58 protein-coding genes (1 of these 58 only partly in view) are annotated in these 54,627 nt (G+C 64.8%); 29 read left to right on the plus strand and 29 right to left on the minus strand.

The genetic code is table 11. The features are described from left to right. Positions 1-166: 166 nt before the first annotated feature. Entirely contained in the window at positions 167-412 is a 246-nt protein-coding gene (locus UNPF46_RS17420) for a hypothetical protein (RefSeq protein ID WP_246668681.1), read from the minus strand. Positions 413-642: 230 nt separating this feature from the next. Between UNPF46_RS17420 and UNPF46_RS17425 the strand changes: the two genes are divergently transcribed. The 3 genes from UNPF46_RS17425 to UNPF46_RS17435 all read left to right on the plus strand — a co-directional run bounded on the left by UNPF46_RS17425 (position 643) and on the right by UNPF46_RS17435 (position 2,255). Then, a complete protein-coding gene (locus UNPF46_RS17425) occupies positions 643-1,230 on the plus strand; it encodes a formyltransferase family protein (protein ID WP_100174818.1) in 588 nt (195 codons plus the stop codon). A 184-nt stretch (positions 1,231-1,414) separates the two neighbouring features. Then, positions 1,415-1,765 carry a hypothetical protein gene (locus UNPF46_RS17430; protein WP_100174819.1) on the plus strand — a complete coding sequence of 117 codons (351 nt, stop codon included), beginning with the start codon at positions 1,415-1,417 and terminating at the stop codon, positions 1,763-1,765. Next, the gene (locus tag UNPF46_RS17435) at positions 1,710-2,255 is read left to right on the plus strand and encodes a hypothetical protein (RefSeq protein ID WP_174718692.1); all 546 of its coding nucleotides are present in this window, start codon (positions 1,710-1,712) and stop codon (positions 2,253-2,255) included. The genes UNPF46_RS17430 and UNPF46_RS17435 overlap by 56 nt, the downstream gene beginning before the upstream one ends. Before the next feature lie 49 nt (positions 2,256-2,304). Here the strand turns inward: UNPF46_RS17435 and UNPF46_RS17440 are convergent, their stop codons facing one another. Beyond that, entirely contained in the window at positions 2,305-2,703 is a 399-nt protein-coding gene (locus UNPF46_RS17440) for a RidA family protein (RefSeq protein ID WP_100174821.1), read from the minus strand. A gap of 165 nt (positions 2,704-2,868) precedes the next feature. On the opposite strand from UNPF46_RS17440, the gene UNPF46_RS17445 reads away from it, so the two are divergent. Together UNPF46_RS17445 and UNPF46_RS17450 are read left to right on the plus strand one after the other, a co-directional pair. After that, positions 2,869-3,744, plus strand: coding sequence for a DMT family transporter (locus UNPF46_RS17445; RefSeq protein WP_100174822.1), 876 nt, complete (start codon positions 2,869-2,871; stop codon positions 3,742-3,744). A 201-nt stretch (positions 3,745-3,945) separates the two neighbouring features. Next, a complete protein-coding gene (locus UNPF46_RS17450; RefSeq protein ID WP_100174823.1) occupies positions 3,946-5,376 on the plus strand; it encodes a caspase family protein in 1,431 nt (476 codons plus the stop codon). Between the two features lie 238 nt (positions 5,377-5,614). On the opposite strand, the gene UNPF46_RS17455 is transcribed toward UNPF46_RS17450, so the two are convergent. Further along, entirely contained in the window at positions 5,615-5,857 is a 243-nt protein-coding gene (locus UNPF46_RS17455) for a BrnA antitoxin family protein (protein WP_100174824.1), read from the minus strand. Positions 5,858-5,860: 3 nt separating this feature from the next. After that, positions 5,861-6,838, minus strand: coding sequence for a cysteine synthase A (gene cysK, locus UNPF46_RS17460; RefSeq protein WP_142250822.1), 978 nt, complete (start codon positions 6,836-6,838; stop codon positions 5,861-5,863). A gap of 224 nt (positions 6,839-7,062) precedes the next feature. Between cysK and UNPF46_RS17465 the strand changes: the two genes are divergently transcribed. Then, positions 7,063-7,281, plus strand: a complete 219-nt coding sequence (locus tag UNPF46_RS17465; RefSeq protein WP_100174826.1) for a hypothetical protein — start codon at positions 7,063-7,065, stop codon at positions 7,279-7,281. Between the two features lie 15 nt (positions 7,282-7,296). Here the strand turns inward: UNPF46_RS17465 and tgt are convergent, their stop codons facing one another. Next, complete coding sequence (tgt, locus tag UNPF46_RS17470; RefSeq protein WP_142250823.1) at positions 7,297-8,442, minus strand: tRNA guanosine(34) transglycosylase Tgt; 1,146 nt, start codon at positions 8,440-8,442, stop codon at positions 7,297-7,299. A 261-nt stretch (positions 8,443-8,703) separates the two neighbouring features. Between tgt and UNPF46_RS17475 the strand changes: the two genes are divergently transcribed. The 4 genes from UNPF46_RS17475 (at position 8,704) to UNPF46_RS17490 (ending at position 12,849) form a co-directional block, all read left to right on the plus strand. Then, positions 8,704-9,837: a patatin-like phospholipase family protein gene (locus UNPF46_RS17475; RefSeq protein ID WP_100180918.1), complete on the plus strand. Its 1,134-nt coding sequence runs from the start codon at positions 8,704-8,706 to the stop codon at positions 9,835-9,837. Positions 9,838-9,972: 135 nt separating this feature from the next. After that, positions 9,973-10,713, plus strand: a complete 741-nt coding sequence (locus UNPF46_RS17480; protein ID WP_100180917.1) for a TetR/AcrR family transcriptional regulator — start codon at positions 9,973-9,975, stop codon at positions 10,711-10,713. Between the two features lie 252 nt (positions 10,714-10,965). Then, on the plus strand, positions 10,966-11,568 hold the full coding sequence (locus UNPF46_RS17485; RefSeq protein WP_174718693.1) for a PepSY domain-containing protein: 603 nt from the start codon (positions 10,966-10,968) through the stop codon (positions 11,566-11,568). Positions 11,569-11,811: 243 nt separating this feature from the next. Further along, on the plus strand, positions 11,812-12,849 hold the full coding sequence (locus tag UNPF46_RS17490) for an aspartate-semialdehyde dehydrogenase (RefSeq protein ID WP_142250824.1): 1,038 nt from the start codon (positions 11,812-11,814) through the stop codon (positions 12,847-12,849). A 142-nt stretch (positions 12,850-12,991) separates the two neighbouring features. Here the strand turns inward: UNPF46_RS17490 and queA are convergent, their stop codons facing one another. From queA to coaD, 5 genes are all read right to left on the minus strand, one after another. Continuing rightward, positions 12,992-14,083: a tRNA preQ1(34) S-adenosylmethionine ribosyltransferase-isomerase QueA gene (gene queA, locus UNPF46_RS17495; RefSeq protein WP_142250825.1), complete on the minus strand. Its 1,092-nt coding sequence runs from the start codon at positions 14,081-14,083 to the stop codon at positions 12,992-12,994. A gap of 115 nt (positions 14,084-14,198) precedes the next feature. After that, complete coding sequence (locus UNPF46_RS17500; RefSeq protein WP_142250826.1) at positions 14,199-14,663, minus strand: peptidylprolyl isomerase; 465 nt, start codon at positions 14,661-14,663, stop codon at positions 14,199-14,201. Next, on the minus strand, positions 14,660-15,085 hold the full coding sequence (locus UNPF46_RS17505) for a UCP034077 family protein (RefSeq protein ID WP_100174831.1): 426 nt from the start codon (positions 15,083-15,085) through the stop codon (positions 14,660-14,662). The genes UNPF46_RS17500 and UNPF46_RS17505 overlap by 4 nt, the downstream gene beginning before the upstream one ends. Positions 15,086-15,094: 9 nt before the next feature. Next, positions 15,095-15,658, minus strand: coding sequence for a peptidylprolyl isomerase (locus tag UNPF46_RS17510; protein WP_142250827.1), 564 nt, complete (start codon positions 15,656-15,658; stop codon positions 15,095-15,097). A 36-nt stretch (positions 15,659-15,694) separates the two neighbouring features. Further along, positions 15,695-16,192: a pantetheine-phosphate adenylyltransferase gene (coaD, locus tag UNPF46_RS17515; protein WP_142250828.1), complete on the minus strand. Its 498-nt coding sequence runs from the start codon at positions 16,190-16,192 to the stop codon at positions 15,695-15,697. A 258-nt stretch (positions 16,193-16,450) separates the two neighbouring features. On the opposite strand from coaD, the gene UNPF46_RS17520 reads away from it, so the two are divergent. Both UNPF46_RS17520 and UNPF46_RS17525 read left to right on the plus strand, forming a co-directional pair. Continuing rightward, positions 16,451-16,708 carry a hypothetical protein gene (locus tag UNPF46_RS17520; RefSeq protein WP_100174834.1) on the plus strand — a complete coding sequence of 86 codons (258 nt, stop codon included), beginning with the start codon at positions 16,451-16,453 and terminating at the stop codon, positions 16,706-16,708. Positions 16,709-16,910: 202 nt separating this feature from the next. After that, complete coding sequence (locus UNPF46_RS17525; RefSeq protein WP_142250862.1) at positions 16,911-18,764, plus strand: potassium transporter Kup; 1,854 nt, start codon at positions 16,911-16,913, stop codon at positions 18,762-18,764. 104 nt (positions 18,765-18,868) lie between these two features. Here the strand turns inward: UNPF46_RS17525 and gyrA are convergent, their stop codons facing one another. Continuing rightward, complete coding sequence (gene gyrA, locus UNPF46_RS17530) at positions 18,869-21,646, minus strand: DNA gyrase subunit A (RefSeq protein ID WP_142250829.1); 2,778 nt, start codon at positions 21,644-21,646, stop codon at positions 18,869-18,871. Between the two features lie 354 nt (positions 21,647-22,000). Continuing rightward, positions 22,001-22,498, minus strand: coding sequence for a single-stranded DNA-binding protein (locus tag UNPF46_RS17535; RefSeq protein ID WP_100174836.1), 498 nt, complete (start codon positions 22,496-22,498; stop codon positions 22,001-22,003). A gap of 615 nt (positions 22,499-23,113) precedes the next feature. Here UNPF46_RS17535 and UNPF46_RS17540 point away from each other — a divergent pair. The 3 genes from UNPF46_RS17540 to UNPF46_RS17550 all read left to right on the plus strand — a co-directional run bounded on the left by UNPF46_RS17540 (position 23,114) and on the right by UNPF46_RS17550 (position 27,440). Further along, the gene (locus UNPF46_RS17540) at positions 23,114-23,806 is read left to right on the plus strand and encodes an outer membrane protein (protein ID WP_100174837.1); all 693 of its coding nucleotides are present in this window, start codon (positions 23,114-23,116) and stop codon (positions 23,804-23,806) included. Between the two features lie 280 nt (positions 23,807-24,086). Then, on the plus strand, positions 24,087-27,062 hold the full coding sequence (uvrA, locus tag UNPF46_RS17545) for an excinuclease ABC subunit UvrA (protein WP_100174838.1): 2,976 nt from the start codon (positions 24,087-24,089) through the stop codon (positions 27,060-27,062). 48 nt (positions 27,063-27,110) lie between these two features. Further along, a complete protein-coding gene (locus UNPF46_RS17550; RefSeq protein WP_142250830.1) occupies positions 27,111-27,440 on the plus strand; it encodes a hypothetical protein in 330 nt (109 codons plus the stop codon). Here the strand turns inward: UNPF46_RS17550 and UNPF46_RS17555 are convergent. Then, positions 27,437-27,772 (minus strand): DUF5615 family PIN-like protein, encoded by a 336-nt coding sequence (locus UNPF46_RS17555; RefSeq protein ID WP_142250831.1) that lies wholly within the window; start codon positions 27,770-27,772, stop codon positions 27,437-27,439. The genes UNPF46_RS17550 and UNPF46_RS17555 overlap by 4 nt on opposite strands. Before the next feature lie 2 nt (positions 27,773-27,774). Next, entirely contained in the window at positions 27,775-28,002 is a 228-nt protein-coding gene (locus UNPF46_RS17560; RefSeq protein WP_100174841.1) for a DUF433 domain-containing protein, read from the minus strand. Positions 28,003-28,098: 96 nt separating this feature from the next. Here UNPF46_RS17560 and UNPF46_RS17565 point away from each other — a divergent pair, with 96 nt between their 5' ends. Beyond that, positions 28,099-28,725 (plus strand): HAD-IA family hydrolase, encoded by a 627-nt coding sequence (locus UNPF46_RS17565; RefSeq protein ID WP_181769985.1) that lies wholly within the window; start codon positions 28,099-28,101, stop codon positions 28,723-28,725. A 162-nt stretch (positions 28,726-28,887) separates the two neighbouring features. Next, complete coding sequence (locus UNPF46_RS17570) at positions 28,888-29,670, plus strand: hypothetical protein (RefSeq protein WP_181769986.1); 783 nt, start codon at positions 28,888-28,890, stop codon at positions 29,668-29,670. 48 nt (positions 29,671-29,718) lie between these two features. Here the strand turns inward: UNPF46_RS17570 and UNPF46_RS17575 are convergent, their stop codons facing one another. The 3 genes from UNPF46_RS17575 to UNPF46_RS17595 all read right to left on the minus strand — a co-directional run bounded on the left by UNPF46_RS17575 (position 29,719) and on the right by UNPF46_RS17595 (position 32,847). Next, complete coding sequence (locus UNPF46_RS17575; protein ID WP_142250864.1) at positions 29,719-30,672, minus strand: YVTN family beta-propeller repeat protein; 954 nt, start codon at positions 30,670-30,672, stop codon at positions 29,719-29,721. A gap of 17 nt (positions 30,673-30,689) precedes the next feature. Then, positions 30,690-31,271: an SRPBCC family protein gene (locus tag UNPF46_RS17580; protein WP_100174844.1), complete on the minus strand. Its 582-nt coding sequence runs from the start codon at positions 31,269-31,271 to the stop codon at positions 30,690-30,692. A gap of 808 nt (positions 31,272-32,079) precedes the next feature. Beyond that, entirely contained in the window at positions 32,080-32,847 is a 768-nt protein-coding gene (locus UNPF46_RS17595; protein ID WP_142250833.1) for an AAA family ATPase, read from the minus strand. Between the two features lie 276 nt (positions 32,848-33,123). On the opposite strand from UNPF46_RS17595, the gene UNPF46_RS17600 reads away from it, so the two are divergent. Further along, entirely contained in the window at positions 33,124-35,205 is a 2,082-nt protein-coding gene (locus UNPF46_RS17600) for a DUF1217 domain-containing protein (RefSeq protein ID WP_142250834.1), read from the plus strand. A gap of 47 nt (positions 35,206-35,252) precedes the next feature. On the opposite strand, the gene UNPF46_RS17605 is transcribed toward UNPF46_RS17600, so the two are convergent. From UNPF46_RS17605 to UNPF46_RS17615, 3 genes are all read right to left on the minus strand, one after another. Beyond that, positions 35,253-36,113, minus strand: coding sequence for a PCC domain-containing protein (locus tag UNPF46_RS17605; RefSeq protein ID WP_142250835.1), 861 nt, complete (start codon positions 36,111-36,113; stop codon positions 35,253-35,255). A 9-nt stretch (positions 36,114-36,122) separates the two neighbouring features. Continuing rightward, positions 36,123-37,730, minus strand: coding sequence for an acyl-CoA synthetase (locus UNPF46_RS17610; protein WP_142250836.1), 1,608 nt, complete (start codon positions 37,728-37,730; stop codon positions 36,123-36,125). Positions 37,731-37,832: 102 nt separating this feature from the next. Then, the gene (locus UNPF46_RS17615; RefSeq protein ID WP_142250837.1) at positions 37,833-38,330 is read right to left on the minus strand and encodes a hypothetical protein; all 498 of its coding nucleotides are present in this window, start codon (positions 38,328-38,330) and stop codon (positions 37,833-37,835) included. On the opposite strand from UNPF46_RS17615, the gene UNPF46_RS17620 reads away from it, so the two are divergent. The 3 genes from UNPF46_RS17620 (at position 38,329) to UNPF46_RS17630 (ending at position 39,678) form a co-directional block, all read left to right on the plus strand. Next, positions 38,329-38,784: a hypothetical protein gene (locus tag UNPF46_RS17620; RefSeq protein WP_246668683.1), complete on the plus strand. Its 456-nt coding sequence runs from the start codon at positions 38,329-38,331 to the stop codon at positions 38,782-38,784. The genes UNPF46_RS17615 and UNPF46_RS17620 overlap by 2 nt on opposite strands. A gap of 97 nt (positions 38,785-38,881) precedes the next feature. Beyond that, the gene (locus UNPF46_RS17625) at positions 38,882-39,391 is read left to right on the plus strand and encodes a DUF3828 domain-containing protein (protein WP_142250838.1); all 510 of its coding nucleotides are present in this window, start codon (positions 38,882-38,884) and stop codon (positions 39,389-39,391) included. 11 nt (positions 39,392-39,402) lie between these two features. Next, on the plus strand, positions 39,403-39,678 hold the full coding sequence (locus UNPF46_RS17630; RefSeq protein WP_100174853.1) for a GNAT family N-acetyltransferase: 276 nt from the start codon (positions 39,403-39,405) through the stop codon (positions 39,676-39,678). A gap of 49 nt (positions 39,679-39,727) precedes the next feature. On the opposite strand, the gene UNPF46_RS17635 is transcribed toward UNPF46_RS17630, so the two are convergent. Together UNPF46_RS17635 and UNPF46_RS17640 are read right to left on the minus strand one after the other, a co-directional pair. After that, positions 39,728-40,123 carry an SPW repeat protein gene (locus tag UNPF46_RS17635; protein WP_100174854.1) on the minus strand — a complete coding sequence of 132 codons (396 nt, stop codon included), beginning with the start codon at positions 40,121-40,123 and terminating at the stop codon, positions 39,728-39,730. Between the two features lie 196 nt (positions 40,124-40,319). Next, entirely contained in the window at positions 40,320-41,255 is a 936-nt protein-coding gene (locus UNPF46_RS17640) for a tetratricopeptide repeat protein (protein ID WP_142250839.1), read from the minus strand. A gap of 104 nt (positions 41,256-41,359) precedes the next feature. Here UNPF46_RS17640 and UNPF46_RS17645 point away from each other — a divergent pair, with 104 nt between their 5' ends. Beyond that, positions 41,360-41,629 (plus strand): GNAT family N-acetyltransferase, encoded by a 270-nt coding sequence (locus UNPF46_RS17645; protein ID WP_100174856.1) that lies wholly within the window; start codon positions 41,360-41,362, stop codon positions 41,627-41,629. Positions 41,630-41,695: 66 nt separating this feature from the next. On the opposite strand, the gene UNPF46_RS17650 is transcribed toward UNPF46_RS17645, so the two are convergent. Further along, positions 41,696-42,094, minus strand: a complete 399-nt coding sequence (locus UNPF46_RS17650) for a DUF3597 domain-containing protein (RefSeq protein ID WP_181769987.1) — start codon at positions 42,092-42,094, stop codon at positions 41,696-41,698. A 334-nt stretch (positions 42,095-42,428) separates the two neighbouring features. Here UNPF46_RS17650 and UNPF46_RS17655 point away from each other — a divergent pair, with 334 nt between their 5' ends. Beyond that, entirely contained in the window at positions 42,429-43,337 is a 909-nt protein-coding gene (locus UNPF46_RS17655) for a DUF2189 domain-containing protein (protein ID WP_142250840.1), read from the plus strand. A gap of 129 nt (positions 43,338-43,466) precedes the next feature. Further along, positions 43,467-44,291 (plus strand): lytic murein transglycosylase, encoded by an 825-nt coding sequence (locus UNPF46_RS17660; protein ID WP_142250841.1) that lies wholly within the window; start codon positions 43,467-43,469, stop codon positions 44,289-44,291. Between the two features lie 75 nt (positions 44,292-44,366). Here the strand turns inward: UNPF46_RS17660 and UNPF46_RS17665 are convergent, their stop codons facing one another. Continuing rightward, a complete protein-coding gene (locus tag UNPF46_RS17665; protein ID WP_142250842.1) occupies positions 44,367-44,630 on the minus strand; it encodes a hypothetical protein in 264 nt (87 codons plus the stop codon). A 690-nt stretch (positions 44,631-45,320) separates the two neighbouring features. Between UNPF46_RS17665 and UNPF46_RS17670 the strand changes: the two genes are divergently transcribed. The 5 genes from UNPF46_RS17670 (at position 45,321) to UNPF46_RS17690 (ending at position 50,032) form a co-directional block, all read left to right on the plus strand. Further along, positions 45,321-45,473, plus strand: coding sequence for a DUF1127 domain-containing protein (locus tag UNPF46_RS17670; RefSeq protein WP_007590701.1), 153 nt, complete (start codon positions 45,321-45,323; stop codon positions 45,471-45,473). Positions 45,474-45,600: 127 nt separating this feature from the next. After that, positions 45,601-47,028 carry a methylenetetrahydrofolate--tRNA-(uracil(54)-C(5))-methyltransferase (FADH(2)-oxidizing) TrmFO gene (gene trmFO / locus UNPF46_RS17675; protein ID WP_142250843.1) on the plus strand — a complete coding sequence of 476 codons (1,428 nt, stop codon included), beginning with the start codon at positions 45,601-45,603 and terminating at the stop codon, positions 47,026-47,028. Positions 47,029-47,035: 7 nt separating this feature from the next. Beyond that, positions 47,036-48,130, plus strand: a complete 1,095-nt coding sequence (locus UNPF46_RS17680) for a serine/threonine protein kinase (protein ID WP_181769988.1) — start codon at positions 47,036-47,038, stop codon at positions 48,128-48,130. Between the two features lie 71 nt (positions 48,131-48,201). After that, the gene (locus tag UNPF46_RS17685) at positions 48,202-48,777 is read left to right on the plus strand and encodes a CAP domain-containing protein (RefSeq protein WP_142250845.1); all 576 of its coding nucleotides are present in this window, start codon (positions 48,202-48,204) and stop codon (positions 48,775-48,777) included. A 76-nt stretch (positions 48,778-48,853) separates the two neighbouring features. Beyond that, a complete protein-coding gene (locus tag UNPF46_RS17690; protein ID WP_142250846.1) occupies positions 48,854-50,032 on the plus strand; it encodes an aminotransferase class V-fold PLP-dependent enzyme in 1,179 nt (392 codons plus the stop codon). A gap of 12 nt (positions 50,033-50,044) precedes the next feature. Here UNPF46_RS17690 and UNPF46_RS17695 read toward each other — a convergent pair whose 3' ends face one another. The 5 genes in view from UNPF46_RS17695 to secD are tightly spaced (at most 60 nt apart) and all read right to left on the minus strand, a layout consistent with a single transcriptional unit that may run on beyond the window. Continuing rightward, positions 50,045-51,289: a threonine ammonia-lyase gene (locus UNPF46_RS17695; RefSeq protein WP_100174865.1), complete on the minus strand. Its 1,245-nt coding sequence runs from the start codon at positions 51,287-51,289 to the stop codon at positions 50,045-50,047. A gap of 45 nt (positions 51,290-51,334) precedes the next feature. Further along, positions 51,335-52,198, minus strand: a complete 864-nt coding sequence (locus tag UNPF46_RS17700) for a phytoene/squalene synthase family protein (protein ID WP_142250847.1) — start codon at positions 52,196-52,198, stop codon at positions 51,335-51,337. A 7-nt stretch (positions 52,199-52,205) separates the two neighbouring features. Then, positions 52,206-52,589 carry an Mth938-like domain-containing protein gene (locus UNPF46_RS17705; RefSeq protein WP_142250848.1) on the minus strand — a complete coding sequence of 128 codons (384 nt, stop codon included), beginning with the start codon at positions 52,587-52,589 and terminating at the stop codon, positions 52,206-52,208. Positions 52,590-52,649: 60 nt separating this feature from the next. Continuing rightward, a complete protein-coding gene (secF, locus tag UNPF46_RS17710) occupies positions 52,650-53,669 on the minus strand; it encodes a protein translocase subunit SecF (protein ID WP_100174868.1) in 1,020 nt (339 codons plus the stop codon). Between the two features lie 10 nt (positions 53,670-53,679). Further along, positions 53,680-54,627, minus strand: partial view of a protein translocase subunit SecD gene (gene secD, locus UNPF46_RS17715; RefSeq protein ID WP_100174869.1) — the 3' portion only. The gene runs 654 nt beyond the window's last position; only the last 948 of its 1,602 coding nucleotides appear in the window; its start codon lies beyond the right edge, outside the window; the stop codon is at positions 53,680-53,682.

The following is a 54,627-nucleotide window of genomic DNA, read 5'->3' on the forward strand; positions in this document are numbered from 1 at the left end:
AGATCCAATGCAAATCAGTGAATCACGAAACTCCGACAAAAACGATAGTTTTTCAGCAGACTGCTAGAGCGTTTTCGAGCGAAGTGAACACCGGTTCGCGTGAAGAAAACGCGTCAAAACAAGAATCTAGAGCTTCGGTTCCGATTCAATCAGAACCGAAAATGCTCTAGTCGGTGACGCAGAAATACGTGCGCGGCAATCTGCGATAGGCGCTGTAGCGGTAATGCGGCCGGTAGGCGTAGCCGCGATAGAGCGCCGGCGGCTCCTCGCCGTAATAGGCGCGATGATAGAAATTGAGCACCGGCCCGCGGGCACAGCGATAGCCGTCCCAGATCGGCCCCACGAAGGGCGCGATCCCGGTCTCGGGCGGCACGACGGGGTACGGCCCGCCGGCATGGGCGGGAACGTTCATGAGCAATGCCGCGAGAAGGAAAAACCAGGCGCTTCGCATGAGCTCGCTCCCGAACCGGCGCAATGGCCGCCATGGAAGCACCGGAACGCCCGGCTGCGCAATCACGGCGTTCGTCGCGCCGGCGCCTCGGCGCATTGTTGATAACCCACGCAAACGGGGCGCGGGTGGTGACAGGGCGTCCGGACGTGTTATCGGGGGATGACGCAGTTGCGAGACCGGATCGGACACCCATGCGCATTACTCTCGTCGGCTCCCGCCATTTCGGCGTGACCACCCTGAACATGCTCCGGGAGCACAGCGTCACGATCGTCAGGGTCGTGGTCGCCGATGCCGAGGATCGCCTCGCTGCGACCGCCAAGGCAGCCGGCATCGAGGTTGTGGTTCAGGCCAATCCGAAGCTGGTGGTGGCCTCCGAGATCGCCCCCGATACCGATCTGATCATCACGGCGCACAGCCACGCCCGGATCGGCAAGGATGCGCTCGCCGCCGCCAAGCTCGGCGGCATCGGCTATCACCCCTCGCTGCTGCCGCGACATCGCGGCAAGGCCGCCGTGGAATGGACCATCAAGGAAGGCGATCCGATCGCCGGCGGCACAATCTACCACCTCGCCGACCGCATGGATGCCGGCGCCATCGCCGCCCAGGACTGGTGCTTCGTCAAGAAGGGCGAGACGGCCCGGGAACTCTGGGAGCGCGCGCTGGCGCCCCTCGGGCTCAAGCTGCTCGCCGACGTGATCGACTATGCCAAGGTCCACAAGGCGCTGCCGGCCAAGGCTCAGGACGAGCAGTTCGCGACCTCCGCACCGAGTCTCTCGTAAGGCCTGTGCTGACGTTTACCCTTAACGTGAAGCCGCATTGATTCTGCTTCGAAAATAGGTGCCAAAAACACAAATAAACCATTGTTTCCACAGGAACAATTTTCGATTTGGCATTGCAACAAATTTCCGTCACATTTGGTCCAGATAAGCGACAGCATATCAGACACATTCAAGGACGGAATTTATGCGTTTTGCTCGCATTGCGGTGTTCTGTGCCGCTTCAGTTTTTACCGGCACCCTTGCCGCGTCCGCCTTTGCCCAGACCCCTTATGACGGCAACTGGCAGGTCACGATCGTGACCAAGAGCGGCTCCTGCGAACCGACCGCGAGTTCCATGCTGACGGTCGCCGACGGCAAGATCACCGCGCCCGGCGCTAACGTTTCCGGCACCATTGGCAGCGGGGGACTTGTGAAAGTTTCGATCAATGGTGCATATGCCAACGGTCAACTCAACGGCAACGCCGGATCGGGGAAGTGGAATGGAGCATCTGCAGGCATACCATGCAGCGGGCGGTGGGAAGCATCGCGCCAATAAACCAATCGAGGCTCGCGCCCGGAATCGGCGGCTGCTGATCGCGGCCGCCGTTTTGTTTGCGGCGGGAATCGCCGGCACCGAGAGCCGGGCCCAGTCCGGCCCGTTCGCCCCGATGGCGGGCAGCTGGAGCGGCGGCGGCACCGTCAGCCTCGAGGACGGATCGACGGAACGCATCCGTTGCCGGGCCAAATACGCCCCGATCGGTCCCACCATGGAGATGTCGCTGACCTGCGCCAGCGACGCCTATAAATTCAATCTTTCCGCCAACGTTCAGTCGGCCGGTAGTACCATTACCGGAAGCTGGAGCGAGGCCAGTCGCAACATCTCTGGCTCGCTCCAGGGTCGTGGCGGCGGCGGCAACTTCGAGGTGGTGGCCTCCGCGGCCGGCTTCAACGCCAATATCGCGCTGAGGACGAGCGGCAACAGGCAGACCGTCACCATGCGCGCGGACAGCCAGTTCCGCGGCGCCAACATCTCGATGTCGAAGTAAGACACCGGGGCGACACGACAATCGATCCGGCGACCTCGCCGGATCTTTTTTATGCGCCCGGCACGAACGCGGTGACCTCGATCTCGACCTTGGCCCGCTCGTCCACGAGACCGCCGATATAGAGCAGCGTCGAAGGCGGGAAATTGCGTCCGAGCGTTTCCTTCCAGGCCGCGCCTATGCCGGCACCGGCGGCCTCATATTCGCTGCGGCTGGTCAGGTACCAGGTCAGGCGGACGATGTGCTCGGGGCCGGCGCCCGCCTCGCCCAGCAGCTTGATGATCCGCTTCAGTGCGGCTCCGACCTGCGCCGCCATGTCGGGCGCGTAGCTACCCGTCTCGTCGCCGCCGGTCTGGCCGGCCAGAACCACCCAGCGCCCCGGTCCCTCGACGACGACGCCATGAGAAAAGCCGCGAGGTTTTGTCCATTCGGCCGGCTGCAAGATGCGCATGAGCGAAGCTCTCCCTTTTCTTGTTGTTCAATGAAGCCTTAGCACGTCCGCTCGCATCGCTGCATCCGCAGATTTTGCCGTTGCAAACCGCGGCGATGTCGCCGATACCGGCCGTCCTTTCGCACTCTCCATCCTCCAGCACCCTGCCCCCAGCATCCTGCCCCGATGAGCGCGACACCGTCCAAAACGATGGCTGCATTCTGGATGGCCGGCTGGCTGGCTTTGATGCTGGTGATGGCGGTTGCCGGCCGCGAGACCACGCGCGAGCTCAACGTTTTCCAGATCATGGAAGTGCGTTCAGTGATCGGATTCACGCTGCTGTTGCCGATCATCTTCCGCGCCGGCGGCTTCAAGGCGGTCGCAACCCAACGCCTGCACCAGCACCTGGCGCGCAACGGCGTGCATTATTTCGCACAGCTCGGCTGGTTCTACGCACTGACGCTGATCGGAATCGGCCAGGTGGTCGCGATCGAATTCACCATGCCGATCTGGACCGCCGTGCTGGCTGCGACGTTCCTGTCCGAGCGCATGACGATCTGGAAGATCGCCGCCGTCGTGCTCGGCATCATCGGCGTCGTCATGATCGTGCGACCCGCCACCAGCGAGATCAATCCAGGTCAGTTGATCGCGCTCGGCGCCGCGATCGGCTTCAGCATTTCCATGATTTTAGTGAAGTCCTTGACCCGGACCGAGAGCGCGTTGTCGATCCTGTTCTGGATGATCGTGGTGCAGATGGCCGTGGGCCTGCTGCCGACGCTCTTCGTCTGGACCTGGCCGTCGGCCTATCTCTGGGGCTGGCTGTTCGTCATCGGGGTCTGCGGCACTTTCTCGCACTATTGCCTTGCCAGCGCGCTTCGATACGCCGACGCGACGATCGTGGTTCCCATGGACTTCCTGCGGGTTCCGCTGACGGCGACCGCGGGCTGGCTGCTCTACTCCGAGCGGCTCGACGCCTGGACCGTGCTGGGCGCGGTGCTGATCCTGTGCGGCAATCTCCTGAATTTGAAGCCGGCGCCCTCGGTTCCCGCCCGCGCGCGGTGAACCTCCCGCCGCCTTGCGCGACAAAACAAAGTGGCCGTGTGATTTGGATCACGTTGGGGAATCAATCCACCGTGCACATTCGGCCACACAGCAGCGGGTTGAACGCAACGGTCTGCCGTTTTGGTGGCACGACGTCGGGCACTTCGTGTACGTTCGTTGCCGATCTGATGCTGCCTGCAATTCGATTCTGGGGATTTCAGAATGCGCTATCTCACCCTCCTCGCATCGCTGATGTGCATCGCACTGTCGGTCAGTGCCGCGAAGGCCGACCGTCGCGTCGCCTTCGTCGTCGGCAACGGCTCCTACAAGAACGTCGCGCAATTGCCGAACCCGCCGATCGACGCCAAGGCGATGGCGTCGACGCTGCGCAATGTCGGCTTCGAGGTGATCGAAGGCTCCAATCTCAGCCGCGACCAGATGACGGAGAAGCTGCTCGATTTCGGCCGCAAGGCGCAAGGCTCCGACATCGCGCTGTTCTATTATGCCGGCCACGGCATCGCCGTCAGCGGCACCAATTACCTGCTGCCTGTCGATGCCGACATCAAGTCGGAGATGGACGTCAAGCTGGGCGCTGCCATCAACATCGACCTGACGCTCGAGCAGACCATGGGCGATGCCAAGGTCAAGCTCGTCTTCCTCGATGCCTGCCGCGACAATCCGTTCGCCGCCAAGATCAAGTCGAACTCGGCGACCCGCAGCGTCAACGTGCAGAGCGGTCTCGCCGAGATGAAGTCCGGCGAAGGCACCCTGATCGCGTTCGCCACCGGCCCCGGCCAGACCGCGCTCGACGGTCAGGAAGGCAACAACAGCCCGTTCACCCGCGCGCTGATCGACAACATCACCAAGCCCGGCGTCGAGATCCAGCAGGCGATGACGTCGGTGCGCGCCCAGGTCAATGAAGAGACCCGCAAGGGTCAGCTGCCCTGGGGCCATACCAACCTGACCGGCTCCGTCTATCTCAACCAGGCTCCGACGACGCAGGTCGCCAACGCAGCCCCGACCGCGACCGGCATCGTGCCGGCGGCGACCGGCGGCTCGGACGGCGTCGAGCTCGAATACTGGCGCTCGGTGAAGGAATCGAACAAGCCGGAAGAGCTCAACGCCTATCTCTCGGCCTATCCGAACGGCCAGTTCAAGGCGCTGGCGCTGGCCCGCCTCGCGGCGATCAAAAGCGGCCCCTCGACCGCGACCCGCACGCTCAACGCCGGCGTCGATCCTGCGACGTTCACCGATGAGGCTACCCAGCTCACCGAGGACCAGATCGGCCTCGACAAGACGGGACGCCGCGACGTGCAGCGCCGCCTCAGCGGGCTCGGCTTCGACACCAAGCAAACCGGCGTGTTCAGCGACGAGACCCGTGGCGTGATCAAGCGCTGGCAGGCTGCACGCGGCTATCCCTCATCGGGCTACCTCAATAAGAACCAGCACAAGGCCTTGCTCTCGGAAGTCGTGGCTGCCCCGGCGACGGCGAGCGACACCAGCCAGAAGCCGGCTCGCCGTGCCGCCACCGCTCCCCAGAGCAGCGCGCCTGCGCCGGCTCCGCAACACCGCAGCAATCCCGGCGATGCCGCCGGTGCGGCCTTCGTCGGCGGCGTCGTCGGCGGCATGATGGGCGGCATGTTCCGCCGCTGAGCCGAGCGAGCCTGAAAACACAAAAGCCCGGCTCGCGCCGGGCTTTTTCTTTGGTACGACGAGGTTGCAGCGTACGCCGTCATTGCGAACGCAGCGAAGCGATCCAGAGTCTCTCCGCAGCGGCAGCCTGGATTGCCTCGTCGCAAGAGCTCCTCGCAATGACAGGCATAGAGCTGCGCGCCAGGCGGATGTCATAGCCCGCGGGGAGCGCCGCTGGTCCGACGTGTCCTGTCGGAGCCTACTTCCCGGCCGCCTTGCGCAGCGCCTCGTTGATACGGTCCTGCCAGCCGGGGCCGCCTTCCTGGAAGAACTCCAGCACGTCCTGATCGATCCGCAGCGTGACCTGCTCCTTGATCCCCGGCGCCACGTTCTGCTTGGGCGGCGCGGCGGCGACCTTCGCCGTCACCTTCTTGAATGCCGCCTCGGCTTCGGTCCTGGCATCGCCGAGCGTACGTGGCCGCCTCGGTGGTTGATCCGCCATGTCCTAGATTCCCTCAAACAAAGCCGTCGAAAGATACCGCTCGGAGAAGGACGGCACTATAGCCAGGATGGTTTTTCCTGCCGCTTCCGGCCGCTTGCCGATCTCGAGCGCGGCCGCGATCGCCGCGCCCGAGGAAATGCCGCCGGGAATGCCCTCATGCCGCGCCAGCGCGCGCGAGGTCTCGATCGCCGTCGTCGAATTGATCTTGACGATCTCGTCGATCACCGAGCGGTCGAGAATGTCAGGCACGAAGCCGGCGCCGATGCCCTGGATCTTGTGCGGCGTGTGCTGGCCGCCCGACAGCACCGGGCTCTCTTCCGGCTCGACCGCCACCACCCGCAACGACGGTTTGCGCGGCTTGAGCACCTGGCCGACGCCCGTGATCGTGCCGCCGGTGCCGACGCCGGCGACGAAGAAATCGATATTACCGCCGGTGTCGTTCCAGATCTCCTCCGCGGTGGTTCGACGGTGCACCTCGGGATTGGCGAGGTTCTTGAACTGCTGCGGCATCACCGAGTTCGGCGTCGTCTTCAACAGCTCCTCGGCGGCGGCGATCGCGCCCTTCATGCCCTGCGCCGCCGGTGTCAGCACCAGCTCGGCGCCGAGAAAGGCCAGCATCTTGCGCCGCTCGATCGACATCGATTCCGGCATCACCAGCTTGAGCCGGTAGCCGCGCGAGGCCGCCACGAAGGCGAGCGCGATGCCGGTATTGCCGGAGGTCGGCTCGATCAGCACGGTGTCCGGCTTGAGGATACCCGCCTTCTCCATCGCGATGATCATGGCCGCACCGATGCGGTCCTTCACGCTTGCGGCGGGATTGAAATATTCAAGTTTTGCCAGAATCGTCGCATTCACGCCGTGCATGCCGGGAAGCCGGCGCAACCGCACGATCGGCGTATTGCCGAAGGCGTCGACGATCGAGTCATAGATCCGGCCGCGGCCGGGTTGGTGCGCTGCACCCGTGGTGGACGATGCGTCCATGATGAACTCCCTGTGGCGACAATTTGCGCTTCTTACGCAGCTCAATGCGCAATTACGGACAGCCTGCGACGACACGCAAGCGACAATGCGGTACATGTTAAATACGCTGCATCGCAAAATCGCGTGAGCTTTAATTAGCAGAAAACCAACGCATTTGTGTTGCGACCTCGTCAACTGATTCTGCTTATGTTAGACTTAGGTCTCAAAGCAGGGAGGTCACCACGATGTCAGCAGTTGCTGAAGTGATGTCGACCGTAACGCTAAGGCGTGATCCGCGTTGCAGCGAGTTGCCGACCTGTCCCGTCTGCGCCGACTCCATGGTCGCAGCCGAAGCATCTGCCTACGTCTCGGACCACGTGATCAGCTATCTCTGGACTTGCGACAATTGCGGCTACGGCTTCGTCACCAAGCATGCCGTCAAGCAGCGGATCGTGTGCAATTGAACCTGGACCACTGACCTAGCGCGGGGCGATATCGCCCCTCGCCCAGTCCGCGCGCGTCCGCTGATAGAACTCGTCGAACCTTCCGTGCGCAATCGCGTCTCTGATGCCCTGCATCAGGAACTGGTAGTAGGCGATATTGATTTCGGACAGCAGCATCGCTCCCAGCGTCTCGCCGGCCTTGACGAGATGGTGCAGATAGGCGCGCGCGTAGGTGCGCGCCGACGGCCACGAGCTCTCCTCGTCGAGCGGGCGCGGATCGTCGGCGTGGCGCGCATTGCGCAAATTCACCTGTCCGAAGCGCGTGAAGGCGACGCCGTGCCGGCCATTGCGCGTCGGCATCACGCAATCGAACATGTCGATGCCACGCTTCACGGCTTCGAGGATATCGTCGGGCGTGCCGACCCCCATCAGATAGCGCGGGCGCTCCTTCGGCAGTAGCGGTGCGGTCTCGTCGATCATGGCCAGCATCACCGCCTGCGGCTCGCCGACCGCGAGGCCGCCGATCGCGTAGCCGTGGAAGCCGGTCGCGACCAGGCCCTGCGCACTCGCATGACGAAGCTGCGGCACGTCGCCGCCCTGCACGATCCCGAACAGCATGTAGCCGTCGGGCGCGCTCTCGAAGGCGCGCTTTGAGCGCTCGGCCCAGCGCAGCGACAATTGCATCGCACGCTCGATGTCGGCGCGCTCGGCCGGCAGCCGCACGCACTCGTCCATCTGCATGGCGATGTCAGAGCCGAGCAGGCGCTGCACCTCGATCGAGCGCTCCGGCGACAGCTCGACCTTGGCACCGTCGATATGCGAGCGGAAGGTGACGGCGTTCTCGGTGACCTTGCGCAGATCCGACAGCGACATCACCTGGAAGCCGCCGGAATCCGTCAGCATCGGCCCGTTCCAGCCGGTGAACTTCTGCAGGCCGCCGAGCGCTGCGATCCGCTCGGCGCTCGGGCGCAGCATCAGATGATAGGTGTTGCCGAGCACGATGTCGGCACCGGCATCGCGCACCTCGCGCCAGTGCATGCCCTTCATGGCACCGGCGGTGCCGACCGGCATGAAGGCCGGCGTCCGCACCGCGCCGTGCGGTGTGGTCAGGCGTCCGGTGCGGGCGGCACCATCGGTGGCGAGCAACTCAAAGTGATTGGGAAGATCGTTGTCGGGAGTCATGGCGGTGCTTATTGCGTGTCGGACGAGGCCGATCAACCCGCCCCGGCCATGCGCCAAGCCGGCTTGTGCTTCAGACTGGGACACAATCGCGGCGGATCTCCGCACCGTCGCCCTTGTTAAACAAAACGATACAGTATAGTTTTATCCGGGGCTGGACGAATGCCGCGGCGAACGTTGCCGTCGGCTGCAAAAGTGTGATCGCCAGCCGCCGTGCCCCTCCCTTCGTGTTCGATTGACGTCTTTGGCCGCTCCCGTGACTGGATCAGGCAGACCGGCGGCCGCCTCGCTGGAATCCTGGTCCTGACCTGCGGCCTGGCGCTCGGCGCCTGCACCTCCCTGCCCCGCACGCCCTATACGGCCGCAGAAGCCAGCACATCGCGCGTGCTCGATATCGACGGCCTCAGGCGCTACGCCGACGATCCCATCACGAAATTCAGCTTCGAGAAGGACAGCGGCACCGCGACGAAGTCCTATCTGGCGCTCTCCGGCGGCGGCGCCGATGGCGCCTACGGCGTCGGCGTGCTCAACGGCTGGACCGCGGCCAGAACCCGTCCCACCTTCTCCGTCGTCTCGGGCGTCAGCACCGGCGGCCTGATCGCGCCGTTCGCGTTTCTCGGCTCGCAATATGACGACACGCTGAAGGAGGTCTACACCAGCGGCATCGCGGAGAGCCTGCTCAACGATCCCAGCATCATGCGCGTGCTGTTCGGATCCGGCCTGTTCGGCAACACAAGGCTGCGCGAGCTGGTCGCCCGCTATGTCGGGCCGGAGATCATGGCGCAGGTCGCGCGCGAGAATGCCAAGGGGCGAAAGCTGCTGGTGGTGACGACCGATCTCGACACCCAGCGCACCGCGATCTGGGACATGGGCAAGATCGCCGCCGTCGGCACGCCCGAGGCGCTCAAGCTGTTTCGCGACGTCATGGCGGCCTCCGCCAGCATTCCCCTGGTGTTCCCGCCGATCATGATCGATGCCGAGGGCCAGGGCCGCAAATTTCAGGAGATGCATGTCGACGGCGGCGTGACCGCACCGGTGCTGACGCTGCCGGAAGCCCTGCTATTCCAGGGCAGCCGGCTGGCGGGCAGTGCGAAGATGGACATCTACATCCTCGTCAACAAGAAGATCGAACGCAACTTCGAGCTCGTCTCCAACGGCACCATCGACGTCGCCTCGCGCAGCCTGTCGGCGATCACCCAGTCGCAGACACGCTCGATCATCTTCTCGACCTATGATTTCGCCAAGCGAAACCATCTCGGCTTTCATCTCTCCTACATCGCGCGCGAGTATCCGGCACCGCCGTCGGAGGGGTTCGACACCGCCTATATGCGGGCGCTCTACCAATACGGATATGACAAGGCCGCGTCCGGTCAGGCCTGGACTTCCACGGTGCCGTGACCTCAAATCGAGGAACGAGCCCCTGCCGAAACCGTTGACGATACGGCCAATTCGGCCAGATTCGCGATGACGCTTCGGCTCCTGCGCGATATAGAGCGAATGACGACGATCGGAAACGCGCAGGAATCATTGGGCATGGGATTGACTGCGACCAGGAGACCGGCAGCGCCGCGGCGCGAGGTGCCGAAATCCCGCGGCGGCCGGCCAACGAAGTCAGCCGCCATCGAGCGCGACCAGCGGCTGATCGAGGTCGCCACCCGCCTGTTCCTTGATCGCGGCTTCGACGCGACCTCGCTCGACGCGGTCGCGGAAGCGGCCCGGGTGAGCAAGCCCACCGTCTATGCACGCTACGGCGACAAGCGCGGCCTGTTTGCCGCCGTGCTGAGGCGGGAGATCGCGCGCTGGCTCGCGCCGCTCTCGGCGGCCGCCGAGACGCAACTCTCCAGCGCCTCGGATATCCCGGTCGAGCAGCGGCTGATCGAGATCGGGCGCGAGATGCTGACCTTCACTTGCGGGCCCGATGCCGTCGCCTTCAGCCGCATGATGACGGCGCAGGCCATCAACTTCCCCGACGTCGCCAAGCTCGGCAAGGAGGAAGGCTGGCTCAAGGCCGTCGCCACCACCGCGCGCTTCTTCGACCATCTGGTGGCGCAAGGCGCACTCGACGTCGAGGACACCACCATTGCAGCCGAGGTGTTTCTCGACGTGGTCGTCGGTCACACCCACCGCATGGCGACGTTCGGAACGGCTCTCGACATCAAGACCGCCGAAAAGCGCACGCGCGCGGCGATCAAGCTGTTCCTGGCCGGCGCGCTGGGACCTGCCGACCGCGTCCAGAACACCAAAGCCGTGCAGCGCCGCCGTCCCTCCCGCTGACAATTCCGTGAACGCACGATCTATCCCCATCGGGAAAGGCGCGACGCCATTGACCGGAATAAAACGATACGGTACGGTTTAGTTATAAGGCGATGCGGACCGCTTTTTCACCAGCCCCAAAGGAGGCCCGTATCACCAAGATCGCCGCGGCGGGTGCAGCCCGCCACGGCGTTCCGCGGCCGGCCTTTGCCCAAGGTCGGCCGCGAATTCTTTACGATCATCCGGCACACTCGCTGGCCGAGGGTTTCGAGCATGACGACTGCCAAACGACGGACCTCGCAACTGCTTGCGATCGCCTTGCCCTTGCTGCTCATCGCCGCACCGGCAGAGGCAACCGTAACCACGGGCACGCCGACCGCCCTGCACAGCGACACAGATGGTGACGCCGAGGCCGACCGCCAGGCCGTCAGCCGCGAGATCGAACGATTCCGCAGCTCGTCGATCTCGATCAGCCAGGCCATGGCGATTGCGGAAGCCCGCCATGCCGGCGCCACGACGGCGGACGTGAGCTTTGACGGCGGCTCCGGTGTGCCGGTGTATCGGGTGAAGACCGTGCACAACGACCGGATCTGGCGCCACACCATCAATGCCGCGACCGGCGAGCTTGTCGGCGGGGAAGCCGCCCTGCCCCTGAGCGAGCTCGACCACGACGATCGCAGCAATCTCGCAGCCTTGAGCGCGATCAGGCATCGGCTCGCCGATGCCGTCCGCGTCGCCGAGCACGCGGCCTCGGGCAAGGCGATCAGCGGCGGGCTGGTGCGCGAACGCGGCCGGCTGAACTTTTCGATCGTCGTCGTCAGCGGCGACGACCTCAAGGAGGTCACCCTGGAGCCGCCGGGCGCGCGGCCTAGATAGCGGTCCCCCCCCCCCAGCGGCCCTCCCGGGGCCGACCGGGCCGAAAAGCCATTGACGGGCGCAAGACTCTCGCCCATAAGTCGCCGCCATGTTCACGACCACCAAACGCACGACCAAAACCACCACGGCCTCAGGGGCCCGGGGAGGCGTGCGCGCGTAGTCGTCGACTAGAACGCAATCCACTCTACCGAAGCCCCGCCCATGATGGTCCGGGGCTTTTTTGTTGTCTGAATTTCAAACGCAATGGAGGACAAAGTGAGTAACGATCCCGTCGTCGCGATTGTCGGCGTCACCGGTGCGGTGGGCGCCGAATTCATCGCCACCATGGACAAGCGCGGCTTTCGCGTCGGCAAGCTCAAGGCGCTCGCCAGCGCCCGCTCCGCCGGCAAGACGGTATCGTTCCGGGGCCAGCCGGTCGTGATCGAGGAGCTGACCGAGCGTTCCTTCGAGGGCGTCGACATCGCCCTGTTCTCCGCCGGCGGCAGCATCTCGAAGAAGTATGCACCGATCGCGGTCAAGTCGGGCGCAGTCGTTGTCGACAACTCCTCCGCCTTCCGCATGGACCCGAACGTGCCGCTGGTGATCCCCGAGATCAACGCGAACCGCATCAGGGATCACAAGGGCATCATCGCCAATCCGAACTGTGCCGCGATCACCGCGCTGGTGCCGCTCTGGCCGATCCACCAGAAGAACCGCATCAAGCGCGTCATCATCTCGACCTACCAGGCAGCTTCCGGCGCCGGCGCCGCTGCGATGGAGGAACTGGTCGAATCCACCCGCGCCAATCTCAACGGGCAGGTCTATGCGCCCAAGGTGATGCCGCACCCCTACGCCTTCAATCTCTTCAACCACAACACCGCCGTCGACCCGGAGACCGGCTACAACGACGAAGAAACCAAGGTCATCAAGGAGACCCGCAAGATCTTCGAGGACGACAGGATCGCCATCGGTGTCACCTGCGTCCGCGTGCCGGTGCTGCGCGCCCATTGCGAGGCCATCACCTTCGAATGCGAGAGGGAGATCACCGAGGACCAGGTCCGCGCCATCATGGCCCGGGCGCCCGGCGTGAAGGTGATCGACGATCGCGCCAGGAACTACTTCCCAATGCCGATCGACGCCTCGGGCCAGGATAACGTTTTGGTCGGCCGCATCCGCAAGGACCTCAGCGACCCCTCAGGGCATTCGATTTCGATGTTCGTGGCGGCCGATCAGCTGCTCAAGGGTGCAGCACTGAACGCGGTGCAGATCGCGGAGCTGTTGCCGCAGCGGGTGATGGCGTAACCGAGCACGCCCGTCGATCCGTCATCCTGAGGTGCGAGTGGCGCGATGCGTTCAGCTTCGCGCCGCGAGCCTCGAAGGATGAACGGCCGAGATGCCACGGCCGGGCCGTCGCCCTTCGAGGCTCGCCGAAGAGGCGAGCACCTCAGGGTGACGGGGATGGATTTGACTCTGCCCGAAACAACAAGCACGCATCGCCATACGAATAGAAGCGATACTCGCTTGCGATCGCGTGCGCATAGGCTCGTTTCATCGTCTCCAGGCCGGAGAATGCCGACACCAGCATGAACAACGTCGACTTCGGCAGATGAAAATTCGTCATCAGAATATCGACCGCGCGGAAGCGATAGCCGGGCGTGATGAAGATCGCTGTTTCGGCCGCGAACGGCTCGATCGTGCCGTCCTCGCGCGCCGCGCTCTCGAGCAGGCGCAATGACGTCGTGCCGACGGCGATGATGCGGCCGCCATTCCTTCTGGCATTGTTGAGACGCTCCGCGGTCTCGGCCGAGATCGTGCCCCACTCGGCGTGCATCTTGTGGGCTTCGGTGTCGTCCACCTTCACCGGCAGGAACGTCCCTGCCCCGACATGCAGCGTCACGCGGTTGATGCCGACGCCGCGGTCACGCAGCGCCTGCTCCAGTGCCGGGGTGAAATGCAGCCCCGCGGTCGGCGCTGCGACCGCGCCTTCGTTCGCGGCGAACATGGTCTGGTAGTCGGCGAGATCCTGATCGTCCGGCGTGCGCTTGGAGGCGATGTAGGGCGGCAGCGGCGGGCTGCCGAGATCGGCGATGGCCTGGTCCAGCGCCGGGCCATGGAACGAGAACGACAGCGTCACCTCGCCCTCAAGGCCCTTGGCCTCGACCTCGGCGTCGAGATGGCCGAGCAGACAGACCTTGCCTTCGTTGCCGAAGCGGATGCGATCGCCGGCGACGAGCTTCTTGGCGGGCTTCACCAGCGCCTGCCAGCGCGAGCCGTCGAGCCGCTTGATCAGCGTCGCCTCGATTCTGGGCTCGGTCTCGCGGCCGATGCGGCGGCCCTTCAGCTGCGCCGCGATCACCTTGGTGTCGTTGACGACGAGCTGGTCACCGGGCCGCAGCCATTGCGGCAGGTCGGCGATGGTCTGGTCGCGCAGCACGCCGTTCTCCACGACCAGCATTCGCGCGGAGTCGCGCGGGCTCGCCGGGCGCAACGCGATGCACTCGGCGGGCAGGTTGAAATCGAAGAGGTCGGTGCGCATGTCTCACCAGCCACGTCATTCCGGACGCTGCGCGTTCAGCGCGGCGATCCGGAATCCGGAGATTGTGGCGCGAGATTCCGGGTTCGCGCTTCGCGCGCCCCGGAATGACGGTGACTTATTCCTTGTCCGCGGCCATCCGCGCCTTGACGATCTTGTCGGGATTCTGCACCGGCTCGCCGCGCTTGATCTTGTCGACGTTCTCCATGCCGTCGGTGACCTTGCCCCACACCGTGTACTGGTTGTCGAGGAAGCGCGCGTCGTCGAAGCAGATGAAGAACTGGCTGTCGCCGGAATCGGGGCTGGCGGCGCGCGCCATCGAGGTGGTGCCGCGCACATGCGGCTCCTTGTTGAACTCGGCCTTCAGCTTCTTGCCGGAGCCGCCGGTGCCGGTGCCGTGCGGGCAGCCGGTCTGCGCCATGAAGCCCTCGATCACGCGGTGGAACACGATGCCGTCGTAGAAGCCCTCACGAACCAGTTCCTTGATGCGCGCGACGTGGCCGGGCGCGAGATCAGGACGCATCTCGATGGTGACGGGGCCCTGGGTGGTCTCGAGGATCAGGGTGTTTTCGGTGACGCTCATGCTCGTCTCTCTTGCGTTGGAGGTGAAGTCTTGTCGGGTGACGTTTTGCGGTTACGGAACTGGATCGCGAATGGACGTCCCGCGGCAGCGCCCGCCATTGCATCGGTAAATGGCATCGGCGTGCAGCGTTGCAACGCCTCCATCACCGCGATCCGGTATTGCAGCCGGTCATTGTCGGAGGCCTCCGGGGATTCATAGGAGATCCTCGGATGGCCCAGAATGTCGCCGGAGCGGTTAAAGCTCACGACGACGGTGATGTCGAGGGGGCGCGCCTTGGAAGGCGGCGGCGGTCTCCAGCAGGTGCGCAGGTGCCGGAACACGTCCTGGATGGTGTTGACCTGCCCATCCTCGGCGGCCGCGCCGGAGGCACCGAACAGCAGCAGTGCGGCAACCAGCAGGAGCTTGTCACCGCAGCGCGCCATGGCCCCGTCCTATTTGATGTCGGAGGCGACCTGCACCTTCACCATCTTGTCGGGGTCGGTCACGGCACCGCCGACCGAGCCGGGAGGTGCCTTCTTCAGCTTGTCGACGACGTCCATGCCCTGCACGACCTCGCCGACCACGGTGTACTGGCCATCGAGGCTGCCGCCGTCGGCGAACATGATGAAGAATTGCGAGTTGGCGCTGTCCACGCTGTCGCCGCGCCGGGCCATGCCGACGATGCCGCGCGCGAAATGCACCTTGGAGAATTCCTGCTTCAGGTTCGGATATTTCGAGCCGCCGGTGCCGTTGAAATTCTGGCCGTCGCCGGTCTGGGCCATGAAGCCGTCCATGACGCGGTGGAACGGCACGTTGTTGTAGTAGCCCTCGCGCGCGAGCTGCTTGATGCGCTCGGCATGCTGGGGCGCGATGTCGGTGCGCAGCTTGATGACGATGCGGCCCTTGGTGCTGTCGATGACGATGGCGTTGGCCTTGTCGAGATTGGCCGGCAATTGCTGCGCCACCGCCGGCACCGCGAACACAAGCGCGGCGAGGACTGCGAAAATTCGGATCATGACAACTCCGGATCAGAGAGAAGAGGAAGTGCGCCGCTATGCGGCGAATTTTGCCTTGAGCTGTGCCGCAACCTGCGGCGGGACGAAGGCCGAGACGTCCCCGCCCATGCCGGCGATCTGGCGCACCAAAGTGGCGGTGATCGGGCGGACCATCGGAGAGGCCGGCAGGAAGACCGTGTGGACCTCCGGCGCCATCGCCTCGTTCATACCGGCGAGCTGCATCTCGTAGTCGAGGTCGGTGCCGTCACGCAGGCCCCGAATCATGATCGTCGCACCATGCTTGCGCGCCGCCGCCACCGACAGATCGTCAAAGGTCACGGCCTCGAGCACGCAGCCGGCCTTGGCCGCCACAGGCCCGCAGACGTCGTGGAGCATCTTGAGCCGCTCCTCGGTCGAGAACAGCGGCTTCTTGCCGGGGTGGACCCCGATCGCGACCACGAGCCTGTCGCACAGCGAAGCGCTATGCCGGACCACGTCGAGGTGGCCGTTGGTGATGGGGTCGAAGGAACCGGGATAAAAGGCAATACGCGGCATGGCCCCCTCCTACCGCGCCCGGCGCGGCCCGGCAAGCCGGGCGGGTTCCCCGGCCATCTCTGGCAAAATACCCCCGACCCTGTCGGCGATGGCCGGTTTGTTTCGTCCTGAGGACGGCCACGAAACAAACGGGCGCGGACACGAAACCATTTCCCGTGCCGGCGAAGACGTCCGGAAACTGGCCATGGTTACTAATCCAGCCAACGAATGACGGGCCGCACACTGGGCGTAGGCGGCCACATCACAGGGGACTGTCAAATGATCAAGGCTCTTTCAGCGATCGCTCTGTCTGCGTGTGTTGCCGCCGCCCTCACCCTCCTGCCCGGCTTTGCCCCGAGCGTCGAGGCCAGCGTGCCGCAGCCGCTGGCCAAGAGCGACCGGCTCGATATCCGTGCCGTCGGCAAGGACTGCTCGCAGCAGGCCTGGCCGAATTTCGAGGCCTCGTGCCTGCGCAAGGCCGGCACAAAGGCGAACGTCCGCGAGGCGCGCCTCGTGACCGCCGACCGTACCCCGTAGCCGCACCTGTCAGGTTAGCGTCAGCTCCCCCAAGCTGACCCCAAGCCAAGACCCCATGGATATTTGCGACGTCCCGTCGCAGACTGCGTGAAGTTCGCGCCCGTCGGAATGGCCCGTCGGGCGCGATCCCATCGGGGGGTTGCCGTTGTCCAGTACGCCCGCAGTCGCTTCCGGCCACCATCCTGATCCGCTGCCGCTGACCATGACCATGGGCGCCCTCGGGGTCGTCTATGGCGATATCGGCACCAGCCCGCTCTATGCCCTGAAGGAAGCCGCCAAGGCGGCTGCCCATGGCGGCACGCTCACTCAAGACGCGGTCCTCGGGGTCGCCTCGCTGATCCTCTGGGCGCTGCTGCTGATCATCTCGCTGAAATATGCCCTGTTGATCCTGCGGGCAGACAACCGCGGCGAAGGCGGCATCGTGGCTCTGCTCGCCCTGCTCCACGCCCGCCACGCCCAGCCCGGCACCTGGCGCGCCCATCTCCTCGTGGTCGGCCTCATCGGCGCCGCCCTGCTTTATGGCGACGGCGCGATCACGCCGGCCATCTCCGTGCTCTCAGCCATCGAGGGCCTCAAGGTGGATGCGCCGTCACTGGCCCCCGTCGTGGTGCCCCTGACCGTCGCCATCCTGATCGGCCTGTTCATGATGCAGAAGCAGGGCACCGGCTTCATCGGCCGCATCTTCGGACCGGTGATGCTGGCCTGGTTCGTCGTGCTCGCCGCGCTCGGCATCCACGGGATCGTCAAGGCGCCGGCGGTGCTGGCGGCGCTCAGCCCGTTCTATGCGTTCAATTTCCTGATCCATCAGGATTTCCATATCTCCTTCGGAATTCTCGGCGCGGCCTTCCTCGCGGTGACCGGGGGCGAGGCCATGTATGCCGACATGGGACATTTCGGCCGCCTGCCGATCCGCCTCGCCTGGTTCGCCATCTGCCTGCCTGCGCTGGTGCTGAACTACTTCGGCCAGGCCGCGCTCCTGATCACCGATCCCACGATGATCGAGAATCCGTTCTTCCAGCTCTGCCCCGACGCCCTGCACTATCTGCTGGTCGCCTTCTCTGCGGTCGCGACCGTGATCGCTTCGCAAGCGATCATCTCCGGCGTGTTCTCGCTGACCCAGCAATCGATCCAGCTCGGCTTCCTGCCGCGCATGCAGATCCGCCACACCCAGAGCGACGCGATGGGCCAGATCTACGTGCCGCTCGTGAACTGGCTGCTCGCCGCCGCAACGCTCGGGGCGGTGCTGAGCTTCGGCAGCTCGGACGCCCTTGCCGGCGCCTATGGCATCGCGGTCTCGCTGCTGATGGCGATCACGACGCTGCTGGCCGCGCTGGTCGCGATCCAGTGGGGCTTCTCGCCCTGGCTTGTCGTTGCCGTGAACGGCTTCTTCTTCGTGATCGATCTGATCTTCTTCTCGGCGAACTCGGTCAAGCTGTTCGAGGGCGGCTGGTTCCCGCTGCTGCTTGCCGGCCTCGTCGCCTTCCTGATGCTGACCTGGCGCGCCGGCGTGAAGCTGGTCGAGGCCGCGCGCGCCCGGCTGCGCCAGCCCGAGGAGGATCTGATCGAGACCGCGGTCAACAAATGCAGCGCAAGGTTGCCCGGGACCGCCGTCTTCCTGGCCTCCGCGCCGCGCGGCGTGCCGCTCGCACTGACGCAGTTCGTCAAGCACAACCGCGTGCTGCATGAGCGCGTGCTGCTGGTCACCGTGCTGATCGAGGAGCTTCCGCACGTCCCCGACGAGGAACGCGCCGAAGTGATCGAGATCATTCCCGGCATCACCCGCGCGATCCTGCATTACGGCTTCATGCAGAACCCGACGATCTACGAGGGACTGAACCTCGTCTGCCGCCAAGGCAAGCTGCCCGGCATCGACCTCTCAGACATCACCTATTACGTGGGACGCGAGACCATCATCCCGCGCGAGGACGTCCCGGGCATGTGGGTCTGGCGCGAAGGCGTGTTCGCCTTCCTCCAGCGCAACGCCGAACGCTCCGCGGCGTTCTTCGGCGTGCCGACCAAGCAGGTGGTGGAGTTCGGGACGGAGCTGGAGATTTAGCGAGATTCGTAGCCCGGATGGAGCGAAGCGCAATCCGGGATTCTCGCCTGAAGTAAGAGCCCCGGATTTCGCTTCGCTCCATCCGGGCTGCGAGGAGTGACCGATCACTCCCCGTGCGCGTCCCCATTCGCGCCGTTGCCGCTCTCCGCCTCTTCCGTGATGTGCTCGACCGAGACGACATGCTCGTCCTCGGCGGTGTCGAACACGATCACGCCTTGGGTCGAGCGGCCGGCGATGCGGATGCCTTCGACCGGGCAGCGGATCAGCTGGCCCTTGTCGGTGACCAGCATGATCTGATCGGCATCCTCCACCGGGAACGAGGCAACGAGGTTGCCGTTGCGGTTGTTGACGCTCATGGCGACGATGCCTTTGCCGCCACGGCCGGTGGTGCGGTACTCGTAGGACGAGGTCCGCTTGCCGTAGCCGTTGACGGAGACGGTGAGCACGATCTGCTCCTGCGCCGACATCTCGATATAGCGCTCCTGGGTGAGTTGGAAGCTGCCGGAGGTCTCTTCTGCGTCATCCGCGGCGGGCTCCTCGGCCGCGGCCTCGCCGGCCATCGCGCGGCGCATCTTCAGATAGGCCGAGCGCTCGTCCGACGTGGTCTCAACATGACGTAAAATCGACATTGAGATGACCTTGTCATCTTCAAGCGAGATGCCTCGAACACCCATCGAGGTTCGACCACCGAAGACCCGAACACCGTGCTCTTTGATCTCGCCATCCTTATCAGGTCGAGGGTCACTGACTCTGAAGCGAATGCACTGGCCGGCGGCCGTAGTCAGCAGCACGTCGTCGCGTTCGGTGCAGATCTGGACGTCGACGATCGCCTCGCCCTCGTCGAGCTTCATCGCGATGATGCCGGAGCGGCGGACGTCGACGAAGTCCGATAGCTTGTTGCGCCGGACATTGCCGCCCGTGGTGGCGAACATCACGTCGAGATTGCCCCAGGTCGATTCGTCCTCGGGCAGCGGCATGATGGTGGTGATGCGCTCGCCCTGCTCCAGCGGCAGGATGTTGATCAGCGCCTTGCCGCGCGCGTTGGGAGCCGCCATCGGCAGCCGCCAGACCTTCTCCTTGTAGACCTGGCCGCGCGAGGAGAAGAACAGCACCGGCGTGTGCGTGGACGCCACGAACAGACGCGAGACGAAATCCTCGTCGCGGGTCTGCATGCCGGCGCGGCCCTTGCCGCCGCGGCGCTGGGCGCGATAGGCCGACAGCGGCACGCGCTTGACGTAGCCGGCGTGGGAGACGGTGACGACCATGTCCTCGCGCTGGATCAGGTCCTCGTCCTCGACCTCGCCTTCCTGCTCGATGATGACGGTGCGGCGCGGCGTGGCGAACTCGGCCTTCACCTCGGCGAGCTCGGTCTTGATGATGGTCAGCACGCGTTCGCGCGAGCGCAGGATGTCGAGATAATCGGCGATCTCGCCGGCAAGCTTGTCGAGCTCGTCGCGGATTTCTTCGCGGCCGAGGGCCGTGAGGCGCTGCAGGCGCAGATCGAGAATGGCCCTCGCCTGCTCCATCGACAGCCGGATCGTGCCGTCCGCGCTGATACGGTGACGCGGATCGTCGATCAGCGTCAGCATGTCCTCGACGTCCCGCGCCGGCCAGTCGCGCGACATCAGGGTGTCGCGGGCGGCGGTCGGGTCCGGCGAGGTCCGGATGACGCGGATCATCTCGTCGATATTGGCGACCGCGATCGCCAGACCGACCAGGATGTGGGCGCGATCGCGCGCCTTGGCGAGCAGGTACTTGGTGCGCCGCGTGACGACCCGTTCACGGAAGTCGACGAAGATCGCCAGCAGGTCCTTCAGATGCATGATCCGCGGACGGCCGCTGTCGAGCGCCACCATGTTGACGCCGAAGCTGGTCTGCAGCGGCGTGAACCTGTAGAGCTGGTTCAGCACCACATCCGGCACGGCGTCGCGCTTCAACTCGATGACGACGCGGTAGCCGTCGCGGTCGGATTCATCGCGGAGGTCACCGATGCCCTCGATCTTCTTTTCCTTCACCAGCTCGGCGATGCGCTCGACCATCGTCGCCTTGTTCACCTGGTAGGGAATCTCGGTGATGATGATCGCCTCGCGCTCCTTGCGGATGGTCTCGATCGCGACCTTGCCGCGCATGACGACCGAGCCGCGGCCGAGATGATAGGCGGCGCGGATGCCCGCGCGTCCGAGAATGACGCCGCCGGTCGGAAAATCCGGTCCCGGCACGATGTTGATCAGCTCGTCGATGGTGAGCGCCGGGTTGTCGATCAAGGCGACGCAGGCGTCGATGACCTCGCCGAGATTGTGCGGCGGGATGTTGGTGGCCATGCCGACCGCGATGCCGCCGGCGCCGTTGACGAGAAGGTTCGGGAACTTGGCCGGCAAGACCGACGGCTCGGTCTCGTTGTTGTCGTAGTTGGGCTGGAAGTCGACGGTGTCCTTGTCGATGTCGGCCAGCAGCGCCAGCGCGGCCTTGGTCAGGCGCGCTTCGGTGTAACGATAGGCGGCCGCGGGATCGCCGTCGACCGAGCCGAAATTGCCCTGGCCGTCGATCAGCGGCACGCGCATCGAGAAGTCCTGCGCCATGCGGACCATGGCGTCGTAGATCGACTGGTCGCCGTGCGGATGATACTTACCGATGACGTCGCCGACCACGCGGGCGGACTTGACGTACTTCTTGTCGGGCGTGTGCCCCTGCTCGTTCATCGAGTACAGGATGCGCCGATGCACCGGCTTCAGACCGTCCCGGGCATCGGGCAGCGCACGCGCCACGATCACGCTCATGGCGTAATCGAGATACGACTTCTTCATCTCCTCGTAGATGGAGACGGGGCGAATGTCCGAGGGTTGCGCCGGCTGATCGCCGGGCTTGTTGTCGTCGTCAGCCAAGGGGGAATCCGGTGAGTTTTTGTCTGGGAATCATATAACGCATCGCGCCCCTGATCACCACCCTTGGCGGAAGCTGGGAAGCGCTTTTTCCGTCTATTTTTCCAATAACTTAAGGCCTTGCAGCGGGCATCCTGGATGAGCCCGGAACCGGCCCTGCGAAACCGCCTCTGCGGCCCCGTCAAATCGCGCGCAAGGGCCCCCGTCGGTCACCTTGAAGGGCGCAATCCGAGTTCACCCCAAACATGAAGAGGGCCCGGAATCCCGAGCCCTTCCCGTCGATTAGTAAGGTTTGCTGACACGACATGGAAGGGGCCGCTCAACCCGGCCGCGCCCTCCTCATCGCCCGATCCGTCCTCAGAACGGGATATCGTCGTCCATGTCGCTGTTGCGGCCACCGCCGCCGGCGGCAACGGGACGGCGCGGCGCGCTGCTGACGGGGCCGGAGGAGCCGAAATCACCGCCCGGCTCGTCGCCGAAGCTGCCGCCTCCACCGCCGCCGCCACGGCCGTCGAGCATGGTCAGGGTCGAGTTGAAGCCCTGCAGCACGACCTCGGTCGAGTACTTCTCGACGCCGCTCTGGTCGGTCCATTTGCGGGTCTGCAGCGCGCCCTCGATGTAAACCTTCGCGCCCTTCTTCAGGTACTGCTCGGCGACCTTGCACAGGCCCTCATTGAAGATCACGACGCGATGCCACTCGGTCTTCTCCTTGCGCTCGCCGGTGTTCTTGTCACGCCAGGTCTCCGAGGTGGCGATGCTCAAATTCGCAATCGGCCGCCCGTCCTGGGTGCGGCGGATTTCAGGATCCTTGCCGAGATTTCCAACCAGAATGACCTTGTTGACGCTTCCCGCCATCGCCGCTCTCCACTCCGAATGCCACTGAATTCTAAAGGCCGAATGTCAAAGGCCGGGCGCGCTGCCCGCCTTCCTCTGCCGCCCTGTTGAGGCGACCCTATACGCTTGCGGGCGCCGCTCAGCCCGTCACCCCCAGGGTTATCCCCACATATAGCATCGACCCGCGCCATGTTCCAGATTTGTTCTTTTCGGGAATCCACCGAATAAAGGCTGGCGGCGCAATCGTTCGTGACGCGGCGGAACCGATGATGTCGTCACCGGCCTCTCATTTTCAACCGGGCGAGCGAGCCCCGCTGGCGACGCGCACGGCACACGCTCCGGGCGCATCATCGACGTCGATATCGTCATGATCGCGCGAATCCCGCGGCGGTCGGCCCGCCGATCACAGCACATATCGCCCTGATCTTGTTCCGAAATCGGAACCCGGAGCGGCGCGACGTCAGACGCTCGGAAGCAATAAGTCAGTAACCATCACCTTTTCAGTCACTGTGGCTTTCAGGAGACACAACTTGCGGCTTCAGTAGTGTAAGCACTGCCTCAGTTGGGCCATCGAGTCCGCTGCCCTTCCGGTCAAGGAAGGCAACAACAGAAACTGGGACTGGGATTAAGTTGAAAATGAAAAAGGTTTTGTTGGCTTCGGCCTGTTTGTTCGCTCTGGCTGCCCCCGCTTCGGCTGCTGATCTCGCGGCTCGCCCCTACACCAAGGCGCCGGTGGCTCCGATGGCTTCGGTCTACAACTGGACCGGCTTCTATCTCGGTATCGTCGGTGGCGGCGCCTGGGAAAACGCTTCGGGCGATCCGAAGATGAAGGGTGGCTTCGTCGGCGGCACCGCCGGCTACAACTGGCAGACCGGCAACGTCGTGTTCGGCCTCGAGGCCGATGGCGCCTGGGCTGACGTCAGCGCTTCGGCCGCTGGCACGGTTTTCGTCCCCGGCGTCGGTGGCATCCCCGCCTCGCTGACCTCCAAGACCGACGCGATGGGCACCGTGCGCGGCCGCATCGGCTACGCCGTCAACAACGTGCTGTTCTACGGCACCGGCGGCTACGCCTGGATCGACAACAAGCTCACCGCCACCCTGGGCGCCGCGTCGGTCTCCGACAGCAAGTGGCACTCCGGCTGGACCGTTGGTGCCGGCATCGAGGCGTTCTTCGCTCCGCAGTGGTCGGTCAAGGGCGAGTACCTCTATCGCAGCCTCGGCGGCGAGACCTACTTCTCGGGCGCCATTCCCACCGGCACGCTCAACCTCCACACCGTGCAGGTCGGCGTGAACTATCACTTCGGCGCCCCGGTCGTCGCCAAGTACTAAGCTTCGACTTCAACACCTCAGCGTTACGAAAGGCCGGCCTTGCGCCGGCCTTTTTGTTTGGCCCTGGCCTTACACGATCCCACAGTTCCACGCCCTCCTGCTGCCAGATGCCGCCAGCGCGCCAACATTCCGTTGACTAGTCGCAAGTCCCACTGGAAATCCGTCTCCGTTCTTCCTACGTTCGCTACCATACCCATCGGCGCCGATCCCGGTTCCGGGCGAAGCGCGCCTTTATGCTGGCGCGATCGCGCACCTTTGGGCTTCCTTGAGGGCAACTCGGATGGATGAAGTGATCAAGGCGAAGCGCCAACAGCAGAACGCGGGCTCCAGCCTGCGCGCAATTACGATCCGTGGCGCGCGCGAGCACAACCTCAAGAACATCGACGTCGAGATTCCCCGCGACAAGCTGGTGGTGTTCACCGGCCTCTCCGGCTCCGGCAAGTCATCGCTCGCCTTCGACACCATCTATGCCGAGGGCCAGCGCCGCTACGTCGAATCGCTGTCGGCCTATGCGCGCCAGTTCCTGGAGATGATGCAGAAGCCCGACGTCGACCAGATCGACGGCCTCTCGCCGGCGATCTCGATCGAGCAGAAGACGACGTCGAAGAACCCACGCTCCACCGTCGGCACCGTCACCGAGATCTACGACTACATGCGCCTGCTCTGGGCGCGCGTCGGCGTGCCCTATTCGCCGGCCACCGGCCTGCCGATCGAGAGCCAGACCGTCTCGCAAATGGTCGACCGCGTGCTGGCGCTGCCCGAAGGCACCCGCCTCTACCTGCTCGCGCCGGTCGTGCGCGGCCGCAAGGGCGAGTACCGCAAGGAGCTCGCCGAATGGCTCAAGAAGGGCTTTCAGCGCGTCAAGATCGACGGCACCTTCCATGAGCTCGCGGAAGCGCCGACGCTGGACAAGAAATTCCCGCACGACATCGACGTGGTCGTCGACCGCATCGTGGTGCGCGCCGACATCGGCCAGCGCCTCGCCGAAAGCTTTGAGACCGCGCTGAAGCTCGCCGAGGGCCTTGCCGTCATCGAGTATGCCGACGCACCGGCTGCGGCGGCTGCCGAAGAGAAAAAGAAGACCGCCAAGATCCATGACAAGAGCGGTCCCGAGCGCATCCTGTTCTCGGAAAAGTTCGCCTGCCCGGTCTCCGGCTTCACCATTCCCGAGGTCGAGCCGCGCCTGTTCTCCTTCAACAATCCCTATGGCGCCTGTCCCGCTTGCGGCGGCCTCGGCGTCGAGCAGCATGTCGACGAGGATCTCGTCATCCCCGACAAGGAGGCCGCCATCGGCAAGGGCGCGATCGCGCCCTGGGCCAAATCGTCCTCGCCCTATTACGTGCAGACGCTGACCGCGCTCGGCAAGCACTACAAGTTCACCCTGACCACCAAGTGGAAGGACCTGCCGAAGAAGACGCAGAACGCGATTCTTCACGGCTCCGGCGAGGACGAGATCAAGTTCTCCTACGAGGACGGCGTGCGCTCCTACGACACCAAGAAGCCGTTCGAGGGCGTCATCACCAACATCAACCGCCGCTATCGCGAGACCGAGAGCGAGTGGGCTCGCGAGGAGCTGGCGAAGTATTTCCACGACGTGCCCTGCGAGGCGTGCCATGGTTTCCGGCTCAAGCCCGAGGCGCTCTGCGTCAAGATCGGCGGCAAGCACATCGGCGAGATCTCGGAGCTGTCGGTCAGGAAGGCCGGCGAGTGGTTCGAGACCGTGCCGGCGGCGCTGAACACGCAGCAGAACGAGATCGCCGGCCGCATCCTGAAAGAGATCCGCGAGCGCCTCACCTTCCTGCTCGACGTCGGCCTCAACTATCTCACGCTGTCGCGCTCCTCCGGCACGCTGTCGGGCGGCGAGAGCCAGCGCATCCGCCTCGCCTCGCAGATCGGCTCGGGGCTGACGGGCGTGCTCTACGTGCTGGACGAGCCCTCGATCGGCCTGCACCAGCGCGACAACGCCCGCCTGCTCGACACCCTCAAGCGCCTTCGCGACCTCGGCAACACCGTGATCGTGGTCGAGCATGACGAGGATGCCATCCTGCTCGCCGACCACGTGCTCGACATCGGCCCCGGCGCCGGCATGCATGGCGGCAACATCATCGCCGAAGGCACGCCCGCCGAGATCATGCGCAACCCGAAATCGCTGACCGGCAAGTACCTGACCGGCGAGCTCGAGGTCGAGGTGCCGGAGCGGCGGCCGCCGAACCATCGCCGCACCATCAAGGTGGTGAACGCGCGCGGCAATAACCTCAAGAACGTCACGGCGGAAATTCCGCTCGGCCTGTTCACGGCCGTCACCGGCGTCTCCGGCGGCGGCAAGTCGACGCTGTTGATCGACACGCTCTACAAGGCCATCGCCCGCAAGCTGAACAACGCGAGCGAAGGCGCCGCCCCGCACGACCGCATCGAGGGCCTCGAGCATATCGACAAGATCATCGACATCGACCAGTCGCCGATCGGCCGTACCCCGCGCTCCAACCCTGCGACCTACACCGGCGCCTTCACACCGATCCGCGAATGGTTCGCCGGCCTCCCCGAGTCCAAGGCGCGCGGCTACGAGCCCGGCCGCTTCTCCTTCAACGTCAAGGGCGGCCGCTGCGAGGCGTGCCAGGGCGACGGCGTCATCAAGATCGAGATGCACTTTTTGCCCGACGTCTACGTCACCTGCGACGTCTGCAAGGGCAAGCGCTACAACCGCGAGACGCTCGAAGTCCTGTTCAAGGGCAAGAGCATCGCCGACGTGCTCGACATGACCGTCGAGGAAGCCGCCGAGTTCTTCAAGGCGGTGCCGCGCGTGCGCGAAACCTTCCAGACCCTGCACCGCGTCGGCCTCGACTACATCCATGTCGGCCAGCAGGCGACGACCCTCTCAGGCGGCGAAGCCCAGCGCGTCAAGCTCGCCAAGGAATTGTCCAAGCGCGCCACCGGCCGCACGCTCTACATCCTGGACGAGCCGACCACCGGTCTTCATTTCCACGACGTCAAGAAGCTGCTGGAAGTGCTGCACGAGCTGGTCGCGCAGGGCAACACGGTGGTCGTCATCGAGCACAATCTCGAAGTCATCAAGACCGCCGACTGGGTCATCGACCTCGGCCCCGAAGGCGGCGACGGCGGCGGCGAGATCGTGGCCTGGGGCCCGCCGGAAGACATCGCGAAAGCGCCGCGGAGCTATACGGGCAAGTTCCTGGCGCCGGTGCTGAAGAAGGCGGGGAAGCCGAAGCGGCGGAGCACGAGCGAGGCGGCGGAGTAGCAGCTGTCGCCCGGGCAGCAGGAATCGAGCCGCGGTGGGGTAATCTCGATGTCGAGCCGAACCTATAGATTATTTCGGAACGCCATCCTTGCCGAGCAACAGGTGACCTGCGTCTACGAGGGTCGCCACCGCGAACTCTGCCCGCATATCATCGGCATCAACAAATCCGGCGAAGAGGCGGTGCTGGCCTGGCAGTTTGCAGGCGAGAGCAGTAGACCGCTGCCGCAGTGGCGCTGCCTGAAGCTGGCAAATGTCAGCGGCGCCCGGGCGCGGAATGGCCGCTGGCATGAAGGCGGCTCGCACCGAGCCACTCAGACCTGCGTCAGCAACATTGATCTCGACGTCAACGTCGACGTTCGCAGACTGTCGTCCCGCTAACGACCCACGAATTCAATAACCGCCTCCCCCCGTGCGACGGCTTCGACAATCTGCGGCGTGGCGGCCAGAAACTGGCGGATCAGCACGCGATTATCGATATTGCCCACGCGCATCCACAGGACGATCGGCCCCTGCCTCTTTGCAGTGCGCAGAAGTGAGAAATCGCGATCCTTGGTCACGAGGACCGCCGATCGAGAAATGGCTTCGTTCCAGATCACTCGGTCGAGCGCGTTTGCCATCCCGAACTCGGCCACATGAGCCGCATCGTATCCAGCGCGACGCATGGCTTCCGCGAGCGCCGGAGGAAGCTGCGCATCGATCAAGTATGGCAAGGTTATTTGGCCGCTATGATCGGGTGATCGAGCTGGCGGGCGGCATAAGCCAGCACCGCGTCGATGTCAGCGTCCTCCAGATACGGATAATCTTCGAGGATGCTCTCACGCGACTGTCCGGCGGACAGCAGTCCCAGGACGTCGGCAACCGTGATGCGAAGATCGCGAATGCAGGGACGTCCATGCATGCGCTGCGGATCGACCGTAATCCTTGCCAGTAGCTCCGACATCTGTCACCTCTGCCGGTGAATATAGCATCTCCGACGGCATCTGTCAGCGCAGCGCTCCCAGCCCGATGCACGGCCCGCCCGCACGCACCCGCCCTCATGCCCTACGCCCTCGCCATCTTCGATCTCGACGGCACGCTCGCCGACAGCTTCCCGTGGTTCCTGCGCACCATCAACGACATCGCCGACCGCTTCGGCTTTCGCCGCGTCGCCGATGAGGATGTCGAGAGCCTGCGGCATGCATCGACGCGCGAGATCCTCTCCCGGCTCGAAGTGCCCTTGTGGAAGCTGCCGGCGATCGCGCGGCATGCGCGGCGGTTGAAGGCGGAGGCGGCTTCCGAGATTGCGCTGTTCGCGGGCGTCGAGACCATGCTGCAGGCGCTGACCGACAACGGCGTGCAGCTCGCGCTGGTGACGTCCGACAGCGAGGCCAATGCGCGCGAAAAACTCGGGGATGCCGCCGCGCTGTTTGCGCATTTCGACTGCGCGGCTTCGCTGTTCGGCAAGCCCGCGAAATTCCGCCGCGTCATCCGCCGCGCCGGTGTCGCGCCGGGCCAGGTCATCGCGATCGGCGACGAGGTGCGCGACATCGAGGCGGCCCGCGCCGTCGGCATCGCCTGCGGCGCGGTGTGCTGGGGTTACGCGGCGCCGGCAGCGTTGCGGGCGCACGCGCCGGATCACGTGTTCGAGCGGATGGATGAAATTGCGGACAGTATTAGTCGATAGGCCGCCAGTTTCGGTTCGAGCCGTTTGAGCAAACACGATGCACAATCTGTGCGGACGCCGATCGACGACAAAAATTACAGATTGATTTTCGTCTGACACATGCTCAGATTGAAGCTTTACACCTCGCAATCATTGTCTCGCAGTCATTCATGGAGCCTTGGCATGTCCCGAAGCCGAAGCATGTATATTTGGAAGCTCGAACCGGTTCTCGCAGCCGAAGGTGGCGTCAACAAGCTCGTCGAGAAAGCGCGCCGTGCCAAGCTCTCGGCGATCTGGGTCAAGGTCGCCGATGGCGTTTCGCCGTATCGCAACGTGACCGGGGCGATGGCCGCCACGATGACCAATCTCGTCAACAAGGCCCATGACAGCAATTTGCAGGTCTGGGGTTGGCAGGTCCCGCATTGCCCGACGACGCAGGCCGCTCAGGCCGAAGCGACGGCGTTCAGGAATCTGGCGCAGCAATTCGATCTGGACGGCATGATCATGGATGCCGAAGGCGGCGCGGAATTCTTTCACGGCGGCATCAATGAGGCGAGAGCCTATGGCACTGCGATGCGGCAGGCGGCGAACGCGCTGAGCAAACCCCTGGGAATGTCGAGCAACGACATCCCGCAGAACATCACTGGCTGGCTTCCGAGATTCACCGAAATCGCCCAGCACGCCGATTTCAACTTTCCCCAAACCTACTACGGCTCCAGTCCCAGCGTCGCATCGCGCATCGATCGTGCGGTCAACGGCAATGCGCATCTGACAATTCCTTTCGCCCCCGTTGGCGCGGGCTATGTCGGGGATGGCGGCGGCTGCGCGTCGGCCCAGGCCTGCGCGGAACGCGCGACCATCTTCATTCAGCTCTGCAAGGACCGGGATTATCAGAGCTATTCGTTCTGGCATTGGGCTGGCGCGCCGATGGCCCTGTGGGAGGTTCTGAACACCACACCGGCCTAGCGCCATAGCTCGGATAAGTGAGCGAAATCCGGGGGCGTTCCCGCGCCCCTACTTCGTCCTGCGCAAGAACGCCCCGAACGCCCTCGGGCCGTCGCCGGTTTTGATCTCGCCGATCACCTTCAACTCGGCCGCGTCGATGATGTTGAGCGTGTTGCTCTCCCAGCACGCCACGATGATACGCTTGCCGTCCGCTGTCGCGGCGATGCCCTCGGGATAGTCGCCGACATTGATCCGCTTCACCGGCTTCAGGCTCGCAACATCGAACACGCTGACGGTGCCGCCATATTGGTCGGTGACGAAGCCGCGCCCCAAAGTCAGCGCCACCGCATAGGGCCGCATGCCGACCGGCACGCGGCCGATCTCCCGCTCTTCTGCAATGTCGATCACGGAGACGTCGTCGGAGCCGACATTGGCGGTGTAGGCGCGCCTGCCCTCGGCATCGATGGTGACGCCGAACGGACGGGTGCCGACCTTGATGGTCGCCTTGCGCTGACGCGTCGTCGTGTCCACGACCGAGACGCTGTCGTCGTCGCGATCCGCCGAGAGCAGCAGCTTGCCGTCGGGCGTCACCGCAAGGCCCGACGGCGAGGCGCCGACCGCGATGCTGGCGGTGACGCCGCGCGAGGCCGTATCGATCACCCGCACCGCGGCGGCGTACCAGTCGGCGACGTAGACCGTCTTGCCATCCGGCGCGACGGCGATGCCGAGCGGCCCGCCGCCGACCTCGATGCGGCCAGCGACCTGGCGGCTCGCGGCATCCACCACCGTCACCGCCTTGGCGTCGGGGCTCGTGACATAGGCAAAGCGCCCGTCCGCGCTGACGGCCACCCCCGCCGGCTTGCCGCCGATGGGAATGGTCGCGACGCTGCGCGAGGTTGCGAGGTCCACCACCATCAGATCGTCACTGAGCTGGTTGGTGACGAACGCCTCCTCGGCAGCCGCGCTGCCGAGGCCGGCATGGCAAAGGCTGGCGGCGAGCGCCGCCAGAGCCAGCACCCGCAAGTCCAGTGCGCGCAAGGTCAGCTGCCGCTCTCGATCTTCTTCTTCAGCGCTTCGAGCCCGGTCTTGTAGAGCCCGCTCACCGCGGTCTTGGCGGCCTCGTCGTTCAGCTCCGGCGGCGGATCGTTGTTGGGAAAGCCGCGATAGAACGCCCCGGCCCATTCCAGCTTGGCCTTGCCGTCCGGCGCCGGCGACACCGTCAGCGTCGAGGAATAATTGGTGACCGGCAGCACCTTCACGTCGACCTTGGTGATCCGGTACGAATAGCTCATCATGTCGGGCTCGTATTTGTAGAGCTCCTCCTCGACCGTCGCGCCGCCCTGCAGGGTCAGCGTCCGCGTCGCGCCGACCTCGTTGCCCTTCTCGCCCGTGGTCTTGGTGACGGGCGGAAGCCAGCTCATGTCCTGGAAGTTGCGGATCGCGGCCCAGACCTTGTCCTGCGGCGCGTTGATCTCGATGGATTCACGCACCTTCTGCCGGGTCGGCCCATGCGCCCAGGCGGCCGGTGAAAACACCGGCGCAAACGCCAGCGTCAAAGCCGCCGCTCCCGCGGTCGTCAGCACCGCAGCCACGGCCGTGCGTCGTCCAATCGTCACCCTCATCTCGTTTCCTCATACGTCCCGTTGATCGTGCGCGACTTGGAGCGCGCTGCGGTCATCCTAGCGTATTTTGGGGCCGAGGGGAGACCGGTTCGTGGCGTGGTTGCGGCGACGATGTCCGCCCACCCACAACCCATTGCGCGGCCCGGCGGGCAAAACACCCATGGGAGGGTCAACGCCGCCGCCCGAAAAGATTTCTCTTTATCAGAACTTCGGATTATCGTATACGAGACCCATCCCGTCCCGGGCCGAGGGGCGCATCGCGATCGTCACGAACGCGGGATGGGACGTGGTGGACGTGAGGCGGCGTCGGCGCGAAGGGCTTCGCAGGGCGGGCAACCGTGAGCGAGGGTGTCGCGCACACGACCGGCGCAGCCTCCGTACGGCAAAATCGTGTGGTCCTGGCGCCCGGGGTCTGTGCGCCAAGTCTTGCGGTGATGCAGGCAGCCCAACCGGGCACGTGCATCAGTCATCCGCAAGGCGACGGGGGCAATAGCGCAACGCTCCCCGGGGAGAGCACGACATAAGCCGTCAACCCACTGCGCAGGGAAGGCCGGATGTTCGGCTTCACCTGTATGCCGCTGTGCAGCTTCTTGTCACGCAGGATTCGCACAGTGCACCGCGGGTGCCAGCCGGCACCCGGCCTTCCCTGCGCCCTCGGCACTTCCGAGGGTGGTGACTGAGGCAAAGCTCGGGCACGACGTGCCGCGAGAACGGGAAACCGCGCGTGCGATCCGGATCGGAAGGCGAGATGGATGCTTCGCTGCGCTCGCGATGACGGGGAGAGAGCGCGTGTCGATTACGCCCCCACCTATTCCTCCAGCGTCGCCTCGACGAACCTGCGCGGATCGGCACAAAACTCCCGCATCAGCCGAAAATGATCGGTCTCCTCGACCGTCACAGGCTCCAGCCCATATTTCGCCAGCCGCAGCAGCCGCGCATTCGGATAAGCCATCAACATCGGCGCGTGCGTCGCCATGATGACCTGACAGATCCGGGATTCTTCCATGCGACGCAGCAGCTTGAGAAATTCGATCTGGCGTGCCGGCGACAGCGCCGATTCCGGCTCGTCGAAGATGAAGATGCCCTGGCGTTGGCAGCGCTCCTCGAAGAAGCGCAGGAAGCCTTCGCCGTGGGAATGCGACAGGAAATCGGGACCGACCTGGCCGGCATCACGCGCGGCCTTGTCCAGATACCGCGCGACCGAGAAAAAGCTCTCGGCACGAAAGAACCAGCCATTGGTGATCTTCGGCAGCCAGCTCGCGCGCAGGGCCTTGCCGAGCTGGCCGCCCATCTTCTCGCGCGCCTCGGAATGATCGACCGCCATGTAACCCTTGCCGCCGCCGGCATCGTCGTAGCCGGCAAGCGCTGCGATCCCCTCCAGGATCGTCGACTTCCCGGTGCCGTTCTCACCGACGATGATGGTGATGGCGGCGTCGAATTTGAGCTCGAATTCATCCGGGAAGATGGGCAGGCAGAACGGATAGACCTCGCGATCGTGGACGCGCGACGGGTCGAGCCAGACCCGTTTCAGGTAAGGCGCCGGCAAATTGATCGTCCGACCGCTTCTTCGGCTCATACGCTGCCTCCAGTTCATTCTGACCGAACTCTCGATCAGAACATACAGGGAACACAACTCCCGCGTAAGCTGCATCTTGGAAACATATGGAAACAACTCGAAACAAACTCGTCTGACGTTACCGGCAGATAAATTAAAACTTCAGATTGCAGGCCGGGATGGCCCGAAGGAAACGCAACTGAGAGACTGCCTGCCGGCATGAGGCCGGCTCCCCTGCTCGCGACCCCGCAATGATTGACGGACGTCCGGGACGCCAAGAAGCCGCGAGGATGCGCGATGGTATCAACGTATTTCGGTTACAACTACATCACGCGCAATCTCAAGCAGTCCCTGACCCGGGTCGAACAGCAACCCGATGTCGCGCGCGAGGCCGCCTATTACAAAGCCCACATCGGCAATGTGAAGACCGTCGACGACTTGATGAAGGACTACCGCCTGTATCATTATGCGTTGAAGGCATACGGGCTGGAAGACATGGCATACGCCAACGCCTTCATGAAGAAGGTGCTGGAGAGCGACCTCAACGACTCCAAGAGCTTCGTCAACAAGCTGGTCGACAAACGCTACCGGGAGTTTGCCGCGGCGTTCTCCTTCAACGACGCTGCAAAGCCGGTTGCCCAGTCGGACAACCAGATCGACGAGATGATCGGTCTGTACACGGCGACCAAGAAGAGCCAGGTCGATGCACTGGCCAGCGACTCGAATTACTACAGCGCCCAGATCGGCAACGTCAGCAGCGCAGACGACATCCTGAACAACGATCGCCTGCGCAACTATGTCTATTCGGCATTCGGGATCGACGAAAGCAAGTGGCCGCCGGCCACGATCAGCCAGGTCCTGCGCAGCGACCCGTCCGATCCAAGCAGCTACGTCAACACCACCTTCGCGTCCCAGCTGAGCGGCCTCAACGCGGCGCGCGCCCAGGCGCAATCAGATGCCAGCACGGCCAGCTCGAACATCGCCAACTACACGGCCCAGCTCTCGCAACCGGGCGCAAACGTGCCCCAATTGCAAGTCCAGATCCTGGTCGAGAAGCATCACCTGGAGACGTATAAGAGCAGCATCTCCAGTCTCAACGACCAGATCGCAACGATCGGCGGATTTGTGGATATGGCCGGCGCGTTCGAGTTCTCGCCCGACGGGTCGCTCCCGGCAGGTACGCCCGCGCAGACAGCTGCGAATATCACGCTCACGAAAAAGCGGTTCGACGACAGCAAGGCTGCGGTCTATTCGGCGGCAAGCCCGCTGAGCGAGGCCTTTGCAATCAATCAATTCAGAACGGCCATCCTCAAACTGAATTCGGTCGACGCGTTCGTATCGACGCCGAGCGTGTATGATTTTGCGCTCGGCGCCGTCGGCCTCGACCCGAAGAAGGTCTCGCAGGCGACCATCAAGGCCGTCCTCGAAAGCGACGTCGGCGATCCCAAGAGCTACGTATATACTCTCAAGGACAATCGATACGTTCAGCTCGCACGCGCGTTCAACTTCGATGCAAAAGGCAATCTGACGACCCCCCTGTTGGCGCAGGACGCGGCGGAGGTCCTCCAGATCTCGAGGGACTACGTCATTCAAGCGGTGAAGAGCGCAAGCACGTTGAGCACCAAGCAGCAGGCGGCGGTTCGGGCGCAAGCGGCCAAGGACGCGACGGCCTATCAGGAGGCGATCGCCGGCATCGACAGCGTTTCCGATCTTCTGGCAAATAGGCCGATGGTCGATCTGGTTCTCCTGGCCAAGGGCTTGAACCCCAGCAAGGTCAGCACCGATTTCCTCGAGAAGATCTTTGCCTCCGATCTGAACGATCCCAAGAGCTTCGCCAACACGCAGAGCGATCCTCGCTTTGCCGACATCGTGGCGTCGTTCAATTTCGACAGCAAGGGCAACGTCGTGCGCCTGCCGATGATGGGTCCCCAGAAGCGGGATCAATTGCGGGACACACAGGCAAATTATGTCCAGCAAAGCCTCGAGCAGCAGCAAGGCGAAACCAATCCCGGCGTACGCCTGGCGCTCTATTTCCAGCGCAAGGCGGGCGACATCACGTCGGCATACGACATCCTCGCCGACAAGGCTCTTTCGGAGGTGTTCAGGACCACGTTCAACTTACCTGATCAGATGGCGGCGATGCCGATCGACCAGCAGGCCAAGTACGTGGACAAGTTCATGAAGGTCAAGGATCTGTCCGACCCCGCGAAAGTCGCGAAGCTGCTGAGCCGCTTCTCGGCCATGTACGACGTCAAGAACAACCAGAGCACCGGCCAGGCTCAATCTCCCTTGCTCAACCTGTTTCAAGGATCGGGCTCGGGCCTATCGAGCATGAGTGAGTCCACGTACCTGGCGATCGCCAAACTGCGCGCTCACTGACGATCACTCGCCGTTACCAAAGCATGATCCGAAAGGTGCGCAGCGCTTTAGTCCAGCACCTCGAGCACCAGCTCCATGGTCATCAACACGGGATTGTCGCCACGGATCAGACGGCCCTCCGCGATGCCGCCGGTATAGTCGATGAGCGCGACGTCGAGCGCTGCTTCCAGCGCGCCGGCAGCACCGGGCGCGATCGCCCCGGCCGTGATCGCGAGCTCGGTGGCAAACGGTTCGGTCACGCCGCCATGGGCGAAGCGGGCACCGATGGTCGAGCCGACGCCGCCGCGCACCCTCGCGCGCGCAATGCCGTGCGCGTGGCAGAACTCTTCGAGCGAGCCGGCAAAATCCTGGTTGGGACGCAGCCGCAGCGCGAAAGCACGGCTCGTCGTGCGCGCGCCGGTGCGCGCGGCGGCCACCGGCCCGAACAGCTTGAAATTGGTCTCGGGATCCGGCTCGGCGGTGAACATCGCGCCATCAAGGCCGAAGGCCTCGACCTCGAACGGCTCGGCGACGATGGTTTCATCCGGCATCATGTGGCCGCCGCCGGCCTTGCCGTCCGCCTCCGTCCACAGCCCGTGACAGTGAAAGAACGGCGCGCCGTCACGCATGCCGAGCGTCATGCTGCCGAGCTTCGTGCGCGTCGTGCCAGCCGGCCGATAGGTGTCGCTGTAGAACGCGGCGTTCTCGCCCGTCTTCGACAGCGCCGGCATAACATAGGCGAACGGCCCGAGCGCGCCGCGGGCGAAGCTCAGCACGCCGCCGGCAAATCCTTCGGCCGCAAAGCCGCGCCGCACGGCCTCCAGCAACGACAGGCCCGGCTGAAGCGTGAAGGAAAAGGCGCGCCCCCTCGCCTCCACCCATTGGATGCGTTCTGCGAGCGGTGTGCCCGGCTGCTTGATACTCCGCATCACCTGCGCTCAGCCTGCCTTGGTCTTGTCGAGATCGAGCAGGCCGCGCGCCTCGAGCTCGTCGCGCACCATGCGCTTCGGTACCTTGCCATAGCCGGATTTCGGCAAGGCCTCCCAGAAGAAGAAGCGCTTCGGCATCTTGTAGCGCGGCACTTTGGGCGAGAGGAACGCCGCCATCTCGGCCTCGCTCACCGCCTTCTCGCCCTCGCGCGCAACGCAGACGGCAACGCCAACCTCGCCCCAGGTCGCATCGGGCACGCCGAGCACCGCGACCTCGCCGACCGCGGGATGCGTCAGAATCTTCTCCTCGATCTCGCGCGGATAGATGTTGGAGCCGCCGGAGATGTACATGTCGGAGGCGCGTCCCGTGATGTAGACGAAGCCCTCCTCGTCCATGTGGCCGAGGTCGCCGGTGCGGAACCAGCCGTTGCGGAACGCCTTCGCATTGGCTTCGGGATTGTCGTAGTAACCGGCGAGCACCGCAGGCCCGATCACGCAGATCTCGCCGCTCTGGTTGGCCGCGAGCTCGCGCCCCTCGTCGTCCTGGATCGAGACCTGCATGCCGGTGCGCTCGAAGCCGCAGGTGCCGATCTTCGCATGCGGGCCGTCCTCGGGATCGTGCAGCGCGGCCGGCAGCACGGTGATGTTGCCCGTGACCTCGCCGAGGCCGAAATACTGCACGATGACCTTGCCGAGCTTCCTCAACGCGGTCTTCTGATCCTCGCGGTACATCGGCGCGCCCGCATAGATGACGTGACGCAGCGAGGAATGATCGTATTTGTCGACGGCGGGGTGCTCGACCATCATCTTCAGGATGGTCGGCACGGTGAAGAGATTGGCGACCCGATGCGCCTCGATCAGGCGGAACGCCTCGTTGATGTCGAACTTCTCGGTCGGCAAGAGAACGGTGCAGACGCCGCGCGCGGTCTGCACCAGCTGATGTACGCCGGCGCCGTGCGACAGCGGCGCCACCACCAGCGAGGCGTCGTTCTCGGTGACGCCGGGCGTGAGATCGGCGAGATGGTTGGTGACGACAAAGCCCATCTGGCCATGCGTCAGCACCGCGGCCTTGGAACGGCCTGTCGTGCCCGAGGTGAAGAAGAACCAGCAGGGATCGTCGTGCTCGACGGCGACGTTCTCGACCACCTCTCCGGCTCGCGAGGCGATGGCCTCAGCAACCGACGTCTCGCCGAACGCACCTTTGCCGTCGATGCTCCAGGTGAACTCCAGCGCCCCGCCCTTCACGGCCGCGGCATGCTCGGGAAAATCGACATGGCACAGGAACGCCTTCGCCCCCGAGGCCTGTGCGAGATAGGTCACCTCATCCGGCATCAGGCGGAAATTGGTGGGCACCCAGACCGCGCCGAGCCGGAACGCGGCGAACATCGAGAAGAACATCTCGTCGCCATTCTTGGAATGGACCAGGATGCGATCGCCCTTGACGATGCCGCGTGCGGCAAGCGCAGCCGCCAGCGCCGAGACCTGCGCATCGATCTGCCGCCAGTTCCAGGATCTGTCACCCCAGACCAAACCGGGACGCGCACCATGCCGCCGCGCATTCTGGGTCAGCATGTAAGCGAGATTCATGACGCGGCGGGACATGCGCAGGGGCTGCATGGGGATTCCTCTTCAAGGGCGGACGGCGCGACCATCCACTCATTGCTGCCCATTTATCGCCATCGCCCGCGCCCCTGCAAGGCCGCCGGTCGCACACCTGCTCTACGGCTGCTTGAACGCGAACGGCGTCGCCGAGATCGCCTTCTGCTTGACGCAGGCCTGCGCACCAAAGCCGCCGCAATAGCTGCCATGCAGATCAAAGCGAACGGTTCGCGCAGCTCCGCGCTTCACCGGCGGGGCCACGATCGTGTAGCTGCGGACATAGCCATCGAACACCTTGCGCACGCTGCCGTCGGGCAGCGTGACCAAGATGTTCATGACGCAGCCGCCGGTTCCGCAATAGGTGGTCTCGCGATCTCCGCATTTGGTCTCGCTGAAATCGACGATGTAGTCGTCGCGTCCGTCACCGGTGAGGTCGATCCTGCGCACCGTACCAGGCGCGAAGGTCACCTCGCCGCCGTCCTGGCTGGCGCATTCCTCATTGGCGTAGCGCAGCGCCTGCTGCACGCCGGGCGGATAATCGGACGGATTGAAGGGCTTTGCATCCTCGGCACGCGCGGCGGAGGCGATCAGGGCGAGCAGAAGCAAGAGATGGCGCATGGGCGTTGGTCGCCGCTGCCGCTGCAACCGTTCAGGGAATTTTAAACATGATCAGCGCAACCTCGCTCAGTTCTCGCCGACAGAGTCCCGCATCATGGTCAAAGCGCCCGCCCTCCTCCTGTTGTCGCTGGCGCTCGCTGGATGTGCCGTTGGCCCTCAGGCGCATCTGGCGTCCGATTCCGCCTTCAAGCCCGGCCGCTTGGCTTGGGACGGCGCCGGTGAGGATCCCAATCGGCCGCGTGCCGCCTCGCAGCCGACGCGCAATCTGGCCCGATCCGAAGGCACCCGATCGCAGGCCGGTCTTCAGCCCCAATCGAAGGAATGGTGGCAAGCGCAGGACGCCAGCGAGGCCGAGCAGGATGCCCGGCTCAACCGCTCCCTCGTCATCTGCCAGGGATGCCTGCGTCCGCAACGGCCGCCCGAAGACTCCAGGCTCGCCAAAGCCGCCGATTGAACCGAACCGCGTTCACATCAGTCCATAGGGATAGACGCCGGCCGCTCCGGGCGGTCGTGCTCGGCACCTTCCCAGGACATCATTTCCAGGACATCCCATGCTCACCCGCCGCACCCTTGTCGCAGCCGCTCTGTTCGCCGGCATCGCGCCCGCCTTCGCCGAGACTCCGGCCGCGAGCGATCCCGTCGCGGTCCTGACCGCGATCTACACCCGTGCGGCCAAGGGCAAGGGCGATGGCGGCTTCGTCATCGAGAACAGGGCCGCGAAAGCCAAGTACCTCTCCAAGGGACTGGTCGCGCTGTGGGCCAAGGCGGATGCCCATACGCCGAAGGGCGATGTCGGGCCGGTCGATTTCGATCCGGTCACCAATTCGCAGGAACCGGACGTGAAATCCTTCAAGATTGACGCGGCGAGGATGGAAGCCGACAAGGCAACGATCGCGGTCACCATCACCGGCCATCGCAGCGACCGGAAACCCGCCGACCAGATCGTGCGTTACGACGTCGTGCGTGAGGCCAGCAGCTGGAAGATCGACGACATCAAGGGCTCCTCCGGCGGCGAGGCCTGGTCGATCCGCAAGATGCTGACGGACTCGCTGAAGAGCTGAGCGGAGACGACATGAGCGAAATCATCGACAACCGGGAGCATCACCGCTTCGAGCTCGAGGTCGACGGTCACCTCGCGACCGAGCATTACAAGCGCGACGGCAACATCATCACGTTCGAGCACACCGACGTGCCGAAGGAGCTCGGCGGCAAGGGCGTCGGCTCGAAGCTGGTGCAGGGCGCGCTCGACCAGGTCCGCGCCGCCGGATTGAAGCTGATCCCGCAATGCCCGTTCGTGAAGGCGTGGATCGAGAAGCATCCGGACTATGCGGATCTCGTGACGAGCTGAGCGTACAGGCCCGCCGCCTGCTGCCGACGGGCCTGCCGATATCTACGGCCTATTGTCCATGCCTGAGCATGTCCTGGTCGGTCATGTCCCAGTCCTGCCACAGCTGCAGCATGCCGAGCAGCACGAGCACGGCGCCAAGGCCGGTGTGATAGATGCGCAGAAAGCCCTCACCGGAATAGCCGAGCACGTAGGGCGAGCCGATCAGCCACAGCCCGACGAGGATCGTCGTCACCTCCTGCCAGCGCTGCAAGGCGACATATTCGAGCTGGCTGATGCCAAAGACGACCAGGCCGATTGCGACCGCATTCAGGATCACCGTCTGGTCGCCGGTGATCGCCGCATCCTGGACGGGAAACCATGGCGAAGCCACGATCATCGCGCCGAGCAGCATCCCGCACCAGTCTTCCCATGTCCGATGAGTATTCAAGAAACCAAAGTCCGACATCGTACCCTCCTATGACAGAGGCACACGTCGGCGGCTGGCGATCACGACACTCCGAATGTCTCAGCGACCCTGCCGGCCGCATTCGGACGTATGTCCTGGAAAGGACGTGGGAACCGCCGGCGGCGGCGCAAGACCGGACTTGAGGATTATTTCGACGACCAGCGGTATTCGGCGGTCATGAGCTACCGCATCACGGCTACAGCGCGCCGAGCTTCCGCAACGAGTCCTGCGCGGACGCCAGGCCGGGCTCCAGCTCCAGCGCCTTCCGGAGGTCGGCGATCGCGCCCTGCTTGTCACCGAGCCGCAGGCGGGCCTGCCCTCGATTATTCCAGGAATAGACGTCGGAAGGATCGTATTGCAGCGCCTTGTCGTAGTCGGACAGACCACCCTTGAAGTCACCCTGGAAGAGACGGATCATCCCGCGATTGCGCCAGCCGCGCGCGTCGGTCGGCGCGAGGCGAATGGCCTCGCCATAGTCTGCAGCAGCGCGACCGAGCTGTTCGCTGTCACGATAGACGTTGCCGCGATCGATATAAGCGAGCAGATCGGGCGCAAGCTTGATCCGCATCGTATAATCGGCGAGCGCGCGGGCCATGTCGCGCTTGCGGTAATAGACGAGACCGCGGTTGCTATGGGCCATGGCGTAATTCGGGTTGCGCTTGATCGCCGTATCGAAATCGGCCAAGGCGCCGTCGAGGTCGCCCTTGTTGAAGCGGGACTCGCCGCGATTGTTGTAGGCCATCGCCAGCGACGGATCGAGCTTGATGGCCTGGTCGTACTCGGCAATGGCACGATCATAGTCGCGCTTGAAGCTGTAGACGCGGCCGCGATTGTTGTAGGCACAGGCATAGTCCGGATCGAGCCTGACCGCCTCGTCGAGATCGGACAGCGCAGCCTCGAGCTCGCGCTTCTCGGTGAGGCCGTGGCCGCGGCTGCAATAGGCGCCGGCGAGCCGCTTGCCGGTCTCGCTTTTGGTGTCGATCACGGCGGAGCAGGCCTTGACCCGCGCGTCCGGTGTGCTGGCCAGCGCAAAGCACGCCTCCCAGGCTGGACCGCCTTCGGCCGCAGCAGGGACCGGCGCGCTCGAAGCGAGTACCGCGAGCAGCGCGACGAGGCTGAGCCGGACACGCATTTTCGAGATATCTCCTCTGCGGCAACCTCCCTTGGTCGCACCTTGGCAAGGGCCGGTTCAGGCGCCTAGATCACTCAAGACACAGCGCTTCGAGGGGACCCGGCATGGCGGTACGCGACAACAAGGACAGGAGCCGCTTCGAGCTCGATGTCGGCAGCGAGGTCGCCTTCGCCAATTACCGGCTGAGCCCGACGGCGGTCATCATCACCCACACCGAGACGCCGCGCGCGCTGCGCGGCCGCGGCATCGGCTCCGAGCTGGTCAAGGGCGCGCTGGATCTGATCCGCCGCGACGGCAGGAAGGTGATCGCCGGCTGCGGCTTCGTCGTCGATTATCTCGACAGGCATCCGGAGGATGCGGATCTGGTCGCCTGAAGGCAAAAGGGCCCGCGAGAATCGCGGGCCCTTCCGGCACGACCGGCGTTCGGTCCGTGCTTGCGTTCAGTGCTTGATCTCCGGCGGCAGCTTGCCGCCATTGGCGGCGAGCTTGGACATCACCTGCTTGTGCAGCCAGACGTTCATGCTGGCGGAGTCGTTCATGTCGCCGGTGTAGCCGAGCTCCTTGGCGAGATCCTTGCGCGCAGCGAGGCTGGAATCGATGTCGAGCGCCTTCATCAGGTCGACGATCGAGGTGCGCCATTCGAGCTTCTCGCCCTTGTGCGCGGCCACCGCCTTGTCGACGATCGCCGCCACATCGACGGCGGCCATCGGCGCGGACGCCGGCGCTCCCGGCGCGGCCCCTCCTGCGGGCGCACTACCCGGCGCTGCGCCACCGGCGGGCGCGGCGGAAGCCGGCTGGCTGCCAAAGATCGCGCTCATGATTTTCCCGAAAATGCTCATGTCTGCTCCCCGAAAAGGATCCGTTGGAAGGGCCTTGAGTGGCACTTATAGACCAAGTTACTGCGTTGCGCCCGCGAAGTTCCGCGAACCACTGCGCAGCATCAGCTTATCTGCGGCGAAATGACGACCGAATGACGTCGTCGAGGTTGCGCTGCGGCATCGAATCTCACCCAAGCGTGAGGGACAGGACTCGGAAATAGGCGTACGCTTTGCGTTCAGCTCGCGATGCCTTCCGGAATTCGCGTCTGGTCGGACTCGCAAAACTCAAGAATGGCGGCCGCTCGCGCCGTTTGCCGGCGCCGGATTCGGCCGCTCGGCAAGGGAGCTAGCGACCATGGCCACACTCTACCAGGGCAATGTCCCAACGATGGCCCAGCCCGCGGGCGCGGCTGGACCGGTGATCCGAACCATCCAGCTCTCCGATCTGCACGATGCGCTGAGGCGCGGTTGGGAAGACTTCAAGGCCGTTCCGAGCCACGCCATCATCCTCTGCGTGATCTACCCGGTGCTCGGCCTCGTGCTGGCCCGCGTGGTGATGGGCTATTCGGTCCTGCCGCTGCTGTTTCCGCTCGCTGCAGGCTTCGCCCTGATCGGTCCCTTCGCGGCACTCGGTCTCTATGAACTCTCCAGCCGGCGCGAACGCTATGAAGAAGCCAGCGCCTGGGACGCCATGGAAGTGCTGCGCTCGCCCTCCTTCGGGGCAATGCTCGGCCTCGGGACATTGCTGCTCGCTCTGTTCGTGACCTGGGTTGCGACCGCGCAGGCGATCTATGTCGCGGCGTTCGGGTATGAGGGCGTGACCGGCATGTCGGACTTCATGACGCGCGTGCTGACGACGCAGCAAGGCTGGTGGCTGATCGTGGTCGGCTGCGGTACGGGCTTCCTGTTCGCGCTCGCCGCGCTCTGTATCAGCGCCGTGTCGTTCCCGCTGATGCTGGACCGCCATGCCGGCGCGTTCGAGGCCATGAGCACCTCGCTGCGCGTCGTCGCCAGAAACCCGGTGCCGATGGCGGCCTGGGGCCTGATCGTGGCGGTGCTGCTCGCGCTCGGCACGATTCCGGCCTTCCTCGGCCTTGCCGTGGTGATCCCCCTGCTCGGCCATGCCACCTGGCATCTCTACCGCAAGGTGATCGTCTCGGAGCCCGGTGCACGTCCGGTGCCGCCCCCGCCGCAGCGTCCGCGCAAGCCCGCAGCAGACTTCCCGGCCAACCTCTTCCCCTGGCGTAACAAGACGGACGCCTGACGATATCGTGACATGCGATCCTGCCCCGGCTCGGGCAGGATCGCGCCCTCGCGCACGCCTTGCTTTGGCCGCGGTTCCGACCGAGATTGCGTGCGCCGGCCAGATCGCTCACGGAATTCATTACCTCGAATGACCTCGACGATTTCTCGTCTCGCTCTCGCAGCCTTCGCCCTCTCCGCCTCAATCCTGTCCGCCCAGCCAGCGTTTGCCGCGGTTGCCTGCGGTTCGGGCAGTTTCGACGCCTGGCTTGCGGATTTCAAAACCGACGCCGCGGCGAAGGGAATCTCGCAGCAGGCCATCACCGCCGGGTTGGCCGGCGTGACGCTCGATCAGAGCGTGCTGAACCGTGACAAGTCGCAAAAGGTCTTCACCCAGACCTTCGAGGAGTTTTCCGGCCGCATGGTGCCGCCGCGCATGCAGCGTGGCTCCAACATGATGAAGCAATACGGCTCGGTGCTATCGCGCATCGAGCAGGCCTATGGCGTTCCCGGTGAGGTCCTGGTCGCGATCTGGGGCCTGGAGACCGATTTCGGCGTCAACACCGGCAAGTTCGCCACGATCCGCTCACTCGCAACGCTGGCCTATGACTGCCGGCGCGCCGAGCAGTTCCGGGCCGAGCTGATGGACGCGCTGCGTATCGTCCAGCGCGGCGATCTCGCGCCCGCCGAGATGAAGGGCGCCTGGGCCGGCGAACTCGGCCAGACCCAGTTCATGCCGTCGTCCTGGATGAAATACGCCGTCGATTTCGACGGCAACGGCAAGCGCGATCTCCTGCACAACGCGCCGGACGTGCTGGCCTCCACCGCCAATTACCTCGCCGGCTACGGCTGGCAGAAGGGCAAGGACTGGCAGCCGGGCAGTCCCAATTTTGCGGTGCTGCAGCAGTGGAACAAGAGCGAGGTCTATTCCAAGACCGTCGCCTATTTCGCCACCCAGCTGGCACGCGCGCCGTAACTGCCCCCGACAAGACGCGTAGGGCCGATCGCAGCGCGACCGGCCCTCTCTTGTGCGCGTTTGCTTCCCGACGTTCTATTTGCCCATGGTGGCGTGCATCGCCTTGTTCAGGTGCATGCCGCAGGCGCCCATCTTGCCGTTGAGCAGCGAATCCTGCGCGGAGGCGATCTCCTTCTGGGCGACCGTCTTGCCGTCGCCGTCGGGCATGGCCTCGATCGCAGTTTCCGTCTTCTCCAGATTGGCCGAGCTGCAGCCGCCCATGGCGTGCTTGGCGGCCTGGGCCGGCGCAACGGCGAACGCGACGGCGGCAATGGCGATAACCCCGAGTAACTTCGTCATGACGTTACTTTCCTTCTCTTGTTCTTGAGACAGACCCCAGCGACATTGCCGGATTCTGCGAGACGACTTTCCTCCGGGCGCGGCAACTTGCCGCAATAAATTCCTCGCGAGAATTGCGTGATGTTGCGCGCCGCGCAGAGCGTCATGCGGAAATTCCGTTTTTCATTACATCCTTGTCATCAAGCCACACGCCCAGCGTGTGGGCGCTGCGCCGTCCCGAGGTGCGGAAGCGGCCGGGGCAGGGCCTGGAATGGACCTCACCCCCACATTTGCTGCGAAATCTGCTCCCGCCTTGAGAGGCCCTTCTCGGCTTCACACTACAGGCCAAATATTGAATATTGATTCATATTGAGGACCCCCTGCGCATGCGATTCGCGCATGTCGGACTTGGGTCTAGAAGCTGGAAGAGCGACTTGCCGGCGACCGGCCCGCAACTTATTTCCGCGATGATCGAGATCAAAGGCCTCCCGATAAACCCGTGAACTAACGGACACTTACCGTAATTCTCCGGCGATCTTGGGCAAGCTTTGGGCAGGAGCGCCTTTGCGTTAATCGTTCGTTACCACCGCTATGCGCCATTCGCTTAGCTGCATCGCAACATCGGAACTTTCGCACTGCACCACTCTCCCCTATATTCATTTCAACGATGAGGCCCCGGCAAGGGCTGAATCGAACTACAGGAGACTACCAATGCTGCTCTCGCTCATCCGCATGATCCAGGCCTTCCGGGACTATCAGCGCAATGTTGCTGAGCTGTCCCAGCTCAGCGATCGCGAATTGGCCGATATCGGCCTCGATCGCTCGGACATCCCGCGCGTTGCCGCCGGTCAGTACCAGGGCTGATATCGTTCAGCCCTCCACCGGAACGGACCGATAGCGCCCGCCTCGTGCGGGCGTTGTCGTTTCTGGTGGCAGAAAACTCGATCTCGGCGATTCCACTCCCCGCCGAAAAGCGCTACCTGTCCGCCCCATGACAGGACCCCATTCCAATAGTGTGCACGTGATCGGCGCCGGCCTTGCCGGCTCGGAAGCTGCCTGGCAGGTCGCGAAGGCCGGCGTGCCCGTGGTGCTGCACGAGATGCGGCCGACCCGCATGACCGAGGCGCACCGCACCGATGGGCTCGCCGAGCTCGTCTGTTCCAATTCGTTCCGCTCGGACGACGCCGCCAACAACGCCGTCGGCCTCTTGCATGCGGAGATGCGCCGGCTCGATTCGCTGATCATGCGCGCGGCCGACGCCAACCAGGTGCCCGCCGGCGGCGCGCTGGCGGTGGACCGCGACGGATTCTCGGCGGCGGTGACCAAGGCCCTCAACGATCATCCCCTGATCGAGATCGCCCGCGGCGAGGTTTCAGGCCTGCCGCCGGCCGAGTGGAGCAACGTCATCGTTGCCACCGGCCCCCTCACCTCCGCCCCACTGGCCGATGCCATTCGCGAGCTCACGGACGAGAATGCGCTCGCCTTCTTCGACGCGATCGCGCCGATCGTTCATCGCGAATCCATCGACATGTCGGTGGCCTGGTTCCAGTCGCGCTACGACAAGGTCGGCCCCGGCGGCAACGGCGCCGACTACATCAACTGCCCGATGACCAAGGAGCAGTATGACGGGTTCGTCGCCGCGCTGATCGCGGGAGAAAAGACCGAATTCAAGGAGTGGGAAACCAACACGCCCTATTTCGACGGCTGCCTGCCGATCGAGGTGATGGCGGAGCGCGGCCCCGAGACGCTGCGCCACGGCCCGATGAAGCCGGTCGGCCTCACCAATCCGCACGATCCCACCACCAAGGCCTACGCGATCGTGCAGCTGCGCCAGGACAACAAGCTTGGCACGCTTTACAACATCGTCGGCTTCCAGACGAAATTGAAATACGGCGAGCAGCAGCGCATCTTCCGCACCATCCCCGGGCTGGAGAAAGCGGAGTTCGCCCGTCTCGGCGGCCTGCATCGCAACACCTTCCTCAACTCGCCGAAGCTGCTCGACAGTCAGTTGCGCCTGCGCGCGCAGCCGCGGCTGCGCTTTGCCGGCCAGATGACGGGCTGCGAGGGCTATGTCGAGTCCGCCAGCGTCGGGCTGATCACCGGCCTCTATGCGGCAGCGGATGCGCGCGGCGAGACGCTCGTCAGCCCGCCGGCGACGACCGCGCTGGGATCTCTGCTTGGCCACATCACCGGCGGCCATATCGAGACCATCGAGCCGGGCACCCGCTCGTTCCAGCCGATGAACATCAATTTCGGCCTGTTCCCGCCGCTCGCGAGCGTGCCGACCAAGAAGCCCGACGGCACGCGGCTGCGCGGCAACGAAAAGACGGTGGCCAAGAAGCAGGCGATGAGTGCGCGGGCGCTCGCCGATCTCGATCGCTGGATCGCCGATCACCTGCGCATCGCCGCCGCTGCGTGAGTTCAAGATGAGCCTCCCCAAAGACGACGCCGCGACGCTGTCGGCGCGCTGGACCGAGGGCGTGCTGCTCAAGCGCGACGTGTTCTCGACCGTCGAGCGCGGCCGCTTCCGCGGCGAGACCGGCGAGGTCGATGCGGTGCTGCGCCGGCTCGACGAGGTGCCGTGGTGGTCATTCCTGCTGGCGCGCCATCTGTTCGCCCGCGAGAAGCATGCACTGCGGCTCGCCAAGGGCCTGAACGTCGGCCCCGAGTTGCTATGGGCCGGACGCCGTGCGCTGGTACGCGGCTTCGTCGACGGTGTCGCGCTGCATCTGGCAAAGCCGCACGGCGACCTCGCCTATTTCCGCTCGGCCAAGGCGGCTTTGCGCCGGCTGCGCCGCGCCGGCATCTGCCACAACGATCTTGCCAAGGAACAGAACTGGCTGGTCGGCCGCGACGGCCGCGCCTATGTCACCGACTTCCAGCTCGCCGCGTGCTTCAACAGACGCGGCCGGCTTTATCGCATCCTCGCTTACGAAGACCTCCGGCATCTGCTCAAGCACAAGCGCTCCTATGCGCCCGATGCACTGACCCCGCGCGAGCGAAAAATCCTCGCCAAGAAGTCGTTCGCCGCGAGCCTGTGGCTCGCCACTGGCAAGAAGGTCTACCGCGCCATCACCCGCGGGCTGTTCAACTTCACCGACCGCGAGGGCGGCGGCCGCAGGCTGGTCAACGATGCGCCGGTGCTGACCGAGTTGATCCGTAAGAATCCCGCCGTACGCGATACCGCCATCGTCGCTTTTGCCGACCGTCGCTCCGGCGTCGGGCTCTACGCCTTCGTCGAAGCCGATCAGGCCACGCTCGAAGGCCAGTTGCGGAACGACCTTTCTGCCGCCAAGGGGCCGAAACCGCCGGAACACATCCAGGTGGTGCACGCGCTGCCACGCGACGCCAGCGGCAAGCCGCGCACCGAGATCCTGCAGCTGGTTGCCATGAACCAGCTCGACCTGATCGAGCCGATGATGAAGAACGACCAGGACCGCGCGTTCCTCAAGGACATTCTGGAACAGCGCAAGAACCTGCGCGACCGCTTCAATTTCGAGGCGGACCTGCCGACGAGCTGACGGGCCGCCGCGCCTTGAAGCGTCCACATTGGCGATAGAGAAGCGGTCGGAGAATTGGGGGCGGTGGAGTCATGCGCAGGCAGTGGATAATGACGCGTGGTGGGATTGGCGCAATGATCGCCGGCCTTCTGCTGCTGAACGCCACAGCCGCGATGGCGGACTCACCGGCCGAGCTGATCTCGAGCTTCCGCCTCAAGCACGGCGAAGTCCGCGTCGTCCGCGATTCAACCCTCGACCGCATCGCCATGGACCAGGCCCGCGCGATGGCGGCGAAGGACGACCTCAGTCACGATGCGCTCGGCCCCTTCAACCGCCGCGTCGCGCCGGCCGGCGCCGGCCGCGCCGCCGAGAACATCGCCTACGGTTACGACAATTTCGAGAAGACGCTGGGACAGTGGATCGACTCGTCCGGGCACCGCAAGAACCTGTTGCTGCACAACGCCTCCCGCGTCGGCATCGCCAGCGCCAAGAACGCCAGCGGCAAGCGCACCTATTGGGCCATGGTGATCGCGGGCGATTACGAGCCGAAGGGCAAGGGCAAGAAAAAGGACAAGGAGCCCCTCGTTGCCGTGAAACGCGAGGCGACGCCCGCGAGCAAGCCGAAGCCCAGCAATTGTCACGTCAGGCTGCTCGGCCTCTGCATCTGAAGCGCGCGAGCCCATCTTGCTTGCGCTTGGCAACGCGCCTAATCCATGCACGAGATCGCAACAAGCGGAGGCGTGAGTGATCGACCTCGACCGAGTGCGCGCCGACACGCCAGCCGCCTCCCGGCTTGTATACCTCCACAACGCGGGCGCGGCCCTGATGCCTGCGCCTGTCGTCACGGCGATGAAGGGACACATCGACCTCGAGACAGAAATCGGCGGCTATGCCGCCGCCGACCGCGAGTCCGATCGGCTCGACGCGGTCTACGGTTCGGTGGCACGCCTGCTCAATGCAGCACCCGACGAGATCGCGCTGGTGGAGAACGCGACGGTCGCCTGGCAGATGGCGTTCTATTCGCTTCAGTTTCGCAAGGGCGACCGGATCCTGACCGCCGAGGCCGAATACGCCGCCAACTATGTCGCCTTTCTTCAGGTCGCCAAGCGCACGGGCGCCGTCATCGACGTGGTGCGGAGCGATGCCAGCGGCGAGCTCGACGTCGACGCGCTCGAGCGGATGATCGACGAACGGGTGAAACTGATCGCGATCACCTGGGTTCCGACCAATGGCGGGCTGGTCAATCCGGCCGCGGCGATCGGCAAGATCGCGCGGGCGCACGGTATTCCCTATCTGCTCGACGCCTGCCAGGCGGTCGGCCAGATGGCGGTCGACGTCGAGGCCATCGGCTGCGACATGCTGTCGGCCACGGGACGCAAATTCCTGCGCGGCCCGCGCGGCACGGGCTTTCTCTACGTCCGCCGGGCGCTGCTGCAACGGCTCGAACCGCCGATGATCGATCACTTCGCCGCGCCATGGGTCTCACGCGATGAATATCGGCTACGCGACGATGCCCGCCGCTTCGAGACCTGGGAGAACAATTACGCGGCCCGGCTCGGGTTGGGCGCGGCTGTCGACTACGCGCTCGATATCGGCATCGCTCCGATCGAACAGCGCTGCCGTATGCTTGCCGGCCGGCTTCGCAATGGCCTTGCGACCCTTTCCGGCGTCACCATTCGCGATCTCGGACGCGCCCCCGGAGCCATCGTCAGCTTCACGATGTACGGGCACGAGGCGGACACCATTGTCGCCAGCGCCGCTGCAGCCGGCATCACGATCGGCGCATCCGATCCGTCGAGCACGCGCATCGATGCCGAGCTTCGCGCGTTGCCGCATGTCGTGCGGGCATCACCGCATTATTACAACACGGAAGCCGAGATCGACCGGCTGATCGCGCATCTGGCGGGTTTGGCGCGGCGGTAGACTGCGCGCCGCTCAGGTGCAGCGGGCGCTCAATCCGGATGCGCTGAGCCTGGCCATCACCTCGTCGAGATGAGCGGCATCGCGGGTCTCGATGACGAGCTGCAGCAGCGTCGCCTTGGCCGGCAGCTCGGAAAAGGTCCGCTGGTGCGAGACCTCGATGATGTTGGCACCGGCCTCGGCGAGCAGCGCGGCCACCGCGGCCAGTTGTCCGGGCCTGTCGGGGATATCGAGCGATAGCTGGGTCAAGCGCCCTTCGCGCGCGAGCTCGCGCGTGAGGACGGATGCGATCAGCCGCGTATCGATATTGCCGCCGCTCAGGACGAGACCGACCTTATGCCCGGCGAAGCGGGTCGGATCGGACATCAGCGCGGCGAGGCCGGCGGCGCCGGCGCCCTCCACCACCGTCTTCTCGATCGAGATCAGGGTCGCGACGGCGCGCTCGAGCTCGGCTTCGTTGACGAGCGCAATGTCGTCGACGAGGCGGCGGACGATCTCCGTGGTGATCTTGCCGGGCGATTTGACCGCGATGCCTTCCGCGAGCGTATCGCCGCGCGCCGGCAGATTGCCGTCATGGATGGCGTTGTACATCGAGGGATAGAGCCAGGCCTCGACGCCCAAAATCCGCAGCGACGGCTTGATCGCTTTCGCCGCGATGGCGATGCCGCTGATCAGGCCGCCGCCTCCGATCGGGACGACCAGCGTATCGAGTTCCGGCACCGCTCTCATCATCTCCAGCCCGACGGTGCCCTGCCCTGCGATCACGAGCGGATCGTCGTAGGGGTGGACGAAGATCATGCCCCTCGCTTCGCCGTGGCTGCGCGCGAACGCGGCCGCCTCCTCCAGCGTCGCGCCGGTGACGACCACTTCCGCGCCGTGATGCCTGGTGTTCTCGACCTTCACCATCGGCGTGCCGACCGGCATCACGATGGTGGCGGGAATACCGAGCCGCTTGGCGTGATAGGCAACGCCCTGCGCGTGGTTGCCGGCGGACATGGCGATGACGCCGCGCGCACGCTCCTCGGCCGTCAGCGCGGTCAGGCGGTTGAGTGCGCCGCGCTCCTTGAAGGACGAGGTGAACTGGAGGTTCTCGAATTTCAGCCAGATCTCGCAGCCGCAGATGCCGCTCAGCGTGCGACTGTAGCTGCAGGGCGTCTCGACGACGGCCCCGCGGATGGTGTCGGCCGCGGCCTGAATGTCGCTTGGCGCGACCGGAAAGCCGCTCAGGTCCGGCGATGTGGTTTGGGACAACTCAGTCATAGGACAGCATAGAGCATCCGGCGGTTCGAGGCGATAAGCCAGCCGCTATTTGGTAAATTCCCGGGAACGTGAAGCCCGCCACAGCGTCCAGAGCGTGCGCAGCCGCGACGTCGGCTGCGGCGCGAACGGATTGCGGCCGGGCTGCGACAGGCGCTTCAGATCGGCCCTGACCTGGCTCAGCGGCAGGAACGCCGGATGCACCGCTGCCGGCACCTCCGCCAGCAGCGACAAGGCCGCGGTCAAATGCTGCTGCGCCTCCCCCGTGAGCTGCTCCAGCACGGCACGCAGGTTTGCCGTGTCCCTGCCGGCAAACACATCCTCCATTTCGCAGCCATGGCTCGCCAGGACCTGCTGCGGCAGGAAGAGCTGCCGGTGCGATGCATCGCGCGGCAGGTTCGTGATGATCTGCACGATGCCCTGCGCCAGCCCGGCATGGCGGGCGAGATGCTCGACCGCTTCCGATGACGGCGCCAAAACCTGCGCGGCAAGACCGAACAGCGCCGATGAGGTCGCGGCCAGATAGCCTTCCAGCGCCGCCGTCGTCGGCATCGGGTCGTTGTAGAGATCGAACTGGTGCTCGTCGACGAGCAGCGCCAGCGGCTCGACCGGCAGGTCGAAATCGCGGATCGCGCGCAAGAGCTCGGCCGCGACCGGATTGCCCTCGGCACTGCCGTGGACGAGGCCCGAGAACAGATCGGTCCACCATTGAAAGCGGATCTCGCCGGGCAAGGGCTGGCTCACCTGGTCGCGGACGCGGACGATCTCGACATTGAAGGCGTAGAGCGCCAGCAGCGCTCGGCGCTCGGCGGCGGGCGCGAACAGGGTCGCGGCATAGCGCGGGAAGTCGTGGCTGCGCACGAGATCGGCGCAGAAGGAAACGTTGTCCGGCGGCGGCGCGGCACTGCTCATGTGCTGTTCAGGGCACCGCGATCAGTGCAGCCGCGACCCGCCGCCGTTCACCGATCATGATGTTGTAGGTGCGCACCGCGGGGCCGGTCTGCATCGTGTCCAGCACCACCCTCACCGCTTTGAGCGCCTGGCGCAGCTCCGGCGGCGGCAGCCAGAGCCCGGTCCCGGTGCCGATCAGGAGCGTGTCGATGCCGCCCGCGGCTGCGAACACCCGGTCCAGCGAATAGCGGTCGATCTTCGCGGGATCCGTCACGTCCCAGGCCCAGATCGCCTCGGGCAGGCACAGCAGCGAGCCCCGGTGCGACATGCCGGCGAAGGCAAAGCCGCCCTTGCCATAGGCCTCGATCGGCGCCGAGCGCGGGAAATGCGGTGCGTTGGGATCGCCGGCCATATGCCTCGCCCGAATGAGCCTACCGCCCTCGCAAACGCCTGCGAGGGCATCCGGTTCGGATCATGCCTTGCTTTTCTTCGCCGGCGCAGCCTCGTCCTTCGCATCCTCGCGGTGCTCGCCGACGCCGAGATAGATCAGGATCGGCGCCGCGATGAAGATCGAGGTATAGGTACCGACCAGCACCACGCCGAACATCATCACCGCGGTGAAGCTGTGGATGGCGTGACCACCGAACAGGAGCAGCGCCAGCAGAGCCAGCGTCACCGTGAAATGGGTGATGATCGAGCGCGACAGCGTCGAATTGATGGACTCGTTGAGCAGCTGCGGCATCGGCATCTTCTTGTAGCGACGCAGCATTTCGCGGATACGGTCGTAGATGACGACGGTGTCGTTGAGCGAATAGCCCAGAATGGTCAAAAGCGCCGCGATACTGGTCAGGTCGAAATCGACCTGGCTAATCGACATGAAGCCGATCGTCAGCACGATGTCGTGCACGTTGGCGATCATGGCGCCCAGCGCGAACTGCCATTCGAATCGGAACCAGAGATAGATCAGGATCGAGACGATCGCGAGCATCAGGCCGAGCATGCCGTAGGCCAAGAGCTCGCCGGCGACGCGCGGACCGAGCACCTCGACGCGGCGGTACTCAATGGAATCACCGAGCGCGGTGCGGACCTTCTGTACGGCGTCCTGCTGCGCCTTGTCGCCGCCGGGCTGCTCGGCAACCCGGATCAGGACGTTCTCGGGGCCGCCGAACTGCTGTAGCTGGATTTCGCCGAGCCGCAAGCCCTCCAGCGTCGTGCGCATCGCCGCGATGTCGGCGGCGCCGGACTTGGCCCGCACCTCCAGCAGCGTGCCGCCCTTGAAGTCGATACCGAGGTTCAGGCCGTGGGTGAAGAACAGCGTGATCGCGACGATCGACAGCGCTGCCGAGATCGGGAAGCTGATGCGGCGGAAGCGCGTGAAGTCGAAATGCGTATCGTCAGGAACGATGCGCAACGACGGCAACAGGCCAAGGGCCGCGACCACGGTGAGAATGGCGATGAGGACGCCGAGCCCGATGAGAACGGTGTGAGTCACGATCAGGCTCCTAGATCGGCACGCTCTGCGGCCGCTTCCACCGTACCCACCAGGCCACGATCAGCCGGGTCATGGTGAAGGCGGTGAACACCGTGGTGATGATGCCGATGCCGAGCGTCACGGCAAAGCCGCGCACCGGGCCGGTGCCGATGTAGAACAGCACCGCGGCGGCAATGAAGGTCGTAATGTTGGAATCGAGGATGGTCGCCAGCGCCCGCTTGAATCCGGCGTCGATCGCGGAGATCGCGTTGCGGCCGCCGCGCAGCTCCTCGCGGATGCGCTCGTAGATCAGCACGTTGGAGTCCACCGCGATGCCGACGGTGAGCACGATGCCGGCGATGCCGGGCAGCGTCAGCGTGGCGTTGAGCAGCGACAACAGGCCGAAGATCATGGCGACGTTGATGGCCACAGCGATATTGGCGAACACCCCGAACAGCCGGTAGGTCAGCAGCATGAAGACGATGACGAGGATCGAGCCGACATAGGCCGCCAGTTCGCCCTTCTCGATCGAGTCCTGGCCGAGGCCCGGACCGACGGTGCGCTCCTCGACCACGGTCAGCGGCGCCGGCAGTGCGCCGGCGCGCATCAGGATTGCGAGATCGTTGGCGGACTGGACCGTGAAGCTGCCGGAAATCTGTCCCTGCCCGCCCGTGATGGGCTCGTTGATCCTGGGCGCGGAGATCACCTTGTTGTCGAGCACGATCGCGAAGGGCAGCCCGACATTCTCTTGCGTGGCCTGCGCGAACTTGCGCGCGCCCGACGTATTGAACTTGAAGCTGACGACCGGCTCACTCGTACGCTGGTCGAAGGTCGCCTGGGCGTCGATCAGATCGCCGCCGGCAACCAGCACCTGCTTCTTGACCACATAAGGCGTCGGCGGCGGCGACGCGCTCATCAGCAATTCGGAGTCCGGCGGCAACCTGCCCGCTTGCGCCTGGTCCGGCGACACGGTCGTGTC

Origin of the sequence: Bradyrhizobium sp. UNPF46, from assembly GCF_006658625.1 — a bacterium.
Lineage (GTDB): Bacteria > Pseudomonadota > Alphaproteobacteria > Rhizobiales > Xanthobacteraceae > Bradyrhizobium > Bradyrhizobium nitroreducens.

Coding starts and splice junctions, on each gene's coding strand:
- UNPF46_RS17420 (WP_246668681.1), bottom strand. CDS start 412: ATGAACGTTCCCGCCCATGCCGGCGGGCCGTACCCCGTCGTGCCGCCC.
- UNPF46_RS17425 (WP_100174818.1), top strand. CDS start 643: ATGCGCATTACTCTCGTCGGCTCCCGCCATTTCGGCGTGACCACCCTG.
- UNPF46_RS17430 (WP_100174819.1), top strand. CDS start 1,415: ATGCGTTTTGCTCGCATTGCGGTGTTCTGTGCCGCTTCAGTTTTTACC.
- UNPF46_RS17435 (WP_174718692.1), top strand. CDS start 1,710: ATGGAGCATCTGCAGGCATACCATGCAGCGGGCGGTGGGAAGCATCGC.
- UNPF46_RS17440 (WP_100174821.1), bottom strand. CDS start 2,703: ATGCGCATCTTGCAGCCGGCCGAATGGACAAAACCTCGCGGCTTTTCT.
- UNPF46_RS17445 (WP_100174822.1), top strand. CDS start 2,869: ATGAGCGCGACACCGTCCAAAACGATGGCTGCATTCTGGATGGCCGGC.
- UNPF46_RS17450 (WP_100174823.1), top strand. CDS start 3,946: ATGCGCTATCTCACCCTCCTCGCATCGCTGATGTGCATCGCACTGTCG.
- UNPF46_RS17455 (WP_100174824.1), bottom strand. CDS start 5,857: ATGGCGGATCAACCACCGAGGCGGCCACGTACGCTCGGCGATGCCAGG.
- cysK (WP_142250822.1), bottom strand. CDS start 6,838: ATGGACGCATCGTCCACCACGGGTGCAGCGCACCAACCCGGCCGCGGC.
- UNPF46_RS17465 (WP_100174826.1), top strand. CDS start 7,063: ATGTCAGCAGTTGCTGAAGTGATGTCGACCGTAACGCTAAGGCGTGAT.
- tgt (WP_142250823.1), bottom strand. CDS start 8,442: ATGACTCCCGACAACGATCTTCCCAATCACTTTGAGTTGCTCGCCACC.
- UNPF46_RS17480 (WP_100180917.1), top strand. CDS start 9,973: ATGGGATTGACTGCGACCAGGAGACCGGCAGCGCCGCGGCGCGAGGTG.
- UNPF46_RS17485 (WP_174718693.1), top strand. CDS start 10,966: ATGACGACTGCCAAACGACGGACCTCGCAACTGCTTGCGATCGCCTTG.
- UNPF46_RS17490 (WP_142250824.1), top strand. CDS start 11,812: ATGGAGGACAAAGTGAGTAACGATCCCGTCGTCGCGATTGTCGGCGTC.
- queA (WP_142250825.1), bottom strand. CDS start 14,083: ATGCGCACCGACCTCTTCGATTTCAACCTGCCCGCCGAGTGCATCGCG.
- UNPF46_RS17500 (WP_142250826.1), bottom strand. CDS start 14,663: ATGAGCGTCACCGAAAACACCCTGATCCTCGAGACCACCCAGGGCCCC.
- UNPF46_RS17505 (WP_100174831.1), bottom strand. CDS start 15,085: ATGGCGCGCTGCGGTGACAAGCTCCTGCTGGTTGCCGCACTGCTGCTG.
- UNPF46_RS17510 (WP_142250827.1), bottom strand. CDS start 15,658: ATGATCCGAATTTTCGCAGTCCTCGCCGCGCTTGTGTTCGCGGTGCCG.
- coaD (WP_142250828.1), bottom strand. CDS start 16,192: ATGCCGCGTATTGCCTTTTATCCCGGTTCCTTCGACCCCATCACCAAC.
- UNPF46_RS17520 (WP_100174834.1), top strand. CDS start 16,451: ATGATCAAGGCTCTTTCAGCGATCGCTCTGTCTGCGTGTGTTGCCGCC.
- UNPF46_RS17525 (WP_142250862.1), top strand. CDS start 16,911: ATGACCATGGGCGCCCTCGGGGTCGTCTATGGCGATATCGGCACCAGC.
- UNPF46_RS17535 (WP_100174836.1), bottom strand. CDS start 22,498: ATGGCGGGAAGCGTCAACAAGGTCATTCTGGTTGGAAATCTCGGCAAG.
- UNPF46_RS17540 (WP_100174837.1), top strand. CDS start 23,114: ATGAAAAAGGTTTTGTTGGCTTCGGCCTGTTTGTTCGCTCTGGCTGCC.
- uvrA (WP_100174838.1), top strand. CDS start 24,087: ATGGATGAAGTGATCAAGGCGAAGCGCCAACAGCAGAACGCGGGCTCC.
- UNPF46_RS17550 (WP_142250830.1), top strand. CDS start 27,111: ATGTCGAGCCGAACCTATAGATTATTTCGGAACGCCATCCTTGCCGAG.
- UNPF46_RS17560 (WP_100174841.1), bottom strand. CDS start 28,002: ATGTCGGAGCTACTGGCAAGGATTACGGTCGATCCGCAGCGCATGCAT.
- UNPF46_RS17565 (WP_181769985.1), top strand. CDS start 28,099: ATGCCCTACGCCCTCGCCATCTTCGATCTCGACGGCACGCTCGCCGAC.
- UNPF46_RS17570 (WP_181769986.1), top strand. CDS start 28,888: ATGTCCCGAAGCCGAAGCATGTATATTTGGAAGCTCGAACCGGTTCTC.
- UNPF46_RS17580 (WP_100174844.1), bottom strand. CDS start 31,271: ATGAGGGTGACGATTGGACGACGCACGGCCGTGGCTGCGGTGCTGACG.
- UNPF46_RS17595 (WP_142250833.1), bottom strand. CDS start 32,847: ATGAGCCGAAGAAGCGGTCGGACGATCAATTTGCCGGCGCCTTACCTG.
- UNPF46_RS17600 (WP_142250834.1), top strand. CDS start 33,124: ATGGTATCAACGTATTTCGGTTACAACTACATCACGCGCAATCTCAAG.
- UNPF46_RS17605 (WP_142250835.1), bottom strand. CDS start 36,113: ATGCGGAGTATCAAGCAGCCGGGCACACCGCTCGCAGAACGCATCCAA.
- UNPF46_RS17610 (WP_142250836.1), bottom strand. CDS start 37,730: ATGCAGCCCCTGCGCATGTCCCGCCGCGTCATGAATCTCGCTTACATG.
- UNPF46_RS17620 (WP_246668683.1), top strand. CDS start 38,329: ATGGGCGTTGGTCGCCGCTGCCGCTGCAACCGTTCAGGGAATTTTAAA.
- UNPF46_RS17615 (WP_142250837.1), bottom strand. CDS start 38,330: ATGCGCCATCTCTTGCTTCTGCTCGCCCTGATCGCCTCCGCCGCGCGT.
- UNPF46_RS17625 (WP_142250838.1), top strand. CDS start 38,882: ATGCTCACCCGCCGCACCCTTGTCGCAGCCGCTCTGTTCGCCGGCATC.
- UNPF46_RS17630 (WP_100174853.1), top strand. CDS start 39,403: ATGAGCGAAATCATCGACAACCGGGAGCATCACCGCTTCGAGCTCGAG.
- UNPF46_RS17635 (WP_100174854.1), bottom strand. CDS start 40,123: ATGTCGGACTTTGGTTTCTTGAATACTCATCGGACATGGGAAGACTGG.
- UNPF46_RS17640 (WP_142250839.1), bottom strand. CDS start 41,255: ATGCGTGTCCGGCTCAGCCTCGTCGCGCTGCTCGCGGTACTCGCTTCG.
- UNPF46_RS17645 (WP_100174856.1), top strand. CDS start 41,360: ATGGCGGTACGCGACAACAAGGACAGGAGCCGCTTCGAGCTCGATGTC.
- UNPF46_RS17650 (WP_181769987.1), bottom strand. CDS start 42,094: ATGAGCATTTTCGGGAAAATCATGAGCGCGATCTTTGGCAGCCAGCCG.
- UNPF46_RS17655 (WP_142250840.1), top strand. CDS start 42,429: ATGGCCACACTCTACCAGGGCAATGTCCCAACGATGGCCCAGCCCGCG.
- UNPF46_RS17660 (WP_142250841.1), top strand. CDS start 43,467: ATGACCTCGACGATTTCTCGTCTCGCTCTCGCAGCCTTCGCCCTCTCC.
- UNPF46_RS17665 (WP_142250842.1), bottom strand. CDS start 44,630: ATGACGAAGTTACTCGGGGTTATCGCCATTGCCGCCGTCGCGTTCGCC.
- UNPF46_RS17670 (WP_007590701.1), top strand. CDS start 45,321: ATGCTGCTCTCGCTCATCCGCATGATCCAGGCCTTCCGGGACTATCAG.
- trmFO (WP_142250843.1), top strand. CDS start 45,601: ATGACAGGACCCCATTCCAATAGTGTGCACGTGATCGGCGCCGGCCTT.
- UNPF46_RS17680 (WP_181769988.1), top strand. CDS start 47,036: ATGAGCCTCCCCAAAGACGACGCCGCGACGCTGTCGGCGCGCTGGACC.
- UNPF46_RS17685 (WP_142250845.1), top strand. CDS start 48,202: ATGCGCAGGCAGTGGATAATGACGCGTGGTGGGATTGGCGCAATGATC.
- UNPF46_RS17695 (WP_100174865.1), bottom strand. CDS start 51,289: ATGACTGAGTTGTCCCAAACCACATCGCCGGACCTGAGCGGCTTTCCG.
- UNPF46_RS17700 (WP_142250847.1), bottom strand. CDS start 52,198: ATGAGCAGTGCCGCGCCGCCGCCGGACAACGTTTCCTTCTGCGCCGAT.
- UNPF46_RS17705 (WP_142250848.1), bottom strand. CDS start 52,589: ATGGCCGGCGATCCCAACGCACCGCATTTCCCGCGCTCGGCGCCGATC.